We start from the raw sequence: 52,604 nt of genomic DNA on the forward strand, positions 1-52,604 counted from the left end.
TACAAGGACTGGTAGATCGTCTCGTGGGACACCCGCATCTCCGGTTCGTCAGCGAAGTCCTGAACCAGCCGGCCGCTGATCTGCTCGGGACTGTGCCCCTCACCCAACCGGCGCTCGACCTCGGCACGCAACCGCAGGTTCGTGGCCAGCATCGCCGGCTTCGGTCGGGCGGCGCGGGCCTGCGCGCCAGGGTGCGCGGTGCTCGCCCGGTACGTCCCGCCCGGGTACAGCCGGCGGTACCCGGCCAGCTCGCGACTGATCGTGGACGGAGCCCGCCGCACAGCCCTGGCGATGGCCCGGACCCCGTCACCGGCATGGAGCCGGACGGCGATCTCCTCCCGCTCCGCGAAGGTCAACCGATAGCTCGACTCCGGCCCAGGCTCCCGTGGCATCACCCCGCCAGCCTGACGCAACCACCGGCGACCGGTGGCCCCGTGGACTCCCGCCCGTTCGCAGGCCTCATCCGTAGTCACACCCGCCCGCACACTCGCCCAGAACAGCGAGCGCGTCGCAGCACTCACCCCTGAGCTGCCTCTGCTGCCAACCCTCACCGCAACCCCACCTCAGCCCAGGGTGTTGCACCCACCCCATGAACCCAAGACGCGGAAACCGGGCACTCGACTTGAACTTCACCTGAGGTCCGGCGACATTTCGCCCACCGCCCCCTAGGGTTGTGGTCTGTGAGCGACCGGTCCCTCCACACCGACGTCGACATCCCGCAGGTCATCGTCGTCACTGGCGTGATGGCCGCAGGCAAGTCGACCGTGTCCCAGCTCCTTGCGGAGCGCTTCACCCGTGCGGTGCACCTGCGCGGCGACGAGTTCCGCCGCGTCGTGGTGCGCGGGCGCGTCGACATGTCACCCCACGGTGACCCCGAGGCCGAGCGCCAGCTCGCCCTGCGCCACCGCATCACGGCGCGCACCGCCGACGTGTACGCCGAGGCGGGCTTCACCGTCGTGGTGCAGGACCTCTTCGTCGGCGCCAGCCTCATGCCCTTCCTCGAGCAGGTCTCGGCCCGGCCCCTCAGCCTCGTGATGCTCGCTCCCGACGTCGGCACGGTCATGCGCCGCGAGTCCGAGCGCAGCAAGGTGGGCTACGGCGACCTGTGGTCGATCCGCGACTTCGACCTCAAGGTGCGCGCCGAGACGCCGCACATCGGGCTGTGGCTCGACAGCTCGCAGCAGACCCCCGACGAGACCGTCACCGAGATCGTCTCCCGGCTGCCCGAGGCGAGGATCGCCTGAGATGTCGGCCCTGACGATCGGCGAGGTGGCCCAGCGCACGGGCGCGGCCACCTCGGCCCTTCGCTACTGGGAGGACCTCGGGCTCATCACGGCGGTCCGCACGACCGGCAACCAGCGCCGCTACGAGCGGGCCACCATCCGCCGCGTCTCCTTCATCCGCGCCGCGCAGCGGGTGGGTCTTTCGCTCGACGAGATCGGCGCCGCCCTGGCGACGCTACCCGAGCAGCGCACCCCGACGGCCCGCGACTGGGCGCGGCTCTCGCGCGCCTGGCGGGCGCGCCTCGACGAGCAGATCCGGCGCATCGAGAAGCTGCGCGACGACCTCGACGGCTGCATCGGGTGCGGCTGTCTCAGCCTGACGACCTGCGCCCTCAACAACACCGCCGACTGGCAGGCGGACCTCGGACCCGGTCCTCACAAGCTCGACGTCTAGCCCGAGCCCCGGCCCGAGTGCCGGCCGGGAAACACCTTGCGCCGGAGTGCATCCCGCCACGGTTAGTGGCTTGTTAGGACACTTCGCGACGGTCTCCTCGATGGATCACCGACCGGTCACCCGGTCGCCGGCCCACCACCCCCAGCACCCACCACAGGGATCCAGGAGACCACCATGAAGCTCAACACAGCCACCCTGCGCCGCGCCGCGGCCGCCACCGTCCTCACCGCCTCCGCGGCGTCCTTCATGCCGATGAGCGCCACGACCGCCGTCGCGGCGCCGGCCATCGTCGAGCACGCCCGCAGCCACATCGGCGAGTGGGGCGGCCAGTGCAAGGCGTTCGTCCAGAGGATGTACAACGAGACCCACGCCAACAACCTCGGCACCGGCTACTACCAGGCCTACATCGACGCCGGCTACCACCGCGTCGCCAAGGCCGACGTCGTGCCCGGCGACATCATCCAGGAGACCGACTCCACCCACACGCGCGGCATCCACACCGCGATCGTGACGGGCGACCCGGCGGGCGCCACCATCCGCGTGGTCGACTCGAACTGGGTCGGCTACGAGATCGTCGGCGAGCACTCGTACGACCCGACGACGCACGCCGCCAACAACGGCGGTGCCGCGTACTACTGGCACAAGTGACAGCCGGCCGTGGGGTCCCCGGCGACGGGGGCTCCCACGGTCAGCCGGTCCTCGTCAGCGACGTGTTAGCGACTTGTTAGCGGGACCGGCCACAGTTGCCCTGTCCGCGCGAGTCGTACAGGGGCGACTCCGCGCGGTCGCGTCCTCCGGCACGAACGCAGCACCTGCTGCCCCGGGATCCATCCTCCACCACGACCGGTGGGGACGCCGGGGCAGCAGGTGCCTGCGCTCCGTGGCGACGTGGCGCCGTCGTTCCGGTATCAATGCCCTGTGCAGTTTCGCTTGCTCGGGCCCATGGAGGTCGTCGCCGACGACGGCGCGCTCCTGCGGCTCGGCAGCGCCCGCGAACGCTTCGTGCTGGCGACGCTGCTCGTCGGCGCCGACCGTCTCGTTCCGGCCGAGCGGCTCATCGACGGCCTGTGGGACGAACCCCCGCCGACGGCGAGACAGCAGCTGCAGAACCTCATCGCGGGCCTGCGCCGCCGCCTGGCCGGTCACGACCGCGGCCTGGTGACGACCCGCCCGTTCGGCTACGAGCTGCGGATGGGCGACCACACCCTCGACCTCGCCGAGTTCCGGCGCGAGGTGGCCGAGGCCCGCGCGCTGGAGGGCAGCGACCAGCCGGCCACCGTCGTGTGGCACCTCGAACGCGCCGTGGCCCTGTGGCGCGGCACCGCCCTGGGCGATGTCGCCCCGGCGGCCGACTCCTCCACCGAGAGCCTCCAGCAGGCCCTGCGCGACGAGCGCATCGCCGCCGTCGACCTGCTCGTCGACTCCCTCGCCCAGCTCGGCCGGCACGAGGAGGTGCTCGCGACCGCGGCGGCCCAGCTCGAGGACGACCCGTGGAACGAGCGCCTCCACGAGCACCGGCTGCGCGCACTCGCCGCCACCGGCCGCCGCTCCGAGGCCAGCGACGCCTACCTCCGGCTCCGCCGCCGCTTCATCGACGAGCTCGGGGTGCCGCCCAGCCAGACCCTCGCCGACCTCAACACCCAGATCCTCGACGGCAGCCCACTGGGCGCGACGTCGTCACGGCGTCGCGTCGTGCCGCGCGAGCTCCCGGCACCCACCTGGACCCTCGTCGGCAGGGAGGCCCTGCTCGGGGCGGTCCTCGCCCGCCTCGCCCCGCGGGTGCCGGACGTCGCCGGCGGGTCCCGCTCGCCTGTCGCCCTGGCCTCCCGGGCCGCCGCGCCCCCGGCACTCGTCGTCCTCGTGGGCGTCGGCGGGGTGGGCAAGACGGCCTTGGCGGTGACCGCGGGCCACGCCCTCGCCGACGCCTACCCCGACGGCACGCTCTACGCCGCCCTCAGCGACGACCCGACCGGCGCCATCGACCCCCACCACGTCGCCGCGCGGTTCCTCAGGGCGCTCGGCGTCGACGGCCCCTCGATCCCGGCCGGCCGGGAGGACCGCATCGCGCTCTACCGCACCACCATCGCGGGCAAGCGCATCCTCACCGTCATCGACGGCGCCAGCACCGAGTCGCAGGTGCGGCCCCTGCTGCCGACCTCACCGGGCGCCGGGGCCATCGTCACCTCCCGCAGCCGCCTCGCCGGTCTCGTCGGCGTGCGCCGGCACACCGTGCAGCCGCTGACGGAGGAGGCGAGCCTGGCGCTGCTGACCGAGCTGGCCGGTCCCGAGCGCGAGGTCGACGCTCCCGACGCCCTCGTCGACATCTCGGCCCTGTGCGGGCACCTGCCCCTGGCGCTGTGCGTCGCGGGCTCCAAGCTCGCCACCAACCCGACCCTCGCCCTGCCCGAGCTGAGGGACCGCCTCACCCACGAGCACACCCGTCTCGACGAGCTGTCGGCCGGCGACATCGACGTGCGGGCCAGCATCGCACTTTCGGTCGAGGACCTGCCGGGGCCGGCACGCACCCTCTTCCGGCGGCTGGCGCTCGCTCCGAGCGCGGACTGGCCCGCGTGGGTCGCGCGCCGGCTCCTCAAGGACGTGACGCGCGAGATCGAGGCGCACCACGCCCTCGACGAGCTGGTCGACCGGCACCTCGTCGAGCCCACGGGCCGCGACGCCGCCGGGCAGCCGCGCTACCGCGTGCACAGCCTGGTCTCCGAGCTGGCAGCCGAGTACCTCGAGGCCGAGGAAGCACCGGCGTCCGTCGCCGTGCTCCGGCTCGACCTCGGCGAGGCGTGGCTGCAGCTCGCGGCCGCTGCCGGGCCACGCCTCGACGGCGCCTCGGACGCGCTGCCGGAGCCGCAGGGCGACGGCGCCATGGACGCGGTCTCGGCCCCCGCCGAGTGGTTCGAGTCCGAGCGGCTCAACCTCGTCGAGGCGGTGACCGTCGCCGCCCGCCTCGGTGACCCCGACCTCGCGGGCCGCCTGGCGCTCGCGATCCGGAGCTTCCTCACGGTGCGTGCCTACGACGACGACCGCGAGCGGGTGCTGCGCGCTGCCCTCGAGTCGAGGGCAGCCGAGGGCCGGACCCCATCGAGCGACCGCCAGCGCCTGGACCTGCTCGGAGCCCGTTTCGCCGTGCTCGGCCAGGTGCACCGGGACGTCGAGCTACCCGACGTCGCCGCCGAGGCGCTGGCCATCGCGCGCCGCATCGGCGACCGGGACGGCGAGCAGCGCGCCCTCTCGCAGTCGGCGTGGGCATCCATGGCGCTGCACCGCTTCGAGGCCGCGCTCGAGGGTTTCGCCCGCACCGCCGCCTTCGCCGAGCTGCGAGGCGACCGCCTCGGACGCATCCGGGCCGAGGCGCACCGGGGCATCGTGCTGCGCAACGTCGGACGCGCCGACGAGGGAGACCCCCTCCTCGCCGCCATGGTCGCTGAGGCCCGGCGTTCCGGGTCCCGACGCGACGCGAGCATCTGGATGGCCTCGCGCGGTGAGGGCCTCGTCGACCTCTGCCGGTACGACGAGGCGAAGGGGGTGCTCGAGGAGGCGCTACGGGTCGCGGCGGACATCCGCGACGACCTCGGGGCCGCCCACTGCCGTCTCGCGCTGGCCCGGGCCCTCCTCGGCCTCGGCGACGTGCGGGAGGCCCTGCAGGAGCTGCACGCGGCCCGGGTCGAGCTCGACGCGCGGGCGGGCGACGGCGGCGACCTCGACGTGCTGCGTCTCGAGGTCGACGTGCTCGCGCACCAGCAGGAGTGGGCACGCGCCGCCGACCATGCGCAGAGGCTCGTCACGGGCCGCCGACGGGACGGCACCCCCCTCGAGCTCGCCGCCGACCTGGCCCGCCGGGGGTGGGTCGCCGCCCGCCTGGACGAGCCCGAGGCGTCCGCTTCCGACCTTGCGGAGGCGACCGCGATCCTGGCCGACCTCCACGTGGCACCTCAGGCGCTGAGGCTGCCGAGCCCGCCCTACCCAGAGGCGAATTCGCTGTTAGCGGTTAGTTAGGGCCCCAGGTCTATCCTCCGATCACCGCTTGGTCGACAGGGACCGGGCGCAAGAGATCCAGGGGTTCATCATGAAGGTCGTCATCCGTTCCGCAGCCGCCCTCACCGCCGCACTCGCCGTCGCGTTCACCGTGAGCCCGGCGTCCGCGGCTCCCTCCGCCGTGCCGTCGGCCGCCACGACCAGCGGCTGGTGCCTCCGCGCCGACCCGGGCACGAACGGCCCGTGCCCCATCCTCATGACCCCGTCCTTCAGCTGACCGGCCGGCTGACCTGTCAAAGGCTGACCGGTCAGCGCGACGACTCGGGCGTCGCAACGGAGCGGCCCCCTCACCCAGCCGGGTGAGGGGGCCGCTTCCGTGTCGTGATCCGAACGCGCACGCGTCGGCCGAGCCGAGCGCGTACGCCGGGCCTCCGACGCTCGACGCTCGCGGGCCAGGGCGCTCAGTCGCCGCGCGAGTCGGCCGGGACCGCGTTGTCCGGAGCCGGCACTCCCGGCCCGCCGGCCGGACCGGGAGCCCCGGCGCCGACCCGTGCCAGCTCGGGTGGAGCGGGCGGACCGGCGACCTGTTCGTCGAGGTCGGCCGCCGCACCCGAGAACTGGGCGGCATACAGCGTGGCGTACGCACCGTCGCGAGCGAGCAGCTCTGCGTGCGAGCCCTGCTCGACGATGCGGCCGTCCTCCATGACGAGGATGAGGTCGGCGTCGCGGATGGTCGAGAGGCGGTGCGCGATGACGAAGCTCGTGCGGTCGGACCGGAGCGCCGCCATGGCCTGCTGGACGAGCAGCTCGGTGCGCGTGTCGACCGAGCTCGTCGCCTCGTCGAGGATGAGCAGCGCCGGGTCGGAGAGGAACGCCCTCGCGATGGTGACGAGCTGCTTCTCACCGGCGGAGATGTTGCTCGCCTCGTCGTCCAGCACCGTGTCGTAGCCGTCGGGCAGCGAGTGCACGAAGCGGTCGACGTAGGTGGCGCGCGCCGCCTCGAGCACCTCCTCCTTGCTGGCTCCCGGTCGGCCGTACGCGATGTTGTCGCGGATCGTGCCACCGAAGAGCCAGGTGTCCTGCAGCACCATGCCGATGCGCGAGCGCAGGTCGTGGCGGGTCAGGTCGCGGATGTCGACGCCGTCGAGCGTGATGCGGCCGCCGTCGAGCTCGTAGAACCGCATGATGAGGTTGACGAGAGTCGTCTTGCCCGCACCGGTCGGACCGACGATGGCGACGGTCTGTCCCGGGCTGACCGACAGGTCGAGGTGCTCGATGAGCGGCTTGTCGGCGACGTAGCTGAACGACACGTCCTCGAAGGCCACCGCGCCGTGCGGGTCGTCGATGGTCGCCGGGGTGCCCGCGTCGGCCTGCTGCTCCTCGGCGTCGAGCACCTCGAAGACACGCTCGGCCGAGGCGACACCCGACTGCAGCAGGTTGGCCATCGAGGCCACCTGCGTGAGCGGCTGCGTGAACTGGCGGGAGTACTGGATGAAGGCCTGCACGTCACCGAGGCTCATCGAGCCGCTCGCCACGCGCAGTCCGCCGACGACGGCGACGAGCACGTAGTTGAGGTTCCCGATGAACATCATCGTCGGCATGATGATGCCGCTGATGAACTGGGCGCCGAAGGCGGCACCGAAGAGCTCGTCGTTCTTCTTCTCGAACGCCGCCTCGGCCTCCTTCTGGCGACCGAAGACCTTGACGACGCCGTGGCCGGTGAAGGTCTCCTCGATGATGCCGTTCAGCTCACCGGTGTTGCGCCACTGCTGGATGAAGAGCTTCTGCGAGCGCTTGCCGATGGCCGCCGTCACCATGACCGAGATCGGGATCGTGACGAGCGCGATGAGGGCGAGCAGCCACGAGATCCAGAACATCATGCCGAGCACCGCGACCACGGTGAGCAGCGACGTCAACAGCTGGGAGAGCGTCTGCTGCAGCGACATCGAGATGTTGTCGATGTCGTTGGTGACGCGCGAGAGCACCTCGCCGCGCGGCTGCCGGTCGAAGTAGGGCAGCGGCAGCCGGTTGAGCTTGGCCTCGACCTCCTCGCGCAGCCGGAACATCGTGCGCTGCAGCAGGCCCTGGAGCACCCAGCCCTGGATCCACATGAGCAGCGAGGCGATCGCGAAGAGCGCGACGACGAGCAGCAGCACACCCTTGAGCGCCTCGAAGTCGATGCCGACGCCCGGGGTGAAGTCCACGTTGGCCAGCAGGTCGGCATACGTGGTCTGGCCGTTCGCGCGCAGTCCGTCGACGAGCTGCTGCTTCGTCGTGCCCGGCGGCACCTTGACGGTGCTGCCGATGACGCCGGCGAAGATGATGTCGGTCGCGCGACCGAGGATCTTCGGGCCGATCGAACTCAGCACGACGCTGACGACCGCGAGCGCGATGACGACGACGAGCTTGGTGCGCTCGGGCCGGAGCAGGCCGAGCAGGCGCTTGGCCGACGGGCCGAAGTTCAGCGACTTCTCACCCGGCTGGCCCATCTGCATGTGCGGTGGCCCGCCGCGACGGGCGGGACCCCGACGTGCCTCGGCGGCCTTCTCCTCCGCGGTCTTGACTCCCTCGGCCATCAGGCCGCCTCCTCCGCGCTGCGCTGGGACTCGACGATCTCCTGGTAGGTCTCACAGGAGTCGAGGAGCTGGTCGTGGGTGCCCTGGCCGACGACGCGGCCGTCCTCGAGCACGACGATGTGGTCGGCGTCGACTATGGTCGAGACGCGCTGGGCCACGATGACGACGGCGCTCTCGCGGGTGACCGGACGCAACGCCTGCCGCAGGCGGGCGTCCGTCGCGAGGTCGAGGGCCGAGAACGAGTCGTCGAACAGGTAGACGTCGGGCCGCTTGACGACGGCCCGCGCGATCGCGAGGCGCTGGCGCTGACCGCCCGACACGTTGGTGCCGCCCTGCGCGATCGGCGCGTCGAGGCCACCGTCCATCTTCTCGACGAAGTCGCGGGCCTGAGCGATGCGCAGGGCCTCCCACAGCTCGTCGTCGGTGGCGTCGGGGTTGCCGTAGCGCAGGTTGCTCGCGACGGTGCCGCTGAAGAGGTAGGGCTTCTGCGGCACGAGGCCGATGCGTGACCACAGCTCGTCGAGGGCGAGGTCGCGCACGTCGACGCCGCCCACCTTCACCCGCCCGGACGACACGTCGAAGAGGCGTGGCACCAGGCCGATGAGGGTCGTCTTGCCGGCACCCGTGGAGCCGATGATCGCCGTGGTGCGCCCCGGCTCGGCCGTGAACGAGACGTCGTGGAGCACGGCGTTCTCGGCGCCCGGGTAGTGGAAGTCGACGTCGACGAGCTCGACGCCGGCGCGGTCCGCCTTGATGGGCAGCGGCTGCACCGACTCGCCGACCGACGAGCTGGTGTCGAGCACCTCCTGGATGCGGCCGGCCGAGACCGCGGCGCGCGGGATCATCGTGGCCATGAAGGTCGCCATCATGACGCCCATGAGGATCTGGATGAGGTAGCTGAGGAACGCCGTCAGCGCCCCGATCTGCATGTCTCCCGTGGCGATGCGGTGCGCACCGAACCACAGCACCGCGACCGACGAGACGTTGAAGATGAACATCACGATCGGGAAGACCAGCGACATGAGCCGGCCGACGCGCAGGCCCGCCTCGGTCAGGGTCGCGTTGGCCTCCGAGAAGCGCTCCTCCTCGTGGCCCTCGCGCACGAACGCCCGCACGACGCGGATGCCCGTGATCTGCTCGCGCAGCACCCGGTTCACCCCGTCGAGAGAGGTCTGCATGCGACCGAACCACGGCACCATGCGCCAGACGATGAGACCGACGCACAGGCCGAGGAGGGGCACCGCGACCGCGACGAGCCAGGAGAGGCCGACGTCCTCGCGCAGGGCCATGATGACGCCGCCGACCATCATGATCGGCGTCGTGACGAGCAGCGCGAACGCCATGAACGTCACCATCTGCACCTGGGTGACGTCGTTGGTGTTGCGCGAGATGAGGGTGGGGGCGCCGAACTTCGCGACCTCCTGGGCGGAGTAGTCGACGACGGTGCCGAAGATGTTCGCGCGCATCTGGCGACCCATCCCCATGGCGACCCTGGCGGCGAGGTAGGTGGCACCCACCGCGGCGGCGATCTGCACGACGCTGACGCCGAGCATGAGGCCTCCGTGCCGCATGATGAAGCCGGTGTCGCCCTTGGCCACGCCGTCGTCGATGATCTCGCCGTTGAGGCTCGGCAGGTAGAGGGAGGCGAGGGTGCTCACGAGCTGCAGCAGCACGATGAGCGAGATCTCGCCCCCGTAGGGCCGCAGGTGGCTGCGGAGCAGTCGCATCAACATGCGCATGCCTTTCGTTCGGTGTGGTCGGTGTGCTGGCTGTGCTCGGTGTGCGTGCAGAGGGGGTGCGGGCCGGTCGGCGACGCTACGACCTCACGTCGGGTGAGGGTCAACGGCTGGTGCCTGCCTTGCATGCGCTGGCTCCTCTCCGACGAGTGCGTTGGGGTCGCCGCCGAGCTCGGCGTAGAGCTCGGCGATGCCGAGGCCGCTGCCCGCCGCCGGCGGCCGGGGCACGACGCCGTAGAGCACGGTGTCGACGATCTCCTCGGGCGTGAGGGTCAGGCCGTCGGCGATGCCGGGGTGGCTGCCCGAGAAGCAGAGCAGCCGGATGCGGTGCACGACGTCGCGGGCCGGCACGACGAACAGGTCGGACTCGCCGAGGACGAGCTGGTGGATGGTGTCGAGCAGAGGCTGGTGCGGCTCGCACTCCTCGGCGCCGGGCTGGGGTGCGTCACCGGCGCCGCGCAGGTGGCGGCCGGCGGCGTAGCAGGCGAGGTGCGGACCGCGGTTGGGCGGCTCGGTGAGGCCGAGCGCCCCCATGAGCCCGAAGACCTCGGTGAAGCGCCGCTGCAGGATCGTGGTGAACGCGACGAGCCGGTCGCGCACCGGCAGGTCGGTGCCGATGGCGGCGATCGACCGCCGCACCGGGGCGGGGCAGAACGCCGTCTGCACCGCTTCGTCCTGCAGGGCGTCCTTGGTGGCGAAGACCCGGAAGATCGTGCCCTCGGCCACGCCCGCCTCGCGTGCGATCTCGCTCGTCGTCGGAGGTCTGCCCTCCCGGTGGGCGAGGTCGAGGAAGACGCCGATGAGCGCCTCTCGGCGGTCGTCCGGGTGCATGGGCGCGGCGCGCCCCGTTCGCTGTCGCACCGGACCATTCTGAATGAGTGAGCACTCACTCACAACCGGTTTCAGGCCATGGGCGTACAGAACGTCCTCGAGAGTGCGGACTGCTCTCTCGATGCAGAGGGGGTCAGACGAGGAGGCCGTCGGCGACGAGGTCGCGGACCTGGGGGACGAGCTCGGCGCGCACCTCGCCCGGGTCGAGCTCGAGCACCGTCGCGATCGCGTCGAGCGCGGCGCGTGCCGTGAGCTCGCCGTCGGCCACCCCGAGGTATGCCGCCAGCAGGGTTCCGGCACGCACGACGCGTCCCAGCCCGCCGCCCTGCCGGACGAGGATCACGCTCGGGTCGTCGGCTCCGGGAACGCCGTGCCGCTCCTCGGTGACATCGGGCGCGCAGGACCACGCGACGTCGAGCACCTCGTCGTCGGAGTGCTCGGCCAGCCAGGTGCGGGCGCGCAGGCCGGCGTCGATGGCCGGGCCCATGGGTGCAGCCACCGGTCCGTGCGCCTCGTCGAGCGAGCGCCACGTCGGCCGGTCGGTGGCGGGACGCTGCAGGGTGACCACCCCGAAGCCGATCGACTCGACGTCGCGCGACGCGAAGTCACGCAGCCACGCGGCATACATCTGCGAGTGCGCCTCGCTGCCCGGGCTGGCACCGCCGTCGCGAGCCCAGAGCTCGGCGTACTCGGCGGGGTCCTGGGACTCGCGTTGGACCACCCACGCATCGACAGCCACCCCGTGAGCGGCCTGCTCGTCGAGCCACTCGATCCAGACGTCGCGCCAGGAGCGGCCGGTCGGCACCTCCCAGTTGCCGAGGAACTGGGCGACCCCGCCGGGCTCGAGCACGCTGCCGACCTGCTGCACGAGCGAGCGCACGAGCACGTCGCCGGGGCGGCCACCGTCGCGGTACTCGTAGAGCGGCAGGCCTTGGTCGCGCGGGGTGATGACGAAGGGCGGGTTGCTCACGACGAGCGAGAACCGTTGGCCGGCAACGGGATCCAGCAGGTCACCGGGGAGCAGCTCGACGTCGGGAACAGCGCCGGCACCCTCGGACGCGGCTAGCGCGAGGTTGAAGGCGGCATACGCGAGGGCTCGCTGGGAGATGTCGGTGGCGACGATCGCACCCGCGTGGGCGGTGAGGTGCAGCGCCTGCACGCCGCACCCGGTGCCCAGGTCGAGGGCGCGGTCGACGGGGCGACGCACCGTCCACGACGCGAGGGTGGTGGACGCGCCGCCGATGCCGAGCACGTGGTCGGCGCGCAACGGGCCGCCGACGGCGAGCTCGGAGAGGTCCGAGGCGACCCACCAGTCGTGCGCGTCGTCGCCGTAGGGACGCAGGTCGCAGGTGGCGACGGCCAGACGCCCCGAGACGTCACGGCCGGCGCCGAAGCCGGCCCGGCCGTTCTCGACACGGACGAGCCCGAGGGCCACCGCCCCCTCGACCGTCAGGGTCGGCAGCGCCTCGGCGAGGGCCGAGGCCGGAACGGCGCGGCCCAGCGTGAAGACGCGGATGAGCGTGCCGCACGCATCGGGCTCGGCGGATCCCGACGGCGACTCGAGGTCGGTGGCGAGGAGGGCCGGCAGGGGCTGCTCGCGGTGCAACGCAGCCGACGCGACCGGCCCGAGGCGCTCGGCGACACCGTCGACCGTGAAGCCGGCCGCGGACAGGTCGGCGCGCAGCAGCGCGACCAGCCGCTCGTCGACGACGGGGGTGTCGCTCAGGACTTCTCGCCCTGCGCCGGGCCGGAGGTCGCGGCCGCCGACTCGCCCGCTGCGAGCGCCGAGTCGAGGTCGGGATGGATCTCGAAGACCTTGTCGAGGCCGGTGATCGAGAAGACCTTGAGCACGCGGTCGTCCTTGCCGACGAGGCGCATCGAGCCGCCGCGCGTGCGGGCCAGCTTGAGCCGCCCGACGAGGACGCCGAGGCCCGTGGAGTCGAGGAACGTCACGTCGGTGAGGTCGACGACGAGCTGAGTGCGTCCGCCCTGGATCTGCTCGTCGAGCTTCTCGCGAACGAGCGGCGCCGTGTAGACGTCGATCTCGCCGCCGAGGTGCACCACGGTCTGGTCGCCGTGGTCGGCTCGGGTGATCGAGAGATCCACCTGTGCCCCTTCCTGTCCCCACACTTGTGCTGCGTGCGGCTGCCCCGAGCGGGGTCAGCCGTTCTCCTGGTCATGCCTGTCGTCGTGCGTGTCTGCGCGCGTGTCTTCGTGCGTGTCGTCGTGCTGACCGAACCGCGTCGATCACGATTCCCCGACGTGACTGACCGCGCAGTAACATGCCCCGCACGTCGGTTACCGTACCCCGACGACATACCGTTGCTCCACATGAACGGCGAGCCAGCGCCCCGCGGATCCGTGCCGGGATCGTCCGGCCACGGCCCGAGCGCGGCCGCGGCCCGTGCGGGCGGCCGAGCCGGTGCCCGAGCGGGTGTCCGAGCGGGTGTCCGAGCGGCGGCGCAGCACCGTCCCACCCCCGACGAGCTGCTGCGCATCCTGGTCGGCGACCACCCCGAACGTCTCGTGCACGTGCACGAGGTCCCGGCCCGCGACGCGGAGCACGCGCCGTGGCCCGAGTGGGTCGACACCACGCTGCTCGGGTCGCTGCTCGCGTCGGGCATCGAGGCGCCGTGGGCGCACCAGGTCGAGGTGGCCGAGGCCGCCCACGCGGGTCGCCACGTCGTCGTCAGCACGGGGACGGCGTCGGGCAAGAGCCTCGGCTACCACCTGCCGATCCTCAGCGACCTCGTCTCCGGCGCGAGCGCCCCCAACGGGCGTCGGGCGACCGCGCTCTACCTCTCCCCCACCAAGGCCCTGGCCGCCGACCAGCTGAGCCGCATCGGGGCGCTGGCGCTGCCGCAGGTGCGGCCGGCGACCTACGACGGCGACACCCCGACGGACGAGCGCCGGTGGATCCGCGACCACGCGAACCTCGTGCTCACCAACCCCGACCTCCTGCACCACTCGCTCCTGCCGGGGCACGAGCGCTGGAGCTCGTTCCTCCGCGCGCTGCGCTACGTCGTCGTCGACGAGTGCCACGTCTACAAGGGCGTCTTCGGGGCGCACATGGCCGCGGTCCTGAGGCGGCTGCGCCGGGTCGCGAGCCGTTACCGGTCCGAGCCGACGTTCGTCTTCGCGTCCGCCACCGTGGCCGACCCCGAGCAGCACGCGAGCCGTCTCCTGGGTATGCCGGTCGCCCCGGTCACGCGCGACACGTCCCCTCGCGCGTCGATGACCTTCGCCCTGTGGGAGCCGCCGCTGCTCGTGGACGAGAACGGCCAGCCCAAGCGGGTGAGCACCGTGGCCGAGACGGGTGAGCTGCTCGCCGGTTGCGTGCGCGAGCAGGTGCAGACCGTCGCGTTCGCGCGCTCGCGCGCCGGGGTGGAGGTCGTCGCCCGCATCGCCCGCGAGCGCGTCTCGGTCACCGAGGAGGAGCAGGTCGCGGCCTACCGGGGCGGCTACCTGCCCGAGGAGCGGCGCGAGCTCGAGAAGGCGCTGCGTTCGAAGCAGCTGCTTGGCCTCGCGGCGACGAACGCCCTCGAGCTCGGAGTCGACGTCAGCGGGCTCGACGCAGTGCTGCTCGCGGGCTGGCCGGGCACCCTGTCGTCGCTGTGGCAGCAGGCCGGGCGCGCCGGGCGGTCGGGCGAGCGCTCGCTCGCGGTGCTCGTCGCCGCCGACGACCCGCTCGACACCTTCGTCGTGCACCACCCCGAGGCGATCTTCGGTCGGGGCATCGAGGCGACGGTCGTCGACCCCGACAACCCGCACGTTCTGGCGCCGCACCTGGCCGCCGCCGCTGCCGAGCTGCCACTGACGGAGGCGGACTTCGAGATCTTCGGGGCGCAGACCCGCTCGCTGCTCGACGCGCTCGTCGACCGGGGCATCCTGCGCAAACGGCCGCGTGGGTGGTTCTGGGGCCGCGAGGACCGGCCGGCCGACCACCTCTCGCTGCGCGGCGCCGGCGAGCCGGTGCGCATCATCGAGACCCGCACCGGGCGGGTCGTCGGCACCGTCGACGAGGCTGCTGCGCACGCCCAGGTGCACACCGGGGCCGTGCACCTGCACCAGGGCCAGACGTGGGTCGTGACCGAGCTGCAGCTCGACGACCACGCCGCCTTCGCCGTACGCGGTGACCCCGGCTGGACGACGCAGGCGCAGTCGGTGAGCGACTTCCAGATCGTCCACGAGGTCGAGCACCAGCAGTGGGGGCCGCTGCGCTGCTCGTTCGGTCACGTCACCGTGCGCAACCAGGTGACCTCGTTCCTGCGGCGGCTGCCCGGTGGCGAGGTGCTCGGCGAGCACCCGCTCGACCTGCCCCCGCGGTCGCTCGCCACCAAGGCCGTCTGGTGGACGATGCCCGTCGAGGAGCTCGCGGCGGCCGGGGTCGAGGAAGCCGGCATACCCGGTGCGGCGCACGCTGCCGAGCACGCAGCGATCGGGATGCTGCCCCTCTTCGCGACCGCCGACCGGTGGGACATCGGCGGCGTGTCCACGGCCCTGCACCCCGACACGGGGCTGCCGACGATCCTCATCTACGACGGGCACCCGGGCGGGGCCGGCTTCGCGGAGCGCGGCTACCGCCGGGTGCGCTCGTGGCTGTCGGCGACCCGCGAGGCGATCGCGTCGTGCGAGTGCGCGTCGGGCTGCCCGTCGTGCGTCCAGTCGCCCAAGTGCGGCAACGGCAACGAGCCCCTCGACAAGGCCGGCGCCGTGGCGCTGCTCGACCTCACCCTTCGCCATTCCGGTCACGGCTCGGGCGACTCCGGCGAACCGGACTCATCGGTCACGCCCGCGCAAGAACGTCGGCGGACCGGGAACTGATCGGTCCTCACGTGCGGATTGCACGGCGCCGACCGGAAAAGTGAAGGTCGTCGAAGCCTCCCCAAACGAGCCATCGCGCGGTTATGGTCCTCCCACACGGGTGCAGCAGTTCGCCCACGTGCCTGCTCGGGGACCACACCTCAGGAGAGCCATGAATCGCCGATGGTTTGCTGCACTCGCCGCAGTGCCACTCTCACTCAGCATCGCGGGCACGGGGGCGGCCGACGCCGCCTCGACCGCCGCTGCCCCCGCCGTCTCGGCCGCCGCCGACGGCCTGGACTCGGACGGCGTCTACGTCGTCCAGATGGCCGACCTCCCGGTCGTCGCCTATGACGGGTCGACGGCCGGCTACGCGGCCACGCGACCCGCCAAGGGCAAGAAGATCGACGTCACGTCGGCGGCCGTGACCCGCTGGACCGACAACCTCAAGAGCAAGCACGGCAACGCGCTGCGGTCCGTCGGTGCGACCTCGCGCCTCTACGACTACGCCTACACCTACAACGGCTTCGCCGCGCGGCTCACCGGCGCACAGGCCAAGGCGATGCGCTCGACCGCCGGCGTGCTGGCCGTCACCAGGCAGCAGACCTACACGATCGACACGTCCACCACGCCGGGCTTCCTCGGACTCACCGATCCGGGCGGTCTGTGGGACCAGCTCGGTGGCACGAAGAGCGCGGGCGAGAACATCGTGATCGGCGTCATCGACTCCGGCATCTGGCCCGAGTCCCTGTCGTTCGCCGACCGCGTCGACGCCAACGGCACCCCGACACGCACGGCCACCGGCAAGCTGGCCTACCAGCAGATCCCCGGCTGGAACGCCAAGTGCCAGAACGGCGAGCAGTGGAACAACTCGCTCTGCAACCAGAAGCTCGTCGCCGCTCGCTACTTCAACGAGGGACAGGGCGGCAACGCCGCCATCGACCGCGACAAGCCGTGGGAGTTCACCTCACCCCGTGACTACAACGGCCACGGCACGCACACGGCGAGCACGTCGGGCGGCAACTTCGCCGTTCCCGTCACCGGCGCTGCCGCCGGTATCGCCCCCAAGGGCATCAGCGGCATCGCGCCGCGGGCCCGCATCGCCGCCTACAAGGCCCTGTGGTCGACGCAGAGCGGCGACACGGCCGGCGGCACGACGTCCGACCTCGTGGCCGCCATCGACCAGTCGGTGGCCGACGGCGTCGACGTCATCAACTACTCGGTGAGCGGCACGCAGACGAACTTCGCCGACCCCGCCGAGATCGCGTTCCTCTTCGCCGCCCGCGCCGGCATCTTCGTCTCGGCGTCCGCAGGCAACAGCGGACCGACGCCCTCGACGGTGGCGCACCCGTCGCCGTGGGTGACCACGGTCGCCGCAGGCACCCACAACCGCGACGGTCGCGGCTCGGTCACGCTCGGCAACGGCGCGACGTACACCGGGGCGAGCATCGCCGCCAGCGCGGTCACCGCGCCACTCGTCGACGCCACCGCCGTGGGCAAGGCCGGGGCCGACCCGACCCAGGTGGCCCTGTGCTACTCCAGTGCCGACGGCGCCACCGTGCTCGACCCGGCGAAGGTCGCGGGCAAGATCGTCGTCTGCGACCGCGGCGTCACGGGGCGCACCAACAAGAGCCTCGCCGTGCAGGAGGCCGGCGGGTTCGGGATGATCCTCGTCAACCCGACGAGCAACTCCATCAACGCAGACCTGCACTCCGTGCCCACGGTCCACCTGCAGAACACCGACCGCGCTGCCGTCAAGGCGTACGCGGCCACGGCGGGTGCGACGGCCACGATCAACGAGGCCGAGCTGGTCACCAACGCGACGGCGCCGTTCACGGCTGCCTTCTCGTCGCGGGGGCCGCTGCAGGCCGGCGGCGGCGACCTGCTCAAGCCGGACGTCATCGCACCGGGCCAGGACATCCTCGCGGCGGTGTCGCCCTCGACGAACCGTGGCTACGGCTTCAACCTGCTCTCGGGCACGTCGATGTCGGCGCCCCACGTCGCGGGTCTCGCGGCCCTGCTGATGGACCTGCACCCGTCCTGGTCGCCGATGGCGGTCAAGAGCGCGCTCATGACGACCGGCTACGACGTCAAGGACAGCGCCTCGCCGGCGCAGCTCGCGTTCTCGCAGGGCGCCGGTCACGTCAAGCCGAACGCCGCAGCCGACCCCGGCCTCGTCTACGACAGCGGCTGGAACGACTGGCTCGCCTTCCTCTGCGGCAGCTCGAGTGCGGTGAGTGCGGGGACCTGCTCGGCCCTCTCGGCCGCCGGTTACAAGACCGACGCCAGCGACTTCAACGGCGCGTCGATCGCCGTCGGTGACCTGGCAGGAGTTCAGACGGTGACTCGGAAGGTGACCAACGTGGGCACCACGGGGTCCGTCTACTCGGCGGCCGCAAGTGTGCCGGGCCTCTCGGTGACGGTGACGCCGTCCACGCTGAGCCTCGCACCCGGGGCGAGCGGTTCGTTCACGGTGAGGCTCCAGCGCGACACGGCGACGCTCAACGAGTACACGGCCGGCAACCTGGAGTGGTCGGACGGCAAGCACTCGGTCCGCTCGCCGATCGTCGTCCGGCCCGTAGCCCTCGCGGCGCCACGGACCGTGACGGCGCCCCCGACGGGCACGTCCTACGGCGTCACCTTCGGCTACACCGGGCCGTTCAGCGCCACGCCGCGCGGGCTCGTGCCTGCGACCGTGACGGCCGGCACCGTGGCCGACGACCCGACGGACTCGACCTGCTCGCTCAGCTCGCCGAACGCCCAGAAGCACGCCGTGAGCGTGCCGGACGGCACGTCGTTCGCGCGGTTCGCCATGTTCGACGCCGACGTCAACGCCGGTAGCGACATCGACCTGTGCGTCTTCAAGGGCACCGACCTGGTGGGATCGAGCGGCTCGGGCACCTCGGCCGAGGAGGTCAACCTCCTCGCTCCGTCCGCGGGCACCTACACCGTCGTCGTGCAGGGCTGGGGCGTGGCCGGTTCCACGCCGTACAAGCTGCACACGTGGGTGCTGCCCACCACCCCGGTCTCGCCCGCCAACATGACGGTCACCGCGCCGACGCAGGCGACGACCGGCGGCACGGGCACGATCGCGCTCGGCTTCACCGGCCTCACGTCGGGCAAGTGGCTCGGCTCGGTCGCCTACGGCGGCAGCGTGGGCATGCCCAACCCGACCATCGTGCGGGTGGACGTGCCGTAGAGGTGAACAACCAGCGGGGGCCGTCAGGCTCCAAGGGACGGGGAGGTCCCGGCAGCCGCCGGGGCCTCCCCGCTCGGCGTCCGGGCGGAGGTCGGGAGCCCGGACAGGGGACGGATCCCGCTGGGCCGGAGGGCGTCCCGTCACTCGGCGTGCCGGAGGAGCTGCGACGCCTGGCGAGGGCGTCGGAGTCCCGAAAGGCTTCGACGGTGGTCGCCCGTGGCACGCTGCGACGCGCCGACGTGGAGATGCGGCCCCTCGTGCTCGACGCCGACGACGGCACCACCTGGGAGCTGCTCCTGCCCGAGGGGTGGGCGCTGGACGCGGAGCCGGGCGCGAGGGTGACGGTCAGCGGCGACCGGGCCACCGACATCGTGACGACCTCGATGGTCGGGCCGGTGCTGCGCGTGCGATCACTGTCGGCCGACCGCTGAGGTGCAGCACTGAGGTGCAGCACTGAGGTGCACCGCTGCGTCGCCGGGCCGGACCACACTCTGAGACATAATTCAGAGTTATTTGACCGGTAACGCCCGCCTATTCGAAACTCCCATGCAACAGATAGGAAAGCCTCCCGCTCTCCCCTGGGCACGACCCCGCACACGACCGCCGCCCCACCTCTCAGGAGCCAGCCATGCGCCGCCCCAACCTCGCCCTCGCCGCCATCGCCCTCACCGCGACCCTGGGCCTGTCGGCGTGCGCCGGCGGCGGCGCCAGCGACACCGTCGAGCAGCCCGGCTCCACGGCGGCCGGTGCCGCGACGAGCACCATCAACCTCTTTGCGTATGCCGTCCCGAAGGTCGGCTTCGACGTCGTCATCCCTGCCTTCCAGAAGACCGATGCCGGCAAGGGCGTCCAGTTCCAGCAGAGCTACGGCGCCTCCGGCGACCAGAGCCGCAAGGTCGCCGCCGGCGCCGAGGCCGACTTCGTCAACTTCTCGGTCGAGCCCGACGTCACGCGCCTGGTGGACGCCGGCCTCGTCGATGCGAACTGGAATGCGAACGAGCACAAGGGAATTCCCTTCGGCTCAGTGGTCACGATCGTCGTGCGCAAGGGCAACCCGAAGGGCATCAAGGACTGGGACGACCTGCTCAAGCCAGGGGTCGAGGTCGTGACGCCCAACCCGTTCTCGTCGGGGTCGGCCAAGTGGAACCTGCTCGCGCCGTACGCCGCGAAGAGCAACGGCGGCGCCGACAAGGCGGCCGGCCTCGCCTACGTGAGCGCGCTCGTCAAGGACCACGTCAAGATCCAGCCCAAGTCGGGCCGCGAGGCCACCGAGGCCTTCCTCCAGGGCAGCGGCGACGTCCTGCTCAGCTACGAGAACGAGGCGCTCTTCGTCGAGAAGAACGGCGACCCCGTGCAGCACGTCACGCCGCCCACGACGTTCAAGATCGAGAACCCGGCCGCCGTGCTCAAGGGCAGCAAGAACCTCGCCAAGGCGACCGCCTTCAACGACTACCTCTACACGCCGGAGGCCCAGAAGCTGCTGGCCGAGGCCGGCTTCCGCCCCGTCGACGCATCCGTCGCCCAGGAGTTCGCCTCGAAGTTCCCGACGCCCACGAAGCTCTGGGCGATCGCCGACCTCGGGGGCTGGAAGAAGGTCGACTCCACGCTCTTCAAGAAGGACGTCGGTGACATCGCCAAGATCTACGACCAGGCGACGCAGTGACCGCCAGGATCCACCAGCGCAGGGGTGCCGCCGCCGCGGCGCCCCTGCCGGCGCGTCCGGAAGCCGACGAGCACCAACCCGACGAGCACCGACCCGACAAGCACCAACCCGACGAGCACCAACCCGACGAGCACCGGCCGGGCGAGCGTGAGGACCGGGACGGCATACGGCCTCGGGTGAGCGGCGACGACGCTACGGACCGGGGGGCCGCGCCACCGCCCAGCAGGCCGCGGCGCCGGATCGGCCTCGCCCGCCCGCTCGGCGTCGGGGTGGTGACCCTGTGGCTCAGCGTCATCGTGCTGCTCCCGCTGGCAGCGCTCACGGTCGCATCGTTCGGGGAAGGCGTCTCCGGCTTCTGGGCGGCCGTCACAGCCCCGACCGCGCTCGCGTCGCTGTGGGTCACGGTGCTCGTGTCGGCCATCGTGGCCGTCGTCAACGCCGTGCTCGGGACGCTCGTCGCGTGGGTACTGGTGCGCGACGAGTTCCCGGGCAAGCGTGTGGTCAACGCGCTCATCGACCTGCCGTTCGCCCTGCCGACGATCGTGGCGAGCATCGTGCTGCTCTCGCTCTACGGGCCGAACAGCCCGATCGGCGTCGAGCTCAACGCGACCCGATGGGGCCTCGTCGTCGCCCTGCTGTTCGTCACGCTGCCCTTCGTCGTGCGCTCGGTGCAGCCGGTGCTCATCGAGGCCGACCGTGAGGTCGAGGAGGCTGCGGCCTCGCTCGGCGCCTCGAACTGGACGACGTTCCGCCGAATCGTGCTGCCGACCCTCGCGCCGGCCATCCTCGGCGGCACGGGACTCGCCTTCGCCCGTGCGATCGGCGAGTACGGCTCCGTCGTGCTCATCGGCGGCAACATCCCGCGCGAGACGCAGGTCGCCTCGCAGTACATCCAGCAGCAGATCGAGATCGACCGCCCGCTCAACGCCGCCGCGGTGTCGGTGGCGCTCCTCGCCATCGCCTTCCTGACGCTGCTCGTCCTGCGGGTGCTCTCGAGCCGCACCCAGCGCCGTGAGGAGCGTGACGCATGAGGATCTCGACGGGCACCCGGATCTCGCTGCGCGTCATCGCACTCGGCTACCTCTTCGTGCTGCTCGCGGTGCCGATCGCCGTCATCCTCTGGCGCACCTTCTCGCCCGGCATCGGCGAGTTCATCGCGTCCGTGTCGACGCCTGCGGCCCAGTCGGCCATCAACCTCTCGCTGCTCATCGTCGCGATCGTCGTGCCGCTCAACGTCGTGTTCGGGGTGGCCACGGCACTTGCGCTCGTGCGCGGACGGTTCCGCGGGCGCGGACTGCTGCAGGCCGTCGTCGACCTGCCGTTCGCCGTGTCGCCGATCGTCGTCGGGGTCGCGCTCATCATGCTGTGGGGGGCCGGCGGCTGGTTCGGCGGTCTCGACAACGCCGGCTTCAAGGTCATCTTCGGCCTGCCCGGAATGGTCATCGCGACCCTCTTCGTCACCCTGCCGTTCGTCGTGCGCGAGGTCGAGCCGGTGCTGCACGAGATCGGCCAGGAGCAGGAGCAGGCGGCCTCGACGCTCGGCGCGAACCGCTGGCAGACGTTCTGGCGCATCACGCTGCCGGCCATCCGCTGGGGCCTGACCTACGGGATCGTCCTCACGGTCGCCCGCGCCCTCGGCGAGTTCGGAGCCGTGATCATGGTGTCGTCCGGGTTCCCCGGGGTGTCGCAGACGCTCACCCTGCTCGTCCACTCGCGCTACATCGACGACCACAACACCTACGGCGCGTATGCCGCCGCCACCCTCCTCATGGGCATCGCGCTCGTCGTGCTGCTGCTCATGACCGTGCTCGACCGCAAGAGGAGCGACCGATGATCACCGTGACCGACGCGCGCAAGAACTACGGGTCCTTCGCCGCCCTCGACGACGTGAGTCTCGACATCCCCAGCGGGTCGCTCACTGCCCTGCTGGGGCCGAGCGGGTCGGGCAAGTCGACGCTGCTGCGCTCGATCGCGGGGCTCGAGGGGCTCGACTCGGGCACCGTGACCATCGAGGGCCGCGACGTCACGAACGAGCCGCCCCAGCGGCGGGGCATCGGCTTCGTCTTCCAGCACTACGCCGCGTTCAAGCACATGACCGTGCGCGACAACGTGGCGTTCGGCCTGACGATCCGCAAGCGGCCCAAGGCCGAGACCGACAAGAAGGTCGACGAGCTGCTCGAGATCGTCGGGCTCGACGGCTTCCGCAACCGCTACCCGGCGCAGCTCTCGGGCGGGCAGCGCCAGCGCATGGCCCTGGCTCGCGCACTGGCCGTCGACCCGCAGGTGCTGCTGCTCGACGAGCCCTTCGGCGCCCTCGACGCCAAGGTGCGCACCGACCTCCGCCAGTGGCTGCGCCGCCTCCACGACGAGGTGCACGTCACCACGGTGCTCGTGACGCACGACCAGGAGGAGGCCCTCGACGTCGCCGACCGCATCGCCGTGCTCAACAAGGGCCGCATCGAGCAGGTCGGCGACCCGGTGACCCTCTACGAGCGCCCGGCGAACGACTTCGTCATGGGCTTCCTCGGGTCGGTGGCGCACTTCGGCGACCAGCTGGTGCGCCCGCACGACATCGTGCTCGAGCGTGACCGGGCGACGGCGCTGGCGCTCGACGCGAAGGTGGCTGGCTCGCCCGGTGTCGTCGAGGCGGTCGTCGAGCGGGTCGTGCCGCTGGGCTTCGAGGTGCGTGTCGACCTCCGCGCCGACTCCGGGGCACGCTTCGCGGCCCAGATCACGCGCCGAGACGCCGCCGACCTGCAGCTGCGCGAGGGCGAGACCGTCCACGCCCGCGCTGTCGGCCGCTCCAGCGTCGTGGAGGTCGATCCGGCACTGGCGATCTGAACCACCCGGACGCGGCCCGTCCCGTGCGGGTATGGAGAAGGCGGAACCACGGCGGTCGAGACCGCCCGGTCGCTGCCACGCCCGACGGCATACCGTATGCCGTGAAGCCCACTCGTCACGACGAGACGAGTGCCGGTGGCCCGGGAGACCGGGTGGCCGAATGACTGAGGCGGCGAGGGGACGACACCTCGCCGCCTCAGCCGCACCAGGCATCTCGCACGAGTCCGGTGCACGGGCGCTGCCTCGGTGCGGCAGACTGCTCGGATGGACATCTCGGCCCGGGTCGACTACGCGGTCCGCGCCATGCTGATCCTCGCGGAGGCCGACGCGGAGGGGGCTGCGCCGATCAGCATCGACACGCTCTCGACGCGGCAGGAGCTGCCACGGAAGTTCCTCGAGGCGATCTTCGCGGACCTGCGTCGAGCCGACCTCGTGCTGAGCCGGCGTGGCGCGCGCGGCGGCTACGTGCTCGCGCGTGAGCGCGGCGCGATCAGCGTCGGCGACGTGTTCCGCGCGGTCGACGGGCCGCTGGCCGAGGTGCGAGGGTTGCGCCCCCACGAGACGGCGTACCAAGGCGTCGCCGAGCACCTGCCGAGCCTGTGGGTGGCGGTCCGGGCCAGCCTGCGCGAGGTGCTCGACGAGACGTCGCTCGAGGACCTGCGCACCGGCGACCTGCCGGACCGGGTGCGACAGCTGCTCACGGCTCCGGACGCCTGGCAGAACCGCTGACGCGATCCGGCCGGGCGCCCCGAGGCTTCCTTCCGGACGACGTCATCGTTCCGGGCCGGCACGGGATCGCGCCGTCGCCGGAGCCGGCCACAACGACGCGTCGACGCAGACCGTGAGCTCGACATCCACCCCGTCGACCGAGCAGGCCTGCACCAGTGCGCCATTGGCCCGGGCGACCTGTCGCGCGGCGGAGCAGGCCGCTGCGCTCGACGACCCGTCCTGGGCCGCCGAGGCTCCGGCCAGCGAACCGAGGTCTGCCGCCAGTCGCGCTCGGTGGCTCGCGACGACCACCGCCCCGACGACCAGCGCGCCACCCGTGAGCACCAGGACGAGCGCCACGATCGAGACGGCTAGAACGGTGGCGGCGCCCCGGTCACGGGCGCGCTGGCTGCGGCAGTCGGTCACGAGCCTGCCTCCACGGGGGTCTCGGCGGAGGCCTCCAGTTCCCAGCCGGGCAGGCCACCCCAACCGCCGGTGCGCGCCGACACGGTCACGCGCACCGAGCCTCCGGCTCCCACCACCGCAACATGCGCACCCGAGGGCGCCGCCTGCTCAGCCAGGGACCGGATGCGAGCCGCGTCGTCGCCGCGGGCCGCTGCCCGGCTGGCGATCCGCGCGGCGTCGACGCACCGGATCTGGTCGACGGCGGCGTTGACGGCCACGAGGCACAGGGCCAGGACGAGCACGACGGACGGGATGGCGACGGCGAGCTCGGCCGTCACCATCCCACCATCGCGCCGAGCGAGGCGAGGTGGCCGTCGGGTCACCCGGCGAGCCCCAGGGCGCTCTGCACGATGCCCGTCAGGGCGCTGCGGACTGCATCGGACTTCACGACGCCGAGGAGCACGAGCGCGAAGGTGCAGGCGGCCACGATGCCGACGGCGTACTCAGCCGTCGTCATCCCGACGTCGCGACGCAGCGACCTCGATCGGCACCTCGGTCGGCCTGCCAGTCGGCGAATCAATCTGCGGGACATGGGTTCTCCCTCATCGGTCTTGCCTTTCCGTTGGTCTTGCCTTCTCACTGCCCGAGCGGCGTGCTCGGGACTTCCTGGGGCCTGCACATCCCTGTCTCATCGCCGCCTCATTCCCGGAGCACGTCTTCATCCCTGCAGCACGTCGCCTGCAAGGGCGATGACGAGCGGTGCGACCGTGGTGAGGCAGAAGGCGGGCAGCAGCACGAGGCCGAGAGGAGCGACCAACCGCACCCCGACCTTCGCGGCGGCGAGCTCGAGCCGTTCGAGCTGTGCATCACGCAGGTCGTCGGCGGCGTCCAGCAGCATCGGGCCCGGCGGCACTCCGGCCTGGTGCGCGATGGCGACGGCACGGGCGGCCGGCGCCCAGACGGGTCCGACGGAGGCCCAGGCCTCGCTCTCATCGGCTCCCCACCGCAGCGCGGCGGCCACCTGGCGGAGGTCTCGCACGGCGGGCCCGTGCAGTCCGGCGGCCACGGCGTCCAGCACGTCCCACGTCGGCAGCCCGGATCGGTAGGCCAGCGCGAGCAGGGCGAGCGCCGACGACACGTCGGCGTCACCGGCCGACACCACGGCGGCACGCCTCTGTCCGACCGTGGCGCGGCGCTGCACGAGGCGGCCCGGTGCGAGGCGACGGCCGAGCCGGAAGGGATGCGTGGTGGCATTTGGAGCAGCAGCGGAACCTGCCGCCCCGGGCACCCCCGGGCCACCAGGACCACCAGGACCACCCGAACCACCAGGACCACCAGGATCGCCCTCGCGGCCGTCGACGTCGCTCCAGACGTCGCCTGGCGCACCGAGCGGGACCGGTGCGCGAACGTCGCCCAGCAGGATGAACACGGCCAGGCCCAGCAGGGCCGCCGCGATGAGGGACCACGGACTCATGGGCCCACCGCCCGGCGGACCATGTGCGTGCACCAGAGCCTCCCGGCCCAGACGAGGGCGACCCCGGCAGCCAGACAGGCCGTTGCCGCTCCCGAGCCGAGATAGAGCGTGGGGGGATCCACGCCGACGGCCAGGCCGAAGAGGGGCCCGGTGAGGGGAAGGACGGTCAGCACGGTGACGGTGGCGCGCGGACCGGCCACCGCGACGGCGACCTTGCGGCGCCGGGCCCTGGCGTCGAGCAGCCCGCGCACAGCGCGGTCGACGGCGAAGGACAGCGGTGCGCCGGTGGTCTCGGACAGCTGCCAGGCGGCGGCGACGAGTGCGAGCTCTGCCGACCCGCTGCGGGCTGCCCAGTGGGCCCAGACCGGGGACACGGCTTCGGCCCGGTCCGCGGAGGAGAGCACTGCGCCGACCAGGCGGTCGATGTCGTGCATCGGACCGCTGGAGGCAGGGGCCTCCCGCCGGCCCACGCCTGGGGCGGTTGCGAGACGTCGGTCCCGACCTCGGCCCCCCGCTGTCGGGAGGCCAGCGCGGAGTCGCGCGAGGTCGCCCTCGGACATCTCTGGGTGGCTGCCTCTTCGGCGGGCACGGCGGCGCTCGGGTGCCTGATGGGCCCGCTCGACCGACTCGCGGGCACGGGCCACCCGCTCCGCCCCGAAGGCAGCCGAGGCGGCAAGCTCGATGGAACGGCTCGGGGTGAGTCCGGCATCGAGCGCCGGACCGACGCCGCGCAGCAGCTCGAGGACGTCGTCAGCCAGCTCACCGTTGCGGCGCCGCAGCCGCCAGCGACGGAACAGCTCGACGGGGTCCTGGTGCCACAGGCTCGGTGACGTCACCGGACCCTCCTGCCCTCGACGCCGAGGCGCCTCGGCCCAGACCGAGTCCCTGACCGCCACTCCCCCATGGCGTCGGGACCGGGGCCACAGGAGGACGGCGACGAGGAGCAGCAGGGCGGCGACGACTGTGGCCGGGTCGACCCTCATGACGCCTCCTCCAGACGATCCGCGGCCGCGGCGGCGGGCAGCGCGAGGCGGGCGGCGAGTGCCGTCCAGCCGGGGCCGGTGCGCGGCGGGTGACCCGGACCGTCCCACTCGAGCGCGGGGACGATGCTGGGTGACCCGTCACGGCGGAACAACGCCGCGACCGACGAGACACGTCGGTGTCCGCGGTCGCGCGTGACGTGCACGACGAGGTCGATGGCGGCGGAGAGCTGGGCGCGCACGGCGTCGGGCGCGAGGCCGGCGAGCGCCCCGAGGGCCTCGAACCTCGCGACGACGTCGGCAGGCGCGTTGGCGTGCACCGTGCCGCAACCGCCCTCGTGGCCGGTGTTGAGCGCGGCGAGGAGCTCACGCACCTCGGCTCCCCTGACCTCACCGACGACGATGCGGTCGGGTCGCATGCGCAGCGCCTGCCGCACGAGCGTGGTGAGCGTGACCTCGCCGGCCCCCTCGACGTTCGCCGGTCTCGCCTCGAGCCGGACGACGTGCGGGTGGTCGATGCTCAGCTCGCGGACGTCCTCGACGACGAGCAGCCGTTCGACGGGGTCGATGCAGCCGAGCAGCGCCGCAAGCAGGGTCGTCTTGCCCGCGCCGGTGCCACCCGACACGACGAAGGCCAGACGCGCCTCGACAGCCGCGCGCAGCACGCACTCCCACTCGCGCGGCATCATGCCGCGGGCGCACAGCCCATCGAGCGACACGGCCTCGCCAGGGGGCACGCGGATCGTGATGTGCGGGCCGCCCGCGACCAGTGGCGGCAGCATCGCGTGGAGCCGGGCGCCGGACGGCAGCTGGCCGTCCACCCAGGGGCTCGCGTCGTCGAGGCGTCTGCCGGCGAGGCCTGCGAGGCGCACCGCGAGGGAGCGGGCCTCATCGGCCTCCAGCCGCTCGCCGACCCACTCCATGCCCCGGCCGCGGTCGACCCAGACGGAGCCGTCACCGTTGACCGCGACGTCGGTGACCCCGGGCTCGGTGAGCCAGCCGTCGAGGGGTCCGGCCCCCAGCACGCGAGACGCGAGCGCCGAACGGGTCTCTGCGACCCGCCGCACCCCGAGAGCGCCCTGCTCCTGGGCGGCCACCTCCGCGACCGCGCCACCGTCGGGCGAGATGCCGTCGCGCACCCGCTGCCACACCGCGGGGCTGAGGCTCATCGTGACCACCGGCCGCTCATGCCGCGACCGACTGCGTCACGAGCCGCAGCAGCAGCTCGTCAGCGGCCCGGACCACGGCGCCGCGCCCTCGGGTGCCCGGCGGGAGGCCCTCGTGCATCTCGGCCCCGAGCGTGCGGTCGTGGCCGATCGTCGAGACGACCGGCACGTCGAGCTGGTCGATCACGAGATTCTCGAGGTCGCTCTCGACCCGGTTGCCCCGCAGCACCACCCACGGCTCGATCGGTAGCAGCGGATCATCGCCCCACGTGCGCACCACCGGCTCGCGGAGGCTGCCGAGGAGGCGTCGCAGCTGCGGCACGACCGCGGCGGCCGCGGCGAGCTGGGGCACCTGCGAGCCGACGAGGACGACGACGGCGTCGACGAGGACGGCGACAGACGCCAGCACCCGGTCGTCGCGCGGGAGGTCGAGCACCGTCACCTCGTGAGCGTCGGCGAGCCCCGCGACGACGTCGGGCACCGTCTCCAGCCACCCGTCGAGCCACCCGACGGGTCGGGTGGCGGGTCGCGTGGCGGGTCGGGTGTCGAGATCATCACCCGGGGGCATGTCGTCCGCCGGGGCCACAGCGACGCCGGGGCTCGTGAGCACCGGCACCCCGCATGCCATGGGCAGCTCGTCGGCCAGCCCCTGTCCGTCCACGACGCCCGCGACCTCGGACAGCTCGGGCCACCGCCACCCCGGCTCCTGCTCGAGCCCGAAGAGCACGTCCTTCGGACCTCCCCAGGGGTCGAGGTCGACCAGCACGGCCGAGCGCGACGCTGCGGCCGCACGAACGGCGACCGCTGCGGCCAGCGTCGACGAACCCAACCCGCCCGAGGCGGGGACGAAGGCGATGACGGTTCCCATGCGCCAACCGTCACGCAGCCGCACGCGCCGGCCCAGCGGCATACGCAAGCCGGTGGACAACGGGCCCTGCACCCGAGGGGGTGTGGACGACGCCCCAAGCGCGTCCCCAACCCTCGAGACGGGCACGTGGAGGGCGGGCCGAAGGACCCCAAACGGTGGTGGCCTCCGTCCGGGGGAAGACGGAGGCCACCCTCACGAGACTGGCACCGGGGGGGAGGAGCCAGATCGCGTGGCGCTCGACCCGTGAGGGGAGCACCTCGTCAATCGTGGAGGTTTCGCCCCGCTAATGCAAACCGGGAAGTCGCGACACGCTGTCGTTTCTCAGGATTTGTCACGACACGACAAGCGTCGCCCGATATGTCCAGAAAGCGCTTCCATTCCAGAGGCTTCGTGTGGCGCCCAGCCAGGCAGGCGAAGGCCCCTCGACGGGGTTCGACCTGGTCGAGGGGCCTCCAGAGAAGTCCGGGCTACCAAGCGTGCAATTGTCGAAGTGTCGCTCCGGTTGTGCGCCCGGAGGTGGACTGTTCCAAGGGAACTGCTCTCGCGTGGGTACTCGGGGTCTTCTCGTGACATCTGTCTTGCGTGGATCCGGATCTACGCCTCTCGGCGATGTGGTTCCTGACTCCGTTCTACTCCACGGCCTCGGCGTGGCGACACCCCTCGCCCCCAGCAACGTCCCGATCAGGCCCAGAAACTGTCCAGCATCGTGGACATCCCGCACGAAACGCCGCGTGCCCGCCCGACCACGGCCGGGTCAGGTGAGACGCCCCGCACGCACCGCGTCGCTGATCCGCTCCCCCTCGGCAGCACCACGCACGTACGCCTCGCCCGCCTGCGTGAGCCACAGCCCGACCCCGGCCGCGTCTCCCCGGGCGTATGCCGCGAGCGACCCCAGGTAGGCCGGGCCACCTCCAGAGACGTGGCCGGCCTCGGGCACGGCGACACCGGTCGGGTCGAGCCCCAGCGCCTGGACGACCGCGCGCTCCATGGCCCGGGCCACGAGCCCGTTGCCGTGACCGAACGGCCTGATCGAGGCGATCTCGGCGTGCACGAGCGCCGCGACGACAGCCGCGGGCACCCGGTTGCTGCCCCCGGCGGCCACCACGACGTCGGAGAGCGAAGCCAGCCGTGCCGCGACGACCGGCGGCGCCGGCGCCGGGCCCAGGTCGACGAGCTCGGTGCAGCCTTCGTCGTCGATGCGCGGCCGGCCAAGTCGCTCGTCGGTGACGACCGGCGCGGCGGCTGCGACGTGGAGACGGGCGAGCGCCTGCAGCGGCGCCGTCCGCACGAGCGCGACGACCCGCTCGCTCTCCGCGGTCGCGGCCACGGCTCCCTTCAGCGTGCGCAGGCCGGGGTCCAGGTCGTCGGGCCAGGCCCGGGCTCCGCTCATCAGCTCGCGCACGAGGTCGACGGGGAACTCCGCGCCGTCGAGCGCGGCGCTCGCCTGCGCCCCGCGCACCCGAGACTCGGCGGAAGCCTCGGGGATGCGGCGGCGCAGGGCCTCGTGGAAGCGCAACCGGGTGCACGCCTCTCGTGCGGCCTCGGCCCGGGCACGAACGTCCGGGAGGTCGGTGAGCGCGGCGAGCTGGTCGATGACGGCCGGCGTGGGGGTCGAGCGGGTCGGGTCTGGCACGCCCTTCAGCCTAAGGTCGCCCGCTGGCCCCCCAGCCCTGCGACGATGAGATCGTGGCCACGTCGGAGGTGCTCACCTGGCTGCTCGAGGGCGATGCATCGGTGCGCTACGTCGCGACCCGAGACCTGCTCGGTCACGACGACCCCGCCCTCCAGGCCCTCGTCGCCACCGAGGGCACCGGGGCAGCGATCCTGGCTGCCCGCGGCTCCACGGGTCACTGGGGCCGCGGCTTCTACCAACCCAAGTGGACGTCGAGCCACTACACGCTGCTCCAGCTCTGCGAGATCGGCCTGTCCCCGACGCATCCCGCCGCCCGGGCCACGGTCCGGCTGATCCTCGACTCCGAGAAGGCGGACGACGGTGGGCTCAACCCCTCCGGACGCAGGCGGCCCAGCGACGCCTGCGTCAACGGCATGGGCCTGCGCTACGCGAGCTGGTTCGGGGCCACGGACGAGCAGCTGCGCAGCGTCGTCGACTTCCTCCTGCGCGAGCGGGTCGCCGACGGGGGCTTCAACTGTCGGCACAACCGTGGCGGCGCCCACGTCACGCACTCGTCGCTGCACACGACGGTCTGCGTCATGGAAGGCGTCACGCAGTACGTGCGGGCGGGCGGCTCCCACCGGATCGACGAGCTGAGAGAGGCGTACGCCACGTCAGCCGAGTTCCTCCTGCGACACCGGCTCCTGCGCAGCGAGCGCACCGGTGAGGTCATCCATCCTGAGATGGCACGCCTGCACTTCCCCGCACGGTGGCACTACGACATCCTGCGCGGGCTCGACTCCCTTGCAGCAGAGCGGTTCCCGCGCGACCCACGCATGGACGAAGCCCTCGCGCTGGTCCGCGAGAAGCGCGGGCCGGAGGGTCGGTGGTGCGCCAACCGCGCCTACCCGGGCGCCACCCATGTGCCCGACGAACGCGCCGGGAGCCCGAGCCGGTGGGTGACCCTCGTCGCGGAACGCGTCCTCCTCGCGTACCCTGACTGACATGAGTTCGACCGTCGCACCGATCCGCGCGTGGTGGCTGCCCAGCTGAGGCGGCCCGTCGAACCAACCCGAAACCGGAGCCGCCCACGGGCGGCTCTTCGCATGTCAGGCTCCGCATGTCGGATCGCCTCGGCGCCGGTCCTCCCGTGGGCACGACCACAGGAGACGAACATGACCAGCACGACCACCACCGACCACGCAGTCCACGAAGCCCGCCCAGCCCAAGCGGAACACGCAGCCCATGCGGATCACGTGGCGGATCACGTGGTCAACGCCGATGCCACCGCGACGTATGCCGCCGCGCGCGACCGCAGCGCGGTCCTCGACGCGCTCATCGACGAGCACGCGGCCACCGACCCGACGCGCTTCCGCATGCTCACCGGTGACCGCCCCACCGGGCCGCTGCACATCGGGCACTACCTGGCGAGCCTGCGCAACCGGGTCCGCCTGCAGGACAAGGGCGTCGAGACCTTCGTGGTCATCGCCGACTACCAGGTCATCACCGACCGCGACTCGGTCGGTGAGATGGGCGCCAACGTGCAGGGCCTGGTGCTCGACTACCTCGCGGCCGGCATCGACCCGACGCGCACGACGGTCTTCACGCACAGCGCGGTGCCGGCTCTCAACCAGCTGATGCTGCCGTTCCTGTCCCTCGTGACGGACGCCGAGCTGCGCCGAAACCCGACGGTCAAGGACGAGCTCGCACTCTCCGACGGGCGGCCGCTCTCGGGGCTGCTGCTCACCTATCCCGTGCACCAGGCGGCCGACATCCTCTTCTGCCACAGCAGGATCGTGCCGGTCGGCCGTGACCAGCTGCCGCACCTGGAGCAGACGCGGGCGATCGCACGCCGCTTCAACACGAGGTATGCCGCCGGGCACAGCGTGTTCCCCGAGCCCGAGGCGCTGCTCAGCGACGTGCCGCTGCTGCTCGGCACCGACGGCACAAAGATGAGCAAGAGCAAGGGCAACGTCATCAACCTGCGCGACACCGCCGACGAGACGGTGGCTCGCATCCGCGCCGCGCGCACCGACTCCGAGCGGCGGATCACCTTCGACCCCGAGGCGCGTCCGGCCGTGGCGAACCTGTTGACGATCGCAGGGCTCTTCCTCGAGGAGTCACCGGAGTCGGTGGCCGACCGGGTCGGCGACGGCGGCGCCCGCGCTCTCAAGGAGATCGTCACCGAGGCGGTGAACGAGTCCCTCGCCGGGCACCGCGCGCGCAGGGCCGACCTCGCCCGCGACCCGGCCTACGTCTCCTCGGTGCTGCGCGAGGGGAACGCCCGCGCCAACGAGGTCGCCGAGCGCACGCTCGCGACCGTACGGGCGGTGATGGGCATGGGCTACTGACTGCCGACGTTCGTGCCAAGCGGTCGGCGCCGCCCTACCCTGAGGCATGGACGACGGGGCAGATCGGGCGCTCGAGGTCCCTCCGACCGGGTCGCCGAGCGAGTCGGCTCGGGCCCAGCTCCAGGCGATCGCCGAGGTCGGGGCGGACCTCGAGCGGGCAGGCCTCGACCACTGGCTCTTCGGCGGTTGGGCCGTCGACCTGTGGTGCGGCCGGGTCACCCGTCAGCACCATGACGTCGACCTGGCCGTCCTGCTGGCCGCCCGTCCCGCGGTCCACGGCCTCCTGGTTGCCCGTGGTTGGGCGCACGAGCCGCAGGCCGGCGAGGTCGTGGGCACCCGCTACCGCCGTGACGGAGTGCTCCTCGAGCTGACGTTCGTTATCCATGACAGCGAACGGGTCCTGCTGCCCTTCGAGCCGGAACCCGCCGTGTGGTCGGAACGGTCGTTCGGGAGTGCCCGCCGGTCGCTGCACGGCACATCGGCGCGGGTCATCGCTCTCGACGTCCTGCTGCGCGACAAGAACAGCCCGCGCGACGACCCTGACGACGGCGAGAAGGACCGGTCTGACCTCGCTGCCCTGGAGCGAGCCACGCGTCAGCAGTGACCGCTGGCGCAGCCCGCAGCGCCCTCAGCGGGAGTCGCGCGCCTCGCGGAACCGCCTGCGGGAGCGCTGGGCTCGTCGTTCGGCGGCGAGGTCGGCGCGTCGCATGCCTTCCTCGTCGATGCGCAGCCCCTCCTCGACGGTTGGGGCCGTGCCGCCACGTGATCGCGGGAGCCACCAGCGGTCGGCGTCATCCCGGGGGCGGTCCGGATAGACCGCCATCGCCTCGTCGAGGAGCATCGCGACCCTGGCGCGCAGCTGCTCCGAGACGGCATACGGGTCGGCGTCGGGTGCCGGACGAAGGGGCTCGCCGACGGCGATCGTGACGGGGACACCCCGCCGGAGGGCGAACCGGCCCGAGCGTCCCCGCGCGATGCGATGGCTGCCCCAGACGGCGACCGGCACGAGCGGCACCTGGCACCAGATGGCGACCGCAGCCGCGCCCGGGCGGAACGGACGCAGCTCCCAGGAGTGCGAGACTGTCGCCTCCGGGAAGATCCCGACGACCTCACCCGCGCGCACCGACTCCACCGCGTGCCGCAGCGCCACCTCGCCGTGCGCGCGGTCGACCTCGACGTGGCGCATGGCCCGCATCGCATCGCCGACGACCGGTGGCAGGAAGACGCCGTGCTTGGCGAGGAACCGCACGTAGCGGCCGCGCTCGCGCCCGACGAGCCCGACGAACAGGAAGTCCGGCGAGCTCACGTGGTTGCTCGCGAGCACCGCACCGCCGACCACCGGCAGGTGCTCGGCGCCGCGGACCTCGATGCGCAGCCCGAGCGCCACGAAGCCGGCGCGGGCGAGAGCGATGACGAAGCGATAGGTCCTCTCTGCCACACCTCATCTTCGGTGCAGCCGCTCCCGCCGGATGCCCCGACACCCATCGAGGAGGCAATCCGTCCGGGCGGGATTGCCCTCTCGATGGGATGTGGGCGGACGGGATTGCCTTCTCGATGAAGGCAGTGAGGGCTAGTCGGTGGTGTGGGTCTCCTCGCGGACGGTGTCGGCGACGATCTGCGCGTCGGACGGCGCAGCCGTCACCGGGGCCACGGCGGAACGACGGGCGGCCGTCGCCGGCAGCGGGTTGTCGGCGGTCTGGCGCAGACCGCGCTCACCGTCGTCGAGGACGAACTCGGCACGTGTGAACACCTCGGCGCCGGGCGTCGTCACGACCGGCACGCAGCGAAAGCGCGCCGTGAGGGCATCGGGGGTGATCGTCGTCGAGACGTAGCCGCGCAGGTTGGTCCAGAAGCGGAGGTTCGGGTTCCACGCAGCCCACGGGTGCTGGCCGGTCGGGCTGTCGTAGCCGTTGCCGCCCGAGGTGATCGAGCTCGTCACCAGCTCGGAGCCGACGACCGCGCCGGGGTTGTCGTAGTCGAGGTACAGGTCGGACGCCCAGTGCGCGTGCACGTCGCCCGTGAGGACGACGGGGTTGCGCACCCCGGCGTCGACCCACCCCTGGGTGACGCGCCGCCGCGAGGCGGGGTAGCCGTCCCAGGCGTCCATCGACACCGTCGTCCTCGCCGTGGCGTCGTTGTCGCGGCGGCCGAAGAAGACCTGCTGGCCGAGCAGGTCCCAGCGGGCCTGCGACCGGCGGAAGCCGTCGAGCAGCCACTTCTCCTGCTCCATGCCGGGCAGCGAACGCGACGGGTCGGCGGCGTCCGGGCAGTCCTTGTAGCCGTCGCCGCACGCCTGGTCGGAACGGTACTGGCGGGTGTCGAGCATGTGGAGGTTCGCGAGCCGGCCCCACTGGACGCGGCGGTAGAGGTCGAGGTCGGGGCCGTTGGGCACCGACGACCGGCGCAACGGCATGTTCTCGTAGTACGCCCGGTAGGCCGCCGCCCGCCGCTCGAGGAAGGTCGGCGTCTCGGCCGGCTTCTCGGGGATGTCGCCTGCGTAGTTGTTGTCGACCTCGTGGTCGTCCCAGACGGCGAGCCACGGGGCGGCCGCGTGCGCCGCCTGAAGGTCGGGGTCGCTCTTGTACTGGGCGTAGCGCTGCCGGTAGCCCGCGAGCGTCTTGGTCTCCGGGCCGACGTGGGCGCGGCCGACCCCGTTGCCGGCACCCTCGTACTGGTAGTCGCCGAGGTGGAGGATCACGTCGGGCCGCTCGTCGGCGAGGTGGCGGTAGGCGGTGAAGTAGCCCGCCGGGAAGTTCGAGCAGGAGACGAAGGCCATCGCGAACGACGACGGCGTCTCCAGGGCGCTGGGTGTGGTCACGGCACGGCCGGGCGCAGAGAGGTGCTTGCCAAGGCGGAAGCGGTAGAAGTACTCACGCCCAGGGCGCAGGCCCTGCACCTCGACGTGCACAGAATGAGCCCAACCCGGCTCTGCTGCAACGGAACCCGCCTTGACGACATCCTCGAAACGTTCGTCGGACGCGACCTGCCAGCCCAGCTGGTAGGAGGAGGACGGCATACCTCCTGGGCCGTCGGGGGCCAGCGGTTCGAGGGCGAGGCGGGTCCAGATGACGAAGCCGTCAGGGGCCGGGTCGCCGCTCGCGACGCCGAGCGTGAACGGGTCGGTGGACGGGATGACCGCCGCGGCGCTGGAGCGGCTGCCGACCACGACGGAGGTGCCGGCGAGGGCGACGGCGCCGGTGGCCAGACCGCCACGCAGCACCGCGCGTCGTGACGACCGGAGGGAGGAGAGCTTCTGGGTGAGCTCACGGTGTGAGTTGTCCATGTCGTCCACATTCGACCCGGTTCGTACTGAGCGGAAGGCCTGCGGCCGAACCTCCGGTGAACCTTGGGGTGACCGCTCACCCGCTGACCGTGACCGTTCGGCTGGCTACTGACCGGTAGGGGTGAGACCTGCCTCACTCGGCTCTTGATGGGCGAACTAGCCTGCGTTTGAGTTGTCGCAGATGCCGCCAGCCGCGAGCGCTGGTCCGGTGCGACCGCTTCATCGTCGATGCGAAAGGGTGACACCGTGAGCGAAGAGACGCTCGAGAACCTCGTCCACGAGGGGCTGACGTTCCCGCCCCAGCCCGACTTCGCCGCCCAGGCGAACGGCACGGCCGACCTCTACGACAAGGCCGGCGCCGACCACGAGGGCTTCTGGGCCGAGCAGGCCCGCACCTACCTGACGTGGAGCAAGCCCTTCACCCAGTCGCTCGACTGGAGCAACCCGCCCTTCGCGAAGTGGTTCGCCGACGGCGAGCTCAACGCGTGCGTCAATGCCGTCGACCGGCACGTCGAGGCCGGTCGCGGCGACAAGGTCGCGATCCACTTCGTCGGCGAGCCCGAGGGCGACACCCGGGACATCACGTACGCCGACCTGCGCGCCGAGGTGCAGCGCGCCGCGAACGCCCTCGCCGACCTCGGCGTGGGCAAGGGCGACACGGTCGCGATCTACCTGCCGATGATCCCCGAGGCGGCCGTCGCGATGCTCGCGTGCGCCCGGATCGGAGCCCCGCACTCGGTCGTCTTCGGCGGCTTCTCCGCGGAGGCGCTGCACTCGCGCATCGACGACGCCAAGGCGAAGGTCGTCATCACGGCCGACGGCGGCTACCGGCGCGGCGCCCCTTCAGCCCTGAAGCCGGCCGTCGACGCCGCGCTCGACCACGGCGACACCTCGGTCGAGAAGGTCCTCGTCGTCAAGCGCACCGGGCAGGACACCGCCTGGAACGACCGCGACCTCTGGTGGCACGAGGCTCTCGAGAAGGCCGCTCCGACCCACGAGGCGCAGGCGTTCGAGGCCGAGCACCCGCTCTTCATCCTCTACACCTCCGGCACGACCGGAAAGCCGAAGGGCATCTTCCACACGACCGGTGGCTACCTGACCCAGACGGCCTACACGAACGCTGTCGTGCACGACGTGCACCGCGACACCGACGTCTACTGGTGCACGGCCGACATCGGCTGGGTCACCGGCCACTCGTACATCGTCTACGGCCCGCTCACGAACGGGGTCACGCAGGTGATGTACGAGGGCACCCCCGACACCCCGCACCAGGGCCGCTGGTGGGAGATCGTCCAGGACTACAAGGTGACGATCCTCTACACCGCCCCGACCGCGGTGCGCACCTTCATGAAGTGGGGTGCCGACATCCCGGCGAAGTTCGACATGAGCTCGCTGCGCCTGCTCGGGTCGGTCGGCGAGCCGATCAACCCCGAGGCCTGGCTCTGGTACCACAAGCACATCGGCGGCGGCCGCGCCCCGATCGTCGACACGTGGTGGCAGACCGAGACCGGCGCCATCATGATCAGCCCGCTCCCGGGCGTCACCACCCTCGAGCCCGGCTCGGCGCAGAAGCCGATCCCCGGCATCAGCGCCGAGATCCTCGACGACGAGGGCAAGCCGTTCACGACGCCCGAGCAGGTCGGCTACCTCGTGCTGACCAAGCCGTGGCCCTCGATGCTCCGCGGCATCTGGGGCGACCCGGAGCGCTACAAGGAGACGTACTGGTCGCGGTTCGGCGAGAAGTACTACTTCGCCGGTGACGGCGCGAAGTACGACGCCGACGGCAACATCTGGCTGCTCGGCCGCGTCGACGACGTCATGAACGTGTCGGGTCACCGCCTGTCGACCGCCGAGATCGAGTCGGCCCTCGTGTCGCACCCGAAGGTGGCCGAGGCCGCGGTCGTCGGCGCCAACGACGAGACGACCGGCCAGGCCGTGTGCGCGTTCGTGATCCTGCGCCTGGAGGCCGTCGAGGAGGCCGACGAGCCCGGCGAGGGCAAGGACCTCGTGCAGGAGCTGCGCAACCACGTGGCCAAGGAGATCGGCCCGATCGCGAAGCCGCGCTCGATCATGATCGTGAGCGAGCTGCCGAAGACGCGCTCCGGCAAGATCATGCGCCGCCTGCTGCGCGACGTCGCCGAGGGTCGCGAGGTCGGCGACGTGACGACGCTCGCCGACAGCTCGGTCATGGACCTCATCAAGTCGGGGATGTCGAAGGAGTGACCTCCCGGGTCGTCACCGGCCAACCCGGGCACGTATGCCGTCCGCTCCCCCGAGCGGGCGGCATACGTCTGCTTGCGGCCGAGCCCGTCAGCACGGCGGTGACGCGTCGCTGCCCGCCGTGCGGCCCCACGTGACGGCCAGCTCGACGGCGTCACACCACCTGCGGTACTGACGCTCAACCTCGTCATGCTCGGGGGTCGGCCGCCACTCGGCGGCCTGGTGCCAGTTCGAGCGCAGCACCCGCTTGTCGGGCCAGAACCCCACGGCCAGACCCGCCGCGTAAGCCGCTCCCAGCGCCACCGTCTCGGCCATCATCGGCCGCACCACCGGCACCCCGAGGACGTCGCTGACGTACTGCATGAGCAGGTTGTTCCCGGTCATGCCCCCGTCGACCGCGAGTGAGGCCAACGGGATCTCCGCGTCGCTGTTCATCGCGTCGACGACCTCCCGCGTCTGGCAGGCCACGGCCTCGAGCACAGCCCGCGCCAGGTGCCCCTTGGTCGCGTACGAGGTGAGCCCCACGAGCAGGCCCTGGGCGCGGGCCTCCCAGCGCGGCGCGAAGAGACCGGAGAAGGCCGGCACGAGGTAGCAGCCGCCGTTGTCGGGCACGGTCTGAGCGAGCGTCTCCACCTCGGCCGGCGTCCTGATCAGGCCGATGTTGTCGCAGCACCACTGGACGAGCGCTCCCGAGAAGGCGACGGCGCCCTCGAGCGCGTAGACCACCGGCTCGCCGTCGATGCGGTGCGCGACGGTGGTGATGAGTCCGTGGCTCGAGCGGATGAGCTCGTTGCCGGTGTTGAGGAGCAGGAAGCTGCCGGTTCCGAAGGTGCACTTGGCCTCACCCGGGTCGAAGGCGGTCTGGCCGAACAGGGACGCCTGCTGGTCGCCGATGACCGCTGCGACTGGGATGCCGGGCACGGGGTCGACCGTGCATCCGACGTCCCCGAGCGACGAGACGATGCGAGGAAGCCCCGTCCGGGGCACCCGCATGAGCGCCAGCAGCTCGTCGTCCCAGTCGAGCGTCGACAGGTTCATGAGCATCGTCCGGCTGGCGTTGGTGACATCCGTGACGTGCACTCCACCGATCGGTCCCCCGGTGAGGTTCCACAGCAGCCAGCTGTCCATGGTGCCGACGAGGACGCTGCCGTCCTCGGCCCTCTCGTGCAGGCCCGGCACCTCCTCCATGAGCCAGCGCAGCTTGGATCCCGAGAAGTAGGTGACCGCGGGCAGGCCCGAGCGAGAGGTGATCTCGGACTCCGACATCTCCCGGCAGATCTGCTCGAGCAGGCCGGCAGTCCTGGTGTCCTGCCACCCGATCGCGTGGTGCACCGGTCGTCCGGTCCATCGCTCCCACGCGACGACCGTCTCGCGCTGGTTCGTCACGCCCAGGGCGACGACGTCACCCGGCGAGGCTCCCGCCTGGTCCAACGCCTCGGGCACCACCTCCTGGACGATCCGCCAGATCTCGGCAGCGTCGTGCTCGACCCATCCGGGGTGTGGGTAGTACTGGCGGTGCTGGCGCTGCGCAACCGCCACCATCCTCCCGTAGCGGTCGTAGACGATGCATCGCGTCGACGTCGTCCCCTGGTCGATCGCCGCGACGTAGCGTGCCGTCACGGTTCGCGCCCGTGCCCGAGCTCGCGCGACACGCAACGGCCCACGGCCACGACCTCCCGCACGACGTCCTCGCGCGGGCGAAGGTTGGTGTCGCAGACCCGGTCGACGTCGCCGGCCACCCCGACCGCAGCGACGACCGCACCACTCCGATCGCGCACCGCGGCGGCCACCTCGGCAACGCCCGGCAGGTGCTCGTCGACGGCGGCCGCCCAGCCTCCGTCACGGACGTCCGCGAGCTGGCGCAGGAGCGTCGAGCGGTCGCGACTCGTGCGGAAAGTGAAGGAGGAGAGCTCTCCCGGGGGCAGGCAGCGCACGGCGGCGGGGTCGAAGGCGAGCAGCACCTTGCCGAGCGCGGTGGCGTGCAGGGGCAGACGCGTACCGGTCTCGATGGTCTGACCCGGCGCGTCCGGGCGGAACACGTGATGGACCACGAGTGCCGACCCCTCGGAGAGTGCGGCGAGCCGGACCGCCTCCCCCGTCCTCGCGGCAAGCGCGTCGGTCCAGTTCAGGGCTCTCGACCGCAGCTCGTTGGGGTCGATGCGTTCGGACCCGAGGGTGAGCAGCTCGGCACCGAGCAGGTATCCACCCGAGGCGTGCTCCCTGTCGACGAACCCGACGTCGACCAATGTGGCGAGCAGGCCGTGCACCGTCGGTTTCGGCAGGTCGAGGGCCATGGCCACGGTTGCCAGCGAGACCGGCTCGGCCTCGGCGGCGAGCACCCGGAGGATCGCGGCGGCACGTTCCACCGACTGGATGCTGCCTGACACACCGTCGACGGTACCGCCGCGCGCTCTCTCGTGGCCGCCTTGGACATTCGGCGATGTCGAACGTCCCGATGTTCGGCGATGCCGAACGGAGGCGGTGGCGACGCGTCGACGGCGCGCCTAGCGTCCGGGCGATCATCTGCGGATCACCTGGTCAAAGGAGACCCTCCATGAACAGCAAGGAACCCAGTCTCACCGCTGAGCTGCTCGCCGAGTTCGCGGGCACGCTCGTCCTCATCCTCTTCGGGGTCGGCGTCGTCGCCCAGGTCGTCACGAGTGACGGAAACCTTGGCGACCACGACTCCATCGCCTGGGCCTGGGGCCTCGGCGTCACCTTCGGCGTGTACACCGCCGCCCGGGTCAGCGGCGCGCACCTCAACCCGGCCGTCACGGTGGCACTCGCCGCCTTCGGCGGTTTCAGCTGGCGCAAGGTGCTGCCCTACTCGCTGGCCCAGCTCGCCGGGGCCTTCTCCGCCGCACTCGTCGTGCGCTGGGTCTACGCCCAGGCGATCGGCGCCGTCGATCCCGGCCACACCATCAAGACCCAGGGCATCTTCTCGACGCTTCCCGGCAATGGCGCCCTCGACATCAGCCTCTCGACGGCACTGCTCGACCAGGTCGTCGGCACGGCCATCCTCCTCTTCCTCGTCATGGCCGTGACCGACGCCCGCAACAACGCGCCCGTGGCGTGGGTCGCGCCGATCGTCATCGGCCTCGTCGTCGTCGCCATCGGCATGGCCTGGGGCACCAACGCCGGCTACGCCATCAACCCCGCCCGCGACCTGGGCCCCCGGCTCGCCTCGTTCGTCACGGGCTATGGGACCGCCTTCTCCGACCAGCGCGGTGACCTCTACTTCTGGGTCCCCATCGTCGGGCCCCTCGTCGGCGGGCTCGTGGGCGCCGGCGCCTACCGCGCGCTCGTGGGACGCCACCTTCCCGAGCCGGAGGCCGAGCAGGTTCCCGGCGAGGTCCCCACCGACGCCCCACGCGTCAGCACCGTCTCGTGACGGCGGTCCATCACCGCACCCTCACCACCCTCCAGCGCCTCAACCCACTCAAAGGAGAGCACCATGGCTGACTTCGTCGGCGCCGTCGACCAGGGCACCACCAGCACCCGGTTCATGATCTTCGACCACTCCGGCAACGAGGTGGGCCGCCACCAGCTCGAGCACGAGCAGATCATGCCGAAGCCCGGCTGGGTGGAGCACAACCCCGTCGAGATCTGGGAGCGCACCGCCTCCGTGGTCCAGACCGCCCTCAACCGGAACGGGTTGTGTGCCAAGGACCTTGCCGCGTTCGGCATCACCAACCAGCGCGAGACCACCGTCGTGTGGAACCGGCGCACTGGCCGGCCCTACTACAACGCCATCGTGTGGCAGGACACCCGCACCGACCACATCGCCGCAGCGCTCGAGCGTGACGGCCGCGGCGACGTCATCCGTCAGAAGGCCGGTCTGCCGCCGGCGACGTACTTCTCGGGCGGCAAGATCCAGTGGATCCTCGAGAACGTGCCCGGAGTGCGCGAGGACGCCGAGCGCGGCGACGCGCTGTTCGGGACGACCGACTCGTGGGTCATGTGGAACCTCACCGGCGGCGTACGCGGTGGCGTGCACGTCACCGACGTCACCAACGCCAGCCGCACCATGCTCATGAACCTCGAGACGCTCGACTGGGACGACGAGCTGCTGGACATGTTCGGCGTGCCGCGACAGATGCTCCCTGAGATCCGGCCGTCGTCGGACCCGGAGCTCTACGGCCACACCCTCGACAACGGTCCGGTCGGCGGGGCGGTGCCGCTGTCGGCGATCCTCGGCGACCAGCAGGCCGCGATGGTGGGGCAGGTGTGCCTCGCCGCCGGCGAGGCCAAGAACACCTACGGCACCGGGAACTTCCTGCTGCTCAACACCGGTCACGAGCTGGTGCGCTCCGACAACGGCCTGCTGACGACCGTCTGCTACCAGTTCGGCAAGGAGAAGCCGGTCTACGCGCTCGAGGGCTCGATCGCCGTGACGGGGTCCGCCGTGCAGTGGCTTCGCGACCAGCTCGGCATCATCTCAGGGGCGGCCCAGAGCGAGTCGCTGGCGCGCGAGGTCGACGACAACGGCGACGTGTACTTCGTGCCGGCCTTCTCGGGCCTGTTCGCGCCCTACTGGCGCTCCGACGCCCGCGGCGCCATCGTCGGGCTCTCGCGCTACAACACGAACGCGCACATCGCCCGGGCCACGCTCGAGGCGATCTGCTACCAGAGCCGCGACGTCGCCGATGCCATGGAGAAGGACTCGGGGGTCCGGCTCGAGGTGCTCAAGGTCGACGGCGGCGTCACCGCCAACTCCCTCTGCATGCAGATCCAGGCCGACGTGCTCGGCGTCCCCGTGAGCCGTCCCGTCGTCGCGGAGACCACCGCTCTCGGGGCGGCCTACGGAGCCGGGCTCGCCGTCGGGTTCTGGGAGTCGCCCGACGAGCTGCGCGAGAACTGGAACGAGGCCCGGCGGTGGGACCCGGAGTGGACCGAGGAGCAGCGCGAGACCGGCTACGCCGGATGGCGCAAGGCCGTGACGCGGACCTTCGACTGGGTGGAGGTGTGACAGTGGCATCGGCTGCCCGACTCTCCCCCACTGAGCGGGCCCGAGCGCTCGAGGCGATGGCCGGTGAGGAGCTCGACGTGCTCGTCATCGGTGGCGGCGTGGTCGGCGCCGGCGCCGCCCTCGACGCCACGACGCGCGGGCTGCGGGTCGGCCTCGTTGAGGCACGCGACTACGCCGCCGGGACGTCGAGCCGGTCGAGCAAGCTCGTCCACGGTGGCCTGCGCTACCTTGAACAGCTCGACTTCCGACTCGTGCGCGAGGCGCTGCGCGAGCGCTCGCTGATCCTCCACCACCTGGCGCCGCACCTGGCCCGGCCCGTACCGTTCCTCTACCCCTTGAGGCACAGGGTGTGGGAGCGGCTCTACGTCGGGCTCGGTGTGGCGCTCTACGACACGCTCGGTGGTCGGCACGGGGTCCCCGGGCACCGGCACCTGACGCGCCGGGCAGCACTGGCCCGCTTCCCGTCCCTGCGGGAGGAGGCACTCGTGGGGGCGATCGAGTACCACGACGGGCAGGTCGACGACGCCCGGCACACGATGATGTTGGTCCGCACAGCGGCCCAGCACGGCGCGCTGGTCGCCACGAGCGCCCGGGTCACCGGGTTCCTGCGCGACGATGAGCGCATCGTCGGCGCCATCGTCACCGATCTCGAGTCCGGGCGTGAGCACGTCGTCCGGGCCAAGCGGATCATCAACGCGGCCGGCGTGTGGAGCGACGAGCTGCAGGAGCTCGTCGGAGCCCGCACCGGCCCCTCCGTGCGAGCGTCCAAGGGGGTGCACATCGTGGTCCCACGTGACCGCATCGACGCGCACAGCGGCATCATCACCCGCACCGCGACGTCGGTGCTCTTCGTCATCCCGTGGGACGACCACTGGATCATCGGCACGACCGACACCGACTGGGCGCTCGACCGTGCGCACCCTGCGGCCAGCCGCAAGGACATCGAGTACCTGCTCGCGCAGGCCAACCGAGTGCTCGCGACACCGTTGGGACCGGAGGACGTCGTCGGCGTCTACGCCGGCCTGCGTCCACTGCTGTCGGGCGAGTCGGACGAGACGAGCAAGCTGTCACGCGAGCACGCGGTCGTCTCGCCGGTGCCGGGCCTCGTCATGGTGGCCGGCGGCAAGTACACGACCTACCGCGTCATGGCACGCGACGCCGTGGACGCCGCGGTGCGCGACCTGCCGACCCCCGCGGCCGAGTCGTGCACCGAGAACGTCCCCCTCGTGGGCGCGGACGGCTTCACGGCCGCCTGGAACCGCCGGCGCCTGACAGCCGGAGAGCTGGGCGTGGACGCCGACCGGGTCGAGCACCTGCTGCGCCGCTACGGGACGCTGCTCGACGAGCTGGCCGCGACCCTCGCCGAGAGGCCTGACCTCGCGGAGCCGTTGGCCGGCGCACCCGAGTACCTGCGTGTCGAGGCGTGGTACGCGGCCGCCGCCGAGGGCGCACTGCACCTCGACGACGTGCTGACGCGCCGCACCCGCATCTCGATCTTGACGCCGGACAGAGGGGTCGGCGCCGCCGAGGAGGTCGCCGAGGTCGTCGCGCCCGTGCTCGGGTGGGACGACGAGGACGTCGCGCGCGAGGTGGCGCACTACCGGGCACGCGTGGAGGCGGAGCTGCAGTCACAGCGCGAACCCGACGACCTCACCGCTGACGCGGCAAGGCTGGGAGCCCCGGACGTGCGTGGGAAGTCAGTCGGCCATGGACGTGCCACGAAGGTCCAGACTGTGCCCTGAGTTGCCGGGCAGAAAGACGTCGTGCGGATGCCGCCCACCCTCGCGTGGGCGGCATCCGCACGTGGCGGCGCAGCCGACCGAATCGCTGCACGAAGCGGCTCCCGGTGTTCCCCGGCTCAGCGACGAGCGAGTCTGATGACGGCGTAGGTGATGCCGAGGATGACGTCCACGATCGCCCAGAGACCGATGATGAGGCCGACGCCGATGGCAGTCCCGACGGCTGCGGCGTCCTGCATGGTCGGGTCGCTCTGGGCCGGCGTGGACATCGACCCTGTGATGATCCAGGTCAGGAAGAGCGCCTGGACGAGGAGGAAGAACCACATGAACACGCGTCGCCGCTTAGTGGTGGGCAGGGTTTCGGTCGTAGGGTCTTGCGTGCGTGTCGACATGGTGGGCCTCCTTGCGGCCTGAGCGATCTCGGACCCGAGCCGTCTCGGGCCCTGGCATACCGGGCTCGCCCGTCCCGGCTACCCGGCACGATCCAGCCTCCCGGCCCAGGCAGGGGTGTCCCATAGGACAAAGTCCTCGAAAGGGGGGGACCTTCGACCACCTGTGAACCAACACCTCCCAGCGACGACCTACACCGACCACCTTCAGCGCTACTCCGACGCGCTGTGGCAGGGCTCGGGCCCCGCACTCGGTGGCGGGGTGCGGGGCGAGGTCGCTACAGGTGCCACGTGACGCCGGTCGCCGCGACGGTGGCCGTGAGGCCCCGCTGGTGGACGACCGTGTGGTGGCGCCCGCAGAGGAGAGCGCCGTTGAGCAGGTCGGTGCGGCCGCCGAACAGCCAGTGCACGACGTGGTGGGCGTCGCACCACCGGGGCGGGACCGTGCAGTCGGGGAACGAGCAGCCCCCGTCGCGGACGGCCAGCGCCCGTCGCTGGGCGGGTGTGAACAGTCGTTGCGTGTAGCCGAGGTCGAGCACCTCGGATCGCGCCCCGAGGACCATGGGGACGATGCCCGCCTCGCAGGCGAGGCGGCGCACGGCTGACGGGGACAGCGCGGCGTCGGTGTCGAGCAGGCCGGCGCCACGCACCTGCTCCAACAACGCCTCGAGGCTCATCGTGACGACGAGGGTGGTGCGCGGCGAACGGGTCACCCCTTCGGGCGCAGCCACTCCCCGGCCGACGATCTCGAGGAGCGCATCAGCCCGCCTCGTGGCCGGTGTGCGCGGGTCGACCTCACCGACGCCGCCGTCGAGGCAGAGGTCGGGACGCGGCGCCGACAGGGCGTCGACGGCCGACTCGACGATCGCGGCACCCTCCGGGTCGAGGCGCAGCTCGAACACCGAGAAGCCCGCGCACGAGCGGACCCTGCGGAAGGAGCGCCCGAGCCGCAGCCCAGCCTCCTCCGACTCGACCTCAGCCGGCGGCTTGAGCGTGGCGCGGGCGTGGGCGACGAGGCGGGCCAGCTCGCGCCGGCCGAGGACGTGGCACTCCTCGACCATGGTGTCGATGATCGCGGCGAGGTGGTCGGGGTCGGCGATGCGCGCCACGTCGTCGTGGAGACGGACGATGGCGGCGGCGTGCGCGACCGGCACCTCCGAAGCCGCCACCCGCTCGGCGAGGCGGGCCCAACGGGGCTCGTTCATGGCCGCCCCGACGCGCGTGACGGCGGCCGCCTCGGGCCCGTCGAGAGCACCTTCGGCCTGGCTGCGCAGCCAGTCGGTGCGCGAGAGCCCGTCGTCGGAGCCGAGTCCACGCGAGTCGGCCTCGCGCGCCAGCACGGCTGTCAGCGAGTGGCTCAGCTGCCGCACCTGCTGCGCCTGGCCGATGACCGCGCCGACCTCGGCCTCGGGCAGCGACCAGGTGGGGAACTCGCGGGTCAGGTCGCGTAGCGTCTCGGCCATCGAGCGCAGCACCTCGACCAGGCTCTTCGGCTCGATCGCGGCTGCTGCGCTCATGCATTCACTGTAGAGTCGACCACTGACAACGCATGACTTCGTCACACGCGCCGAGGAGCCCCATGCCCACGAGCAAGCGCCGCGCCGGCGCTCCCTCCAGCCCAGTTCCCGACACCCTGCGAGGCGACCGCACGAGGGTCCTCTCCGTCCGCCTCACGAACGAGGAGCTCGACGCACTGACCGCACGGGCCATCGAGATGGGCGTGGGCCCCTCGACCCTGGCGCGCGCCCTGGTCCGTCGCGGGCTCCGCATCAGCGCGACCGACGCGGGGGTCCCGCCATCAGCGGCACCCGACCTGACGGCCCCTCCGACGGCTCCCCCATCAGAGCTCGAGGCCCGCCTCGTCGAGCATCTCGTCACGGGCCTCGCCGCCCGCGTCGAGGCGCTCGAGAGGTGGGTGGCCGAGCACTGAGCCGACAGGATCGGGACGCAGACGGCCTACGCAAGGGGATCGACGGCATACGCGGACGGTCGATCGGACCCCGCCCGTGTCGCTCGCCCGCCCCGACGCACTACCGTCGGGGGGTGAGCGAACGAGGGACGGAACCAGAGCAGCGTGACGAGCCCGACCAGCCCGAGCAGGTGACGTTCGCCGACCTCGGACTCGACGAGCGGGTGCTCAAGGGCCTGCGCGACGTCGGCTACGAGCACCCGTCACCGATCCAGGCGGCGACCATCCCGGCGCTGCTCCAGGGCCGCCACGTCGTCGGTCTCGCGCAGACCGGCACCGGCAAGACGGCCGCCTTCGCGCTGCCGATCCTCAGCCAGCTCGACCTCCGGCAGAAGGCTCCCCAGGCGCTCGTGCTCGCGCCCACGCGCGAGCTGGCGCTGCAGGTCTGCGAGGCGTTCGAGAGGTATGCCGCCCGCCTCCCCGGCGTGCACGTGCTCCCTGTCTACGGCGGCCAGGCGTACGGCGTGCAGCTGAGTGCGCTGCGCCGCGGTGTGCACGTCGTCGTCGGCACGCCCGGACGCATCATGGACCACCTCGACAAGGGGACGCTCGACCTCAGCCAGCTGCGCTTCCTCGTGCTCGACGAGGCCGACGAGATGCTGAAGATGGGCTTCGCCGAGGACGTCGAGACGATCCTCGCCGACACCCCCGACGACAAGCACGTCGCGTTGTTCTCGGCGACGATGCCGGCACAGATCCGCCGCATCTCCAAGAAGTACCTCACCGACCCCGTCGAGATCACCGTCGAGACGAAGACGACCACCTCGCCCAACATCACGCAGCGCTACCTGACGGTCAGCTACCCGCAGAAGGTCGACGCCCTGACGCGCATCCTCGAGGTCGAGAACTTCGAGGGCATGATCGTCTTCGTCCGCACGAAGAACGAGACCGAGACGCTCGCGGAAAAGCTTCGTGCGCGGGGATTCTCGGCGATGGCGATCAACGGCGACGTCGCCCAGGCGCAGCGCGAGCGCACCGTCGAGCAGCTGAAGTCCGGCAAGCTCGACATCCTCGTGGCCACCGACGTCGCCGCCCGCGGGCTCGACGTCGAGCGCATCAGCCACGTCGTCAACTACGACATCCCCACCGACACCGAGTCCTACGTCCACCGCATCGGCCGCACCGGGCGTGCCGGACGCAGCGGCGACGCGATCTCGTTCGTCACGCCGCGGGAACGCCACCTGCTCAAGGCGATCGAGAAGGCGACGCGGCAGTCACTCGTGCAGATGTCGATGCCGACGGTCGACGACATCAACGCGACGCGCCTCACGCGGTTCGACGACGCCATCACCGAGGCCCTCGCGGGAGACCGCGTCGACTTCTTCCGCGACGTCATCGCGCACTACGTCAACGAGCACAACGTGCCCGAGGCCGACGTGGCCGCCGCCCTGGCTGTCGTGCTGCAGGGCGACGAGCCGATGCTGCTCGAGCCCGAGCCCGAGCGTCCGGCCCGTCGCAACTTCGACCGCGACGACCGGCAGCGCGGGGATCGTCGTGACGACCGGCGTGACGACCGGCGTGACGACCACTCCGGTGGGCGCGGACGCGATGACCGGCGGGGCGACCGGCGTGACCGCGGCCGCGGGGGCTCGGGTGGGCCGCTCGCCACGTACCGGATCTCCGTCGGCCGTCGACAGCACGTCGAGCCCCGTCAGATCGTCGGCGCCATCGCCAACGAGGGCGGCCTCGGACGAGCCGACTTCGGGCACATCGACATCCGCGCCGACCACTCACTCGTCGAGCTGCCCGCGACCCTGCCCGACGGCGCCTGGGAGCGGCTCCGTGGCACGCGGATCTCGGGCCAGCTCATCGAGCTGGTGCTCGACGAGGGGCGCCGCGGCGGTCGCAGTGGAGGCCACCGCAAGGGGTCTCGGCCCTGACAGGGCCTGATGCGGACGGCATACGAAATCTGGGTGTGACAGAGGCCACACGCCGAGCACGGCCGTCCTCGGGTGCTTGGATTTTCGTGATAGTTGGTTGAAGTGTGAACCAGTTGCGCATCATCGTCTCCAGCACCCGCCCCGGCCGCATCGGCCCGAAGGTCGCCGAGTGGGTGGCCGCACAGGCTCCTGCCGACGCCTGGGAGGTCGAGCTGCTCGACCTGTCGACGCTGCCCTTCTTCGACGAGGAGGACATGCCTAAGAACGGCAACTACGCGAAGCCGCACACGAAGGACTGGGCCTCCAAGGTCTTCGAGTCCGACGCGATCGTGGTCGTGACACCGCAGTACAACCGCAGCTTCCCGGCGCCGATCAAGAACGCCATCGACTACCTCTTCGCCGAGTGGGACAGCAAGCCGATCGCGCTCGTCGGCTACGGCTGGACCGGCGCCTCCGACGCCACCGCCGACCTGACGAAGGTGCTCGAGCACGTCAAGGCCGACGTCGTCGGCTCGACCGGCCTCGTCTTCACCCAGGACGTCTCTCCCGAGGGCGAGCTCGACGTCACGGCCGGGCGGCGCGCCGAGCTGGCCGGCCTGCTCGAGGCTCTCGGCTCTAACGTCACCGACATGGACGCCGTCAACGCCGGCTGACCTTTCTCGACCTCGCCGGGCCCTCGCGTCCGACTTCCTGCGGGCGCACCCTCTGCGGGTGCGCCCGCGGCGCGTTCTCGCCCCGATCTCACCCGCTGGCTCCGTTCTGGTGCCACCATCGGCTGACACTTAGGTGAGCGACAGGGGCGCACGATGGGTGCTGGTGTGGAATGGCGCGCGCACGCGCGCAGACCGAGGGCGTATGCCGTCAGCGTGGCGGTCACGCTCTTGGCTGGGACTGCTGACGGTCTAGTTGACACCTGACCTGTGGCGACGGAGGTCGCCACTGGAAGGATGTACACCATGCCTGCAGCCCACCCCAAGGAGTTTCGCGAGGACGTCGTGGCCGTCGCACGACGCGGCGAGGCCCGCTGAGCCAGGTCGCCAAGGACTTCGGGATCTCCGAGTCCTGCCTGCGTAACTGGCTCAAGAGCGCCGACGTCGAGGACGGCAGCTGATCCGGTACGACACGGCAGCAGTCCGAGGAGCTTCCCAAGCTGAAGAAGCGAAACCGGTTGCTGCAGCAGGAGAACGAGGTCCTACGCCGTGCCGCCGAGTACCTGTCCCAAGCAAACCTGAAGCTGGGCCAGTCCCCAAAATGAGCTACCCGCTGGCCCGTGACCTTGCCGCTGATGGAATCCCCGTCGCGGTGACCTGCCGGGTGCCGGGCTTCTCCCGCCAAGCGTTCTACGCGTGGTGTGCCGCGCCGGTCAGCGAGCACGACCTCGTCGACGCATACGCCACGAACGCCGCGGCCGAGGTCCACGCCGATGACCCAGGCGTCGGCTACCGGTTCATCGCCGACGAGGTTATCGACGCCGGCCATCAGGTTTCCGAGCGGCGGATGTGGCGGCTGTGCTTGCAGGCCAACCTGCTGTCCCTCACGCCCGCAAACGCGGCCAGTCCCGCCGGCCCGGGCCACCCGCGCACGAGGACCTCGTCGAACGCGACTTCACCGCTGGCGCGGAACCGGCTGTGGCTGACCGACATCACCGAGCACCCCACCGGCGAGGGCACGCTGTACCTGTGCGCCGTGAAAGACGCGTGCCCGCGGCGGATCGTCGGCTACGCCATCGCTGACCGGATGACCTCACACCTGGCCGTCGACGCCCTGCGGATGGCCGTGGCACGCCGCGGCGGCCCCCACGTCACCACCGGTTGCGTGGTCCACAGCGACCACGGAGCCCAGTTCCGGTCCCGACGCTTCGTCCACGAGCTCGACCGTCACTAGCTGCGCGGGTTGATGGGCCGGGTCGCCTCCAGTGCCGACAACGCCGCCATGGAGAGCTTCTTCGCCCTGCTGCAGAAGAACTTCTGGAAACCCGCCGCTGGCACACCCGCCACGAGCTGCGCCTGGCCATCGTCACTTGGATCGAACGCACCTACCACCGCCGACGCCGAGAACGACCCCCTCGGCAAGCTCACACCCATCGAGTTTGAGACCATCTACGCAGGCGCACACGCGGCATGAAACACCACACCCCGTCTGTCAACCAGACCGTCAGCAGTCCCGGACGTCTACTCCAACCGGATCGTCGGTACTCGATCAGCGACCGGATGAAGTCACGACTGGCAGTCGACGCGCTCGCCAGCGCGGTCGCCCGACGCGGTCGGGTCGCTGGCTGCATCCTGCACACTGACCGCGGATCGCATTTCAGGTCAAGGAAATTCGTCCGCGCCCTCCAGCGGCTCGACATGCTCGGCTCGATGGGCAAAGTCGGCTCAGCCGGCGACAACGCCGAGATGGAGAGCTTCTTCGCGCTGCTACCAGAAGACCGTGCTCGACCGGCGCCAGTGGGCCACCCGGCAAGAGCCGCGCATCGCCATCGTCACCTGGATTGAAGGGACCTACCACCGCCGGCGTCGTCAGGACGCTCTGGGCCGATACCCCAATCGAGTTCGAGACCATCATGACCACACCTGCCACTCAGGCAGCCTGACCCGACCTTCACCTATCGGTGCAGCAGTCCCGTGAGACTCTGCTCAGCAGCGAAGTCATTCTCAGAGTCCGTGCTGGTGTCGCTATGCGGTTCTCTGTATGGCTCTTCGCACATAAGGGTTCCAGTTGCGCTGATGGCGGGATCGTGGGCACCCCCGCAGATGGCGCAGCCTTCAAAGTGCTGTCCGCATGCACAGGGCAGGGACGTCTGGCGACCAGCCTCGCACGCACGGCCCGCAGGATGGGGTTCTCCAGGAAACGCCATGACATCAGCGCGAGCACCACCGCAAGTGCCAACCCGACAGACCGCTGAACAAGCCCTTCACCCAGCCACCGCTGAGTCAGGAAGATGCTCGTCGAGTTGTAAAGATAAAGGCCATAGCTCACAACTCCAGCCGCCCGGAGCGGCTTCCAGCACAGAAAGGACCGCAGCCAGGAGGGCTCCGTATCGACTGCTGCCAAGATAAGAGCACAGGCAGCCACCGCCAACAAGGGCAGGCCCAGGACGTAAGTCCCTGACCATCGATATGAGCCGGGGGTCGCGGCGTACGCAACGAGGACTACGTGTCGACGGCACCTGAAAACTGACCCCCTGACGGCAGGTGAAAACTGACCCCCTGCCGGATCCTGTCCTCAACTGCGAGGGCGGGAGGAAGCGGGTGTTGTCTGTGGAGGACTGGGCTGAG

At 71.5% G+C, this 52,604-nt stretch carries 43 protein-coding genes and 2 pseudogenes; 25 read left to right on the forward strand and 20 right to left on the reverse strand.

The features are described 5' to 3' along the window. The coding region (locus ACXR8F_RS20330) for a transposase (RefSeq protein WP_458803284.1) at window positions 1–356 on the reverse strand (356 nt) is incomplete at its 3' end. A gap of 324 nt (window positions 357–680) precedes the next feature. Between ACXR8F_RS20330 and ACXR8F_RS20335 the strand changes: the two genes are divergently transcribed. From ACXR8F_RS20335 to ACXR8F_RS20355, 5 genes are all read left to right on the forward strand, one after another. Further along, window positions 681–1,244, forward strand: coding sequence for an AAA family ATPase (locus ACXR8F_RS20335; protein WP_082080875.1), 564 nt, complete (start codon window positions 681–683; stop codon window positions 1,242–1,244). A gap of 1 nt (window position 1,245) precedes the next feature. After that, window positions 1,246–1,677: a redox-sensitive transcriptional activator SoxR gene (gene soxR, locus ACXR8F_RS20340; RefSeq protein ID WP_045190629.1), complete on the forward strand. Its 432-nt coding sequence runs from the start codon at window positions 1,246–1,248 to the stop codon at window positions 1,675–1,677. Between the two features lie 174 nt (window positions 1,678–1,851). Next, complete coding sequence (locus ACXR8F_RS20345) at window positions 1,852–2,325, forward strand: hypothetical protein (protein WP_458803287.1); 474 nt, start codon at window positions 1,852–1,854, stop codon at window positions 2,323–2,325. Window positions 2,326–2,595: 270 nt separating this feature from the next. Continuing rightward, window positions 2,596–5,685 carry an AfsR/SARP family transcriptional regulator gene (locus ACXR8F_RS20350; protein ID WP_458803289.1) on the forward strand — a complete coding sequence of 1,030 codons (3,090 nt, stop codon included), beginning with the start codon at window positions 2,596–2,598 and terminating at the stop codon, window positions 5,683–5,685. A gap of 70 nt (window positions 5,686–5,755) precedes the next feature. Next, entirely contained in the window at window positions 5,756–5,941 is a 186-nt protein-coding gene (locus ACXR8F_RS20355) for a hypothetical protein (protein ID WP_458803291.1), read from the forward strand. A 184-nt stretch (window positions 5,942–6,125) separates the two neighbouring features. On the opposite strand, the gene ACXR8F_RS20360 is transcribed toward ACXR8F_RS20355, so the two are convergent. The 5 genes from ACXR8F_RS20360 to ACXR8F_RS20380 form a co-directional block, all read right to left on the reverse strand. Next, entirely contained in the window at window positions 6,126–8,240 is a 2,115-nt protein-coding gene (locus ACXR8F_RS20360) for an ABC transporter ATP-binding protein (RefSeq protein ID WP_458803293.1), read from the reverse strand. Next, complete coding sequence (locus tag ACXR8F_RS20365) at window positions 8,240–9,973, reverse strand: ABC transporter ATP-binding protein (RefSeq protein WP_045190770.1); 1,734 nt, start codon at window positions 9,971–9,973, stop codon at window positions 8,240–8,242. The genes ACXR8F_RS20360 and ACXR8F_RS20365 overlap by 1 nt, the downstream gene beginning before the upstream one ends. Before the next feature lie 90 nt (window positions 9,974–10,063). Further along, window positions 10,064–10,837 carry a TetR/AcrR family transcriptional regulator gene (locus tag ACXR8F_RS20370; RefSeq protein WP_458803295.1) on the reverse strand — a complete coding sequence of 258 codons (774 nt, stop codon included), beginning with the start codon at window positions 10,835–10,837 and terminating at the stop codon, window positions 10,064–10,066. Between the two features lie 103 nt (window positions 10,838–10,940). Beyond that, complete coding sequence (locus ACXR8F_RS20375; protein WP_458803345.1) at window positions 10,941–12,533, reverse strand: DUF7059 domain-containing protein; 1,593 nt, start codon at window positions 12,531–12,533, stop codon at window positions 10,941–10,943. Next, complete coding sequence (locus ACXR8F_RS20380; protein WP_045190773.1) at window positions 12,530–12,913, reverse strand: anti-sigma factor antagonist; 384 nt, start codon at window positions 12,911–12,913, stop codon at window positions 12,530–12,532. Before ACXR8F_RS20380 ends, ACXR8F_RS20375 begins: the two co-directional genes overlap by 4 nt. A 225-nt stretch (window positions 12,914–13,138) precedes the next feature. Here ACXR8F_RS20380 and ACXR8F_RS20385 point away from each other — a divergent pair, with 225 nt between their 5' ends. From ACXR8F_RS20385 to ACXR8F_RS20420, 8 genes are all read left to right on the forward strand, one after another. Beyond that, on the forward strand, window positions 13,139–15,631 hold the full coding sequence (locus ACXR8F_RS20385) for a DEAD/DEAH box helicase (protein ID WP_458803297.1): 2,493 nt from the start codon (window positions 13,139–13,141) through the stop codon (window positions 15,629–15,631). A gap of 184 nt (window positions 15,632–15,815) precedes the next feature. Continuing rightward, the gene (locus ACXR8F_RS20390) at window positions 15,816–18,809 is read left to right on the forward strand and encodes a S8 family peptidase (RefSeq protein ID WP_458803299.1); all 2,994 of its coding nucleotides are present in this window, start codon (window positions 15,816–15,818) and stop codon (window positions 18,807–18,809) included. Window positions 18,810–19,015: 206 nt separating this feature from the next. Beyond that, window positions 19,016–19,240, forward strand: a complete 225-nt coding sequence (locus ACXR8F_RS20395) for a DUF5818 domain-containing protein (protein ID WP_458803301.1) — start codon at window positions 19,016–19,018, stop codon at window positions 19,238–19,240. Window positions 19,241–19,437: 197 nt separating this feature from the next. Next, window positions 19,438–20,472 (forward strand): sulfate ABC transporter substrate-binding protein, encoded by a 1,035-nt coding sequence (locus ACXR8F_RS20400; protein WP_045190639.1) that lies wholly within the window; start codon window positions 19,438–19,440, stop codon window positions 20,470–20,472. Beyond that, window positions 20,469–21,503 (forward strand): sulfate ABC transporter permease subunit CysT, encoded by a 1,035-nt coding sequence (gene cysT / locus ACXR8F_RS20405; RefSeq protein ID WP_458803303.1) that lies wholly within the window; start codon window positions 20,469–20,471, stop codon window positions 21,501–21,503. The genes ACXR8F_RS20400 and cysT overlap by 4 nt, the downstream gene beginning before the upstream one ends. Then, window positions 21,500–22,306 carry a sulfate ABC transporter permease subunit CysW gene (gene cysW, locus ACXR8F_RS20410; protein WP_458803305.1) on the forward strand — a complete coding sequence of 269 codons (807 nt, stop codon included), beginning with the start codon at window positions 21,500–21,502 and terminating at the stop codon, window positions 22,304–22,306. Before cysT ends, cysW begins: the two co-directional genes overlap by 4 nt. Next, the gene (locus ACXR8F_RS20415; RefSeq protein ID WP_045190643.1) at window positions 22,303–23,313 is read left to right on the forward strand and encodes a sulfate/molybdate ABC transporter ATP-binding protein; all 1,011 of its coding nucleotides are present in this window, start codon (window positions 22,303–22,305) and stop codon (window positions 23,311–23,313) included. The genes cysW and ACXR8F_RS20415 overlap by 4 nt, the downstream gene beginning before the upstream one ends. A 264-nt stretch (window positions 23,314–23,577) precedes the next feature. Then, entirely contained in the window at window positions 23,578–24,042 is a 465-nt protein-coding gene (locus ACXR8F_RS20420; RefSeq protein ID WP_045190644.1) for an RrF2 family transcriptional regulator, read from the forward strand. A 42-nt stretch (window positions 24,043–24,084) separates the two neighbouring features. Here the strand turns inward: ACXR8F_RS20420 and ACXR8F_RS20425 are convergent, their stop codons facing one another. From ACXR8F_RS20425 to ACXR8F_RS20460, 8 genes are all read right to left on the reverse strand, one after another. After that, window positions 24,085–24,447: an Rv3654c family TadE-like protein gene (locus ACXR8F_RS20425; RefSeq protein ID WP_458803308.1), complete on the reverse strand. Its 363-nt coding sequence runs from the start codon at window positions 24,445–24,447 to the stop codon at window positions 24,085–24,087. Continuing rightward, window positions 24,444–24,767 carry a TadE family type IV pilus minor pilin gene (locus ACXR8F_RS20430; RefSeq protein ID WP_458803310.1) on the reverse strand — a complete coding sequence of 108 codons (324 nt, stop codon included), beginning with the start codon at window positions 24,765–24,767 and terminating at the stop codon, window positions 24,444–24,446. Before ACXR8F_RS20430 ends, ACXR8F_RS20425 begins: the two co-directional genes overlap by 4 nt. A 38-nt stretch (window positions 24,768–24,805) precedes the next feature. Continuing rightward, window positions 24,806–25,018, reverse strand: a complete 213-nt coding sequence (locus ACXR8F_RS20435; RefSeq protein ID WP_458803312.1) for a DUF4244 domain-containing protein — start codon at window positions 25,016–25,018, stop codon at window positions 24,806–24,808. 126 nt (window positions 25,019–25,144) lie between these two features. Then, window positions 25,145–25,900 (reverse strand): type II secretion system F family protein, encoded by a 756-nt coding sequence (locus ACXR8F_RS20440; RefSeq protein WP_458803314.1) that lies wholly within the window; start codon window positions 25,898–25,900, stop codon window positions 25,145–25,147. Then, window positions 25,897–26,883: a type II secretion system F family protein gene (locus ACXR8F_RS20445; RefSeq protein WP_458803316.1), complete on the reverse strand. Its 987-nt coding sequence runs from the start codon at window positions 26,881–26,883 to the stop codon at window positions 25,897–25,899. The genes ACXR8F_RS20440 and ACXR8F_RS20445 overlap by 4 nt, the downstream gene beginning before the upstream one ends. Continuing rightward, the gene (locus tag ACXR8F_RS20450; RefSeq protein ID WP_458803318.1) at window positions 26,880–28,049 is read right to left on the reverse strand and encodes a TadA family conjugal transfer-associated ATPase; all 1,170 of its coding nucleotides are present in this window, start codon (window positions 28,047–28,049) and stop codon (window positions 26,880–26,882) included. The genes ACXR8F_RS20445 and ACXR8F_RS20450 overlap by 4 nt, the downstream gene beginning before the upstream one ends. 16 nt (window positions 28,050–28,065) lie before the next feature. Then, the gene (locus ACXR8F_RS20455) at window positions 28,066–28,914 is read right to left on the reverse strand and encodes a hypothetical protein (protein ID WP_458803320.1); all 849 of its coding nucleotides are present in this window, start codon (window positions 28,912–28,914) and stop codon (window positions 28,066–28,068) included. Window positions 28,915–29,668: 754 nt separating this feature from the next. Beyond that, the gene (locus tag ACXR8F_RS20460; protein ID WP_458803322.1) at window positions 29,669–30,547 is read right to left on the reverse strand and encodes a hypothetical protein; all 879 of its coding nucleotides are present in this window, start codon (window positions 30,545–30,547) and stop codon (window positions 29,669–29,671) included. Between the two features lie 53 nt (window positions 30,548–30,600). Between ACXR8F_RS20460 and ACXR8F_RS20465 the strand changes: the two genes are divergently transcribed. The 3 genes from ACXR8F_RS20465 to ACXR8F_RS20475 all read left to right on the forward strand — a co-directional run bounded on the left by ACXR8F_RS20465 (window position 30,601) and on the right by ACXR8F_RS20475 (window position 33,481). Next, window positions 30,601–31,530 (forward strand): hypothetical protein, encoded by a 930-nt coding sequence (locus ACXR8F_RS20465; protein ID WP_458803324.1) that lies wholly within the window; start codon window positions 30,601–30,603, stop codon window positions 31,528–31,530. Window positions 31,531–31,782: 252 nt separating this feature from the next. Continuing rightward, a complete protein-coding gene (gene trpS, locus ACXR8F_RS20470) occupies window positions 31,783–32,877 on the forward strand; it encodes a tryptophan--tRNA ligase (protein ID WP_458803326.1) in 1,095 nt (364 codons plus the stop codon). Window positions 32,878–32,923: 46 nt separating this feature from the next. Further along, the gene (locus tag ACXR8F_RS20475; protein WP_458803328.1) at window positions 32,924–33,481 is read left to right on the forward strand and encodes a nucleotidyltransferase domain-containing protein; all 558 of its coding nucleotides are present in this window, start codon (window positions 32,924–32,926) and stop codon (window positions 33,479–33,481) included. 24 nt (window positions 33,482–33,505) lie between these two features. Here the strand turns inward: ACXR8F_RS20475 and ACXR8F_RS20480 are convergent, their stop codons facing one another. Next, the gene (locus ACXR8F_RS20480; protein ID WP_458803330.1) at window positions 33,506–34,315 is read right to left on the reverse strand and encodes a lysophospholipid acyltransferase family protein; all 810 of its coding nucleotides are present in this window, start codon (window positions 34,313–34,315) and stop codon (window positions 33,506–33,508) included. A 132-nt stretch (window positions 34,316–34,447) separates the two neighbouring features. Further along, on the reverse strand, window positions 34,448–36,160 hold the full coding sequence (locus ACXR8F_RS20485; RefSeq protein WP_458803332.1) for an alkaline phosphatase D family protein: 1,713 nt from the start codon (window positions 36,158–36,160) through the stop codon (window positions 34,448–34,450). Between the two features lie 228 nt (window positions 36,161–36,388). Between ACXR8F_RS20485 and acs the strand changes: the two genes are divergently transcribed. Beyond that, window positions 36,389–38,383, forward strand: coding sequence for an acetate--CoA ligase (gene acs, locus ACXR8F_RS20490; protein ID WP_458803334.1), 1,995 nt, complete (start codon window positions 36,389–36,391; stop codon window positions 38,381–38,383). An 87-nt stretch (window positions 38,384–38,470) separates the two neighbouring features. Here acs and glpK (ACXR8F_RS20495) read toward each other — a convergent pair whose 3' ends face one another. After that, window positions 38,471–40,000: a glycerol kinase GlpK gene (gene glpK / locus ACXR8F_RS20495; protein WP_045190658.1), complete on the reverse strand. Its 1,530-nt coding sequence runs from the start codon at window positions 39,998–40,000 to the stop codon at window positions 38,471–38,473. Next, entirely contained in the window at window positions 39,997–40,767 is a 771-nt protein-coding gene (locus ACXR8F_RS20500; RefSeq protein WP_045190659.1) for an IclR family transcriptional regulator, read from the reverse strand. Before ACXR8F_RS20500 ends, glpK (ACXR8F_RS20495) begins: the two co-directional genes overlap by 4 nt. Window positions 40,768–40,934: 167 nt before the next feature. On the opposite strand from ACXR8F_RS20500, the gene ACXR8F_RS20505 reads away from it, so the two are divergent. The 3 genes from ACXR8F_RS20505 to ACXR8F_RS20515 all read left to right on the forward strand — a co-directional run bounded on the left by ACXR8F_RS20505 (window position 40,935) and on the right by ACXR8F_RS20515 (window position 45,091). Continuing rightward, window positions 40,935–41,771 (forward strand): MIP/aquaporin family protein, encoded by an 837-nt coding sequence (locus ACXR8F_RS20505; protein ID WP_458803336.1) that lies wholly within the window; start codon window positions 40,935–40,937, stop codon window positions 41,769–41,771. A gap of 63 nt (window positions 41,772–41,834) precedes the next feature. Then, window positions 41,835–43,349: a glycerol kinase GlpK gene (gene glpK / locus ACXR8F_RS20510; protein WP_045190663.1), complete on the forward strand. Its 1,515-nt coding sequence runs from the start codon at window positions 41,835–41,837 to the stop codon at window positions 43,347–43,349. After that, on the forward strand, window positions 43,304–45,091 hold the full coding sequence (locus ACXR8F_RS20515; RefSeq protein ID WP_082080878.1) for a glycerol-3-phosphate dehydrogenase/oxidase: 1,788 nt from the start codon (window positions 43,304–43,306) through the stop codon (window positions 45,089–45,091). The genes glpK (ACXR8F_RS20510) and ACXR8F_RS20515 overlap by 46 nt, the downstream gene beginning before the upstream one ends. A 116-nt stretch (window positions 45,092–45,207) precedes the next feature. On the opposite strand, the gene ACXR8F_RS20520 is transcribed toward ACXR8F_RS20515, so the two are convergent. Both ACXR8F_RS20520 and ACXR8F_RS20525 read right to left on the reverse strand, forming a co-directional pair. Beyond that, entirely contained in the window at window positions 45,208–45,420 is a 213-nt protein-coding gene (locus tag ACXR8F_RS20520) for a hypothetical protein (protein WP_052677243.1), read from the reverse strand. A 335-nt stretch (window positions 45,421–45,755) separates the two neighbouring features. Next, a complete protein-coding gene (locus ACXR8F_RS20525) occupies window positions 45,756–46,994 on the reverse strand; it encodes an HNH endonuclease signature motif containing protein (protein ID WP_458803339.1) in 1,239 nt (412 codons plus the stop codon). Between the two features lie 62 nt (window positions 46,995–47,056). On the opposite strand from ACXR8F_RS20525, the gene ACXR8F_RS20530 reads away from it, so the two are divergent. The 5 genes and pseudogenes from ACXR8F_RS20530 to ACXR8F_RS20550 form a co-directional block, all read left to right on the forward strand. After that, window positions 47,057–47,407, forward strand: coding sequence for a hypothetical protein (locus tag ACXR8F_RS20530; RefSeq protein WP_045190668.1), 351 nt, complete (start codon window positions 47,057–47,059; stop codon window positions 47,405–47,407). Between the two features lie 113 nt (window positions 47,408–47,520). After that, window positions 47,521–49,326, forward strand: a complete 1,806-nt coding sequence (locus ACXR8F_RS20535) for a DEAD/DEAH box helicase (RefSeq protein WP_458803341.1) — start codon at window positions 47,521–47,523, stop codon at window positions 49,324–49,326. Window positions 49,327–49,430: 104 nt separating this feature from the next. Further along, on the forward strand, window positions 49,431–49,979 hold the full coding sequence (locus ACXR8F_RS20540) for an NADPH-dependent FMN reductase (RefSeq protein WP_458803343.1): 549 nt from the start codon (window positions 49,431–49,433) through the stop codon (window positions 49,977–49,979). A gap of 303 nt (window positions 49,980–50,282) precedes the next feature. Next, a pseudogene (locus ACXR8F_RS20545) lies at window positions 50,283–51,450 on the forward strand (IS3 family transposase). Between the two features lie 33 nt (window positions 51,451–51,483). After that, window positions 51,484–51,919 (forward strand): annotated as a pseudogene (locus tag ACXR8F_RS20550) (transposase); the annotation flags it as partial. Between the last annotated feature and the right edge of the window lie 685 nt (window positions 51,920–52,604).

The sequence above is a fragment of the Terrabacter sp. AAH1 genome (genome assembly GCF_054456855.1).

Bases quoted from the DNA above. Each gene is read 5' to 3' on its own strand.
- ACXR8F_RS20475 (WP_458803328.1), top strand. From the start codon at position 32,924: ATGGACGACGGGGCAGATCGGGCGCTCGAGGTCCCTCCGACCGGGTCG.
- acs (WP_458803334.1), top strand. From the start codon at position 36,389: ATGCGAAAGGGTGACACCGTGAGCGAAGAGACGCTCGAGAACCTCGTC.
- ACXR8F_RS20400 (WP_045190639.1), top strand. From the start codon at position 19,438: ATGCGCCGCCCCAACCTCGCCCTCGCCGCCATCGCCCTCACCGCGACC.
- ACXR8F_RS20435 (WP_458803312.1), bottom strand. From the start codon at position 25,018: ATGTCCCGCAGATTGATTCGCCGACTGGCAGGCCGACCGAGGTGCCGA.
- ACXR8F_RS20415 (WP_045190643.1), top strand. From the start codon at position 22,303: ATGATCACCGTGACCGACGCGCGCAAGAACTACGGGTCCTTCGCCGCC.
- cysW (WP_458803305.1), top strand. From the start codon at position 21,500: ATGAGGATCTCGACGGGCACCCGGATCTCGCTGCGCGTCATCGCACTC.
- ACXR8F_RS20440 (WP_458803314.1), bottom strand. From the start codon at position 25,900: ATGAGTCCGTGGTCCCTCATCGCGGCGGCCCTGCTGGGCCTGGCCGTG.
- ACXR8F_RS20485 (WP_458803332.1), bottom strand. From the start codon at position 36,160: ATGGACAACTCACACCGTGAGCTCACCCAGAAGCTCTCCTCCCTCCGG.
- ACXR8F_RS20385 (WP_458803297.1), top strand. From the start codon at position 13,139: ATGAACGGCGAGCCAGCGCCCCGCGGATCCGTGCCGGGATCGTCCGGC.
- ACXR8F_RS20505 (WP_458803336.1), top strand. From the start codon at position 40,935: ATGAACAGCAAGGAACCCAGTCTCACCGCTGAGCTGCTCGCCGAGTTC.
- ACXR8F_RS20360 (WP_458803293.1), bottom strand. From the start codon at position 8,240: ATGGCCGAGGGAGTCAAGACCGCGGAGGAGAAGGCCGCCGAGGCACGT.
- ACXR8F_RS20420 (WP_045190644.1), top strand. From the start codon at position 23,578: ATGGACATCTCGGCCCGGGTCGACTACGCGGTCCGCGCCATGCTGATC.
- ACXR8F_RS20345 (WP_458803287.1), top strand. From the start codon at position 1,852: ATGAAGCTCAACACAGCCACCCTGCGCCGCGCCGCGGCCGCCACCGTC.
- ACXR8F_RS20355 (WP_458803291.1), top strand. From the start codon at position 5,756: ATGAAGGTCGTCATCCGTTCCGCAGCCGCCCTCACCGCCGCACTCGCC.
- glpK (WP_045190663.1), top strand. From the start codon at position 41,835: ATGGCTGACTTCGTCGGCGCCGTCGACCAGGGCACCACCAGCACCCGG.
- ACXR8F_RS20530 (WP_045190668.1), top strand. From the start codon at position 47,057: ATGCCCACGAGCAAGCGCCGCGCCGGCGCTCCCTCCAGCCCAGTTCCC.
- ACXR8F_RS20515 (WP_082080878.1), top strand. From the start codon at position 43,304: ATGGCGCAAGGCCGTGACGCGGACCTTCGACTGGGTGGAGGTGTGACA.
- ACXR8F_RS20455 (WP_458803320.1), bottom strand. From the start codon at position 28,914: ATGGGAACCGTCATCGCCTTCGTCCCCGCCTCGGGCGGGTTGGGTTCG.
- ACXR8F_RS20445 (WP_458803316.1), bottom strand. From the start codon at position 26,883: ATGAGGGTCGACCCGGCCACAGTCGTCGCCGCCCTGCTGCTCCTCGTC.
- ACXR8F_RS20430 (WP_458803310.1), bottom strand. From the start codon at position 24,767: ATGGTGACGGCCGAGCTCGCCGTCGCCATCCCGTCCGTCGTGCTCGTC.
- ACXR8F_RS20450 (WP_458803318.1), bottom strand. From the start codon at position 28,049: ATGAGCCTCAGCCCCGCGGTGTGGCAGCGGGTGCGCGACGGCATCTCG.
- ACXR8F_RS20525 (WP_458803339.1), bottom strand. From the start codon at position 46,994: ATGAGCGCAGCAGCCGCGATCGAGCCGAAGAGCCTGGTCGAGGTGCTG.
- ACXR8F_RS20365 (WP_045190770.1), bottom strand. From the start codon at position 9,973: ATGTTGATGCGACTGCTCCGCAGCCACCTGCGGCCCTACGGGGGCGAG.
- soxR (WP_045190629.1), top strand. From the start codon at position 1,246: ATGTCGGCCCTGACGATCGGCGAGGTGGCCCAGCGCACGGGCGCGGCC.